This is a genomic window from Aeromonas sp. FDAARGOS 1406, from assembly GCF_019048565.1.
Taxonomy (GTDB): domain Bacteria; phylum Pseudomonadota; class Gammaproteobacteria; order Enterobacterales; family Aeromonadaceae; genus Aeromonas; species Aeromonas caviae.
This window is the reverse complement of the sequence record NZ_CP077378.1, coordinates 3,862,916-3,920,586: the sequence shown is the minus strand read 5'-3', so window position 1 is coordinate 3,920,586 and position 57,671 is coordinate 3,862,916. Positions and strand designations below refer to the sequence as shown.

General features: G+C 61.8%; 46 protein-coding genes and 3 pseudogenes (2 of these 49 running past the window's edge). 23 read left to right on the top strand and 26 right to left on the bottom strand.

What is annotated here, in order from left to right; genetic code table 11:
* Both I6L36_RS18570 and I6L36_RS18565 read left to right on the top strand, forming a co-directional pair.
* Positions 1–333, top strand: partial view of a UvrD-helicase domain-containing protein gene (locus I6L36_RS18570; protein ID WP_216986775.1) — the 3' end only. 2,529 nt of this gene lie to the left of the window's left edge; only the last 333 of its 2,862 coding nucleotides appear in the window; its start codon lies beyond the left edge, outside the window; the stop codon is at positions 331–333.
* Positions 334–619: 286 nt separating this feature from the next.
* Entirely contained in the window at positions 620–1,102 is a 483-nt protein-coding gene (locus I6L36_RS18565) for a hypothetical protein (protein ID WP_162540602.1), read from the top strand.
* A gap of 90 nt (positions 1,103–1,192) precedes the next feature.
* Here the strand turns inward: I6L36_RS18565 and I6L36_RS18560 are convergent, their stop codons facing one another.
* From I6L36_RS18560 to I6L36_RS18545, 4 genes and pseudogenes are all read right to left on the bottom strand, one after another.
* Positions 1,193–3,139, bottom strand: a complete 1,947-nt coding sequence (locus I6L36_RS18560) for a BRCT domain-containing protein (RefSeq protein WP_109112731.1) — start codon at positions 3,137–3,139, stop codon at positions 1,193–1,195.
* A 128-nt stretch (positions 3,140–3,267) separates the two neighbouring features.
* Positions 3,268–4,413 (bottom strand): annotated as a pseudogene (gene ligA / locus I6L36_RS18555) (NAD-dependent DNA ligase LigA); the annotation flags it as partial.
* A gap of 99 nt (positions 4,414–4,512) precedes the next feature.
* Positions 4,513–5,643: a cell division protein ZipA gene (gene zipA / locus I6L36_RS18550; RefSeq protein ID WP_039039273.1), complete on the bottom strand. Its 1,131-nt coding sequence runs from the start codon at positions 5,641–5,643 to the stop codon at positions 4,513–4,515.
* A gap of 15 nt (positions 5,644–5,658) precedes the next feature.
* Positions 5,659–9,033: an AAA family ATPase gene (locus I6L36_RS18545; protein ID WP_109112732.1), complete on the bottom strand. Its 3,375-nt coding sequence runs from the start codon at positions 9,031–9,033 to the stop codon at positions 5,659–5,661.
* Positions 9,034–9,143: 110 nt separating this feature from the next.
* Between I6L36_RS18545 and cysZ the strand changes: the two genes are divergently transcribed.
* Complete coding sequence (gene cysZ, locus I6L36_RS18540; protein WP_010673447.1) at positions 9,144–9,908, top strand: sulfate transporter CysZ; 765 nt, start codon at positions 9,144–9,146, stop codon at positions 9,906–9,908.
* 134 nt (positions 9,909–10,042) lie between these two features.
* Positions 10,043–10,657, top strand: coding sequence for a trimeric intracellular cation channel family protein (locus I6L36_RS18535; protein WP_010673446.1), 615 nt, complete (start codon positions 10,043–10,045; stop codon positions 10,655–10,657).
* Between the two features lie 94 nt (positions 10,658–10,751).
* Here I6L36_RS18535 and I6L36_RS18530 read toward each other — a convergent pair whose 3' ends face one another.
* The 4 genes from I6L36_RS18530 to I6L36_RS18515 form a co-directional block, all read right to left on the bottom strand.
* Positions 10,752–11,003: a hypothetical protein gene (locus I6L36_RS18530; protein ID WP_010673445.1), complete on the bottom strand. Its 252-nt coding sequence runs from the start codon at positions 11,001–11,003 to the stop codon at positions 10,752–10,754.
* A gap of 103 nt (positions 11,004–11,106) precedes the next feature.
* The gene (locus tag I6L36_RS18525; RefSeq protein ID WP_039039271.1) at positions 11,107–11,652 is read right to left on the bottom strand and encodes a DUF882 domain-containing protein; all 546 of its coding nucleotides are present in this window, start codon (positions 11,650–11,652) and stop codon (positions 11,107–11,109) included.
* Between the two features lie 148 nt (positions 11,653–11,800).
* Positions 11,801–13,282, bottom strand: a complete 1,482-nt coding sequence (locus I6L36_RS18520) for a murein L,D-transpeptidase (protein ID WP_049636288.1) — start codon at positions 13,280–13,282, stop codon at positions 11,801–11,803.
* A gap of 91 nt (positions 13,283–13,373) precedes the next feature.
* Complete coding sequence (locus tag I6L36_RS18515; protein ID WP_069651724.1) at positions 13,374–14,141, bottom strand: ABC transporter substrate-binding protein; 768 nt, start codon at positions 14,139–14,141, stop codon at positions 13,374–13,376.
* A gap of 309 nt (positions 14,142–14,450) precedes the next feature.
* On the opposite strand from I6L36_RS18515, the gene I6L36_RS18510 reads away from it, so the two are divergent.
* The 5 genes from I6L36_RS18510 (at position 14,451) to I6L36_RS18490 (ending at position 19,977) form a co-directional block, all read left to right on the top strand.
* The gene (locus I6L36_RS18510) at positions 14,451–14,996 is read left to right on the top strand and encodes a hypothetical protein (RefSeq protein WP_010673441.1); all 546 of its coding nucleotides are present in this window, start codon (positions 14,451–14,453) and stop codon (positions 14,994–14,996) included.
* A gap of 57 nt (positions 14,997–15,053) precedes the next feature.
* The gene (locus I6L36_RS18505) at positions 15,054–16,112 is read left to right on the top strand and encodes a glycosyltransferase family 2 protein (RefSeq protein WP_103244441.1); all 1,059 of its coding nucleotides are present in this window, start codon (positions 15,054–15,056) and stop codon (positions 16,110–16,112) included.
* Positions 16,109–16,480, top strand: coding sequence for a GtrA family protein (locus I6L36_RS18500; protein ID WP_103244440.1), 372 nt, complete (start codon positions 16,109–16,111; stop codon positions 16,478–16,480). Before I6L36_RS18505 ends, I6L36_RS18500 begins: the two co-directional genes overlap by 4 nt.
* Positions 16,480–17,646 (top strand): membrane protein, encoded by a 1,167-nt coding sequence (locus tag I6L36_RS18495; protein WP_029313951.1) that lies wholly within the window; start codon positions 16,480–16,482, stop codon positions 17,644–17,646. The genes I6L36_RS18500 and I6L36_RS18495 overlap by 1 nt, the downstream gene beginning before the upstream one ends.
* A gap of 207 nt (positions 17,647–17,853) precedes the next feature.
* Positions 17,854–19,977 (top strand): alpha-amylase, encoded by a 2,124-nt coding sequence (locus tag I6L36_RS18490; protein WP_216986774.1) that lies wholly within the window; start codon positions 17,854–17,856, stop codon positions 19,975–19,977.
* A gap of 63 nt (positions 19,978–20,040) precedes the next feature.
* Here I6L36_RS18490 and I6L36_RS18485 read toward each other — a convergent pair whose 3' ends face one another.
* Positions 20,041–20,667 (bottom strand): glutathione S-transferase, encoded by a 627-nt coding sequence (locus I6L36_RS18485; RefSeq protein ID WP_151028455.1) that lies wholly within the window; start codon positions 20,665–20,667, stop codon positions 20,041–20,043.
* A 158-nt stretch (positions 20,668–20,825) separates the two neighbouring features.
* On the opposite strand from I6L36_RS18485, the gene I6L36_RS18480 reads away from it, so the two are divergent.
* The 6 genes and pseudogenes from I6L36_RS18480 (at position 20,826) to I6L36_RS18455 (ending at position 24,641) form a co-directional block, all read left to right on the top strand.
* Positions 20,826–21,470: a response regulator transcription factor gene (locus I6L36_RS18480; protein ID WP_216986773.1), complete on the top strand. Its 645-nt coding sequence runs from the start codon at positions 20,826–20,828 to the stop codon at positions 21,468–21,470.
* A 30-nt stretch (positions 21,471–21,500) separates the two neighbouring features.
* A pseudogene (locus tag I6L36_RS22305) lies at positions 21,501–21,578 on the top strand (DNA-binding response regulator); the annotation flags it as partial.
* Positions 21,579–21,611: 33 nt separating this feature from the next.
* Positions 21,612–21,692, top strand: a pseudogene (locus tag I6L36_RS18470) (DNA-binding response regulator); the annotation flags it as partial.
* A 159-nt stretch (positions 21,693–21,851) separates the two neighbouring features.
* Positions 21,852–22,433: a TetR/AcrR family transcriptional regulator gene (locus I6L36_RS18465; RefSeq protein ID WP_103857907.1), complete on the top strand. Its 582-nt coding sequence runs from the start codon at positions 21,852–21,854 to the stop codon at positions 22,431–22,433.
* A 72-nt stretch (positions 22,434–22,505) separates the two neighbouring features.
* Positions 22,506–23,363 carry an alpha/beta hydrolase gene (locus I6L36_RS18460; protein WP_216986772.1) on the top strand — a complete coding sequence of 286 codons (858 nt, stop codon included), beginning with the start codon at positions 22,506–22,508 and terminating at the stop codon, positions 23,361–23,363.
* Positions 23,364–23,480: 117 nt separating this feature from the next.
* Positions 23,481–24,641, top strand: a complete 1,161-nt coding sequence (locus tag I6L36_RS18455; protein WP_042864253.1) for a patatin-like phospholipase family protein — start codon at positions 23,481–23,483, stop codon at positions 24,639–24,641.
* A gap of 27 nt (positions 24,642–24,668) precedes the next feature.
* On the opposite strand, the gene I6L36_RS18450 is transcribed toward I6L36_RS18455, so the two are convergent.
* Complete coding sequence (locus tag I6L36_RS18450; RefSeq protein ID WP_216986771.1) at positions 24,669–26,621, bottom strand: monovalent cation:proton antiporter family protein; 1,953 nt, start codon at positions 26,619–26,621, stop codon at positions 24,669–24,671.
* Positions 26,622–26,808: 187 nt separating this feature from the next.
* Between I6L36_RS18450 and I6L36_RS18445 the strand changes: the two genes are divergently transcribed.
* Positions 26,809–27,735: a GGDEF domain-containing protein gene (locus I6L36_RS18445; protein WP_216986770.1), complete on the top strand. Its 927-nt coding sequence runs from the start codon at positions 26,809–26,811 to the stop codon at positions 27,733–27,735.
* 42 nt (positions 27,736–27,777) lie between these two features.
* Here the strand turns inward: I6L36_RS18445 and tilS are convergent, their stop codons facing one another.
* Positions 27,778–29,112 (bottom strand): tRNA lysidine(34) synthetase TilS, encoded by a 1,335-nt coding sequence (gene tilS, locus I6L36_RS18440; RefSeq protein ID WP_216986769.1) that lies wholly within the window; start codon positions 29,110–29,112, stop codon positions 27,778–27,780.
* 129 nt (positions 29,113–29,241) lie between these two features.
* Between tilS and I6L36_RS18435 the strand changes: the two genes are divergently transcribed.
* The 4 genes from I6L36_RS18435 (at position 29,242) to I6L36_RS18420 (ending at position 34,507) form a co-directional block, all read left to right on the top strand.
* Positions 29,242–31,272 (top strand): M13 family metallopeptidase, encoded by a 2,031-nt coding sequence (locus tag I6L36_RS18435; protein WP_041214694.1) that lies wholly within the window; start codon positions 29,242–29,244, stop codon positions 31,270–31,272.
* 112 nt (positions 31,273–31,384) lie between these two features.
* Positions 31,385–31,822 carry a PliI family lysozyme inhibitor of I-type lysozyme gene (locus I6L36_RS18430; RefSeq protein WP_010673427.1) on the top strand — a complete coding sequence of 146 codons (438 nt, stop codon included), beginning with the start codon at positions 31,385–31,387 and terminating at the stop codon, positions 31,820–31,822.
* 348 nt (positions 31,823–32,170) lie between these two features.
* Positions 32,171–33,898 carry an ABC-F family ATP-binding cassette domain-containing protein gene (locus I6L36_RS18425; RefSeq protein ID WP_216986768.1) on the top strand — a complete coding sequence of 576 codons (1,728 nt, stop codon included), beginning with the start codon at positions 32,171–32,173 and terminating at the stop codon, positions 33,896–33,898.
* Between the two features lie 72 nt (positions 33,899–33,970).
* A complete protein-coding gene (locus tag I6L36_RS18420; protein ID WP_216986767.1) occupies positions 33,971–34,507 on the top strand; it encodes a GNAT family N-acetyltransferase in 537 nt (178 codons plus the stop codon).
* A gap of 43 nt (positions 34,508–34,550) precedes the next feature.
* On the opposite strand, the gene yjeH is transcribed toward I6L36_RS18420, so the two are convergent.
* On the bottom strand, positions 34,551–35,831 hold the full coding sequence (gene yjeH / locus I6L36_RS18415) for an L-methionine/branched-chain amino acid transporter (protein ID WP_041211297.1): 1,281 nt from the start codon (positions 35,829–35,831) through the stop codon (positions 34,551–34,553).
* 180 nt (positions 35,832–36,011) lie between these two features.
* Here yjeH and I6L36_RS18410 point away from each other — a divergent pair, with 180 nt between their 5' ends.
* Positions 36,012–37,340 (top strand): IS4 family transposase, encoded by a 1,329-nt coding sequence (locus tag I6L36_RS18410; RefSeq protein WP_010676218.1) that lies wholly within the window; start codon positions 36,012–36,014, stop codon positions 37,338–37,340.
* Between the two features lie 53 nt (positions 37,341–37,393).
* On the opposite strand, the gene I6L36_RS18405 is transcribed toward I6L36_RS18410, so the two are convergent.
* A complete protein-coding gene (locus I6L36_RS18405; protein WP_039039437.1) occupies positions 37,394–38,686 on the bottom strand; it encodes an HAAAP family serine/threonine permease in 1,293 nt (430 codons plus the stop codon).
* 496 nt (positions 38,687–39,182) lie between these two features.
* Between I6L36_RS18405 and I6L36_RS18400 the strand changes: the two genes are divergently transcribed.
* Together I6L36_RS18400 and I6L36_RS18395 are read left to right on the top strand one after the other, a co-directional pair.
* Positions 39,183–40,088, top strand: a complete 906-nt coding sequence (locus tag I6L36_RS18400) for a LysR family transcriptional regulator (RefSeq protein ID WP_069785587.1) — start codon at positions 39,183–39,185, stop codon at positions 40,086–40,088.
* A gap of 106 nt (positions 40,089–40,194) precedes the next feature.
* Positions 40,195–41,586: an MATE family efflux transporter gene (locus tag I6L36_RS18395; protein WP_216986766.1), complete on the top strand. Its 1,392-nt coding sequence runs from the start codon at positions 40,195–40,197 to the stop codon at positions 41,584–41,586.
* A gap of 80 nt (positions 41,587–41,666) precedes the next feature.
* Here the strand turns inward: I6L36_RS18395 and accA are convergent, their stop codons facing one another.
* The 13 genes from accA to uppS all read right to left on the bottom strand — a co-directional run.
* Positions 41,667–42,617: an acetyl-CoA carboxylase carboxyl transferase subunit alpha gene (accA, locus tag I6L36_RS18390; protein ID WP_010673419.1), complete on the bottom strand. Its 951-nt coding sequence runs from the start codon at positions 42,615–42,617 to the stop codon at positions 41,667–41,669.
* Between the two features lie 16 nt (positions 42,618–42,633).
* Positions 42,634–46,113 (bottom strand): DNA polymerase III subunit alpha, encoded by a 3,480-nt coding sequence (gene dnaE / locus I6L36_RS18385; RefSeq protein WP_216987147.1) that lies wholly within the window; start codon positions 46,111–46,113, stop codon positions 42,634–42,636.
* 53 nt (positions 46,114–46,166) lie between these two features.
* Positions 46,167–46,757, bottom strand: coding sequence for a ribonuclease HII (gene rnhB / locus I6L36_RS18380; RefSeq protein WP_039039433.1), 591 nt, complete (start codon positions 46,755–46,757; stop codon positions 46,167–46,169).
* A gap of 78 nt (positions 46,758–46,835) precedes the next feature.
* Entirely contained in the window at positions 46,836–47,975 is a 1,140-nt protein-coding gene (lpxB, locus tag I6L36_RS18375) for a lipid-A-disaccharide synthase (protein WP_216986765.1), read from the bottom strand.
* Entirely contained in the window at positions 47,968–48,759 is a 792-nt protein-coding gene (gene lpxA / locus I6L36_RS18370; RefSeq protein WP_010673415.1) for an acyl-ACP--UDP-N-acetylglucosamine O-acyltransferase, read from the bottom strand. Before lpxA ends, lpxB begins: the two co-directional genes overlap by 8 nt.
* Before the next feature lie 2 nt (positions 48,760–48,761).
* A complete protein-coding gene (fabZ, locus tag I6L36_RS18365) occupies positions 48,762–49,184 on the bottom strand; it encodes a 3-hydroxyacyl-ACP dehydratase FabZ (protein WP_223302594.1) in 423 nt (140 codons plus the stop codon).
* Between the two features lie 63 nt (positions 49,185–49,247).
* Positions 49,248–50,267 (bottom strand): UDP-3-O-(3-hydroxymyristoyl)glucosamine N-acyltransferase, encoded by a 1,020-nt coding sequence (gene lpxD / locus I6L36_RS18360; RefSeq protein WP_039039449.1) that lies wholly within the window; start codon positions 50,265–50,267, stop codon positions 49,248–49,250.
* 3 nt (positions 50,268–50,270) lie between these two features.
* Positions 50,271–50,783: an OmpH family outer membrane protein gene (locus I6L36_RS18355; RefSeq protein WP_029313943.1), complete on the bottom strand. Its 513-nt coding sequence runs from the start codon at positions 50,781–50,783 to the stop codon at positions 50,271–50,273.
* Positions 50,784–50,930: 147 nt separating this feature from the next.
* Positions 50,931–53,354, bottom strand: a complete 2,424-nt coding sequence (gene bamA, locus I6L36_RS18350; RefSeq protein WP_041211294.1) for an outer membrane protein assembly factor BamA — start codon at positions 53,352–53,354, stop codon at positions 50,931–50,933.
* 34 nt (positions 53,355–53,388) lie between these two features.
* A complete protein-coding gene (rseP, locus tag I6L36_RS18345) occupies positions 53,389–54,741 on the bottom strand; it encodes a sigma E protease regulator RseP (protein WP_039039430.1) in 1,353 nt (450 codons plus the stop codon).
* 76 nt (positions 54,742–54,817) lie between these two features.
* A complete protein-coding gene (ispC, locus tag I6L36_RS18340; RefSeq protein ID WP_216986764.1) occupies positions 54,818–56,014 on the bottom strand; it encodes a 1-deoxy-D-xylulose-5-phosphate reductoisomerase in 1,197 nt (398 codons plus the stop codon).
* Positions 56,015–56,081: 67 nt separating this feature from the next.
* Entirely contained in the window at positions 56,082–56,939 is an 858-nt protein-coding gene (locus I6L36_RS18335) for a phosphatidate cytidylyltransferase (RefSeq protein WP_039039428.1), read from the bottom strand.
* A 27-nt stretch (positions 56,940–56,966) separates the two neighbouring features.
* A protein-coding gene (uppS, locus tag I6L36_RS18330) for a polyprenyl diphosphate synthase (RefSeq protein ID WP_039039427.1) crosses the window boundary here: on the bottom strand, positions 56,967–57,671 show its 3' portion. The gene runs 72 nt beyond the window's last position; only the last 705 of its 777 coding nucleotides appear in the window; its start codon lies off the right edge, out of view; it ends in the stop codon at positions 56,967–56,969.

Sequence of the window (57,671 nt, the reverse complement as noted above, 5' to 3'; positions counted from 1 at the left end):
TCAAAAAAAAGGTTCAAGTGCCCATACTGTACAGATGGCTATCTAAGGTTGGTCAAGGGGCCGTATAGTGATTTCTATGCTTGTAGCACAGGTTTTGGCTGTCCTGTAGGAAAGGCTAGAGTGTGTGAGAAATGCCACTCACCCTCAATTGACACGAGGAATGAGAGTGTTTGCAATAATTCTCTTTGTGGTTGCAAAATTAAAATATGCCCTGAGTGCGGACGACCAATGAAAATCCGTAATGGTCAGTATGGTGACTTTTGGGGATGTACTGGTTATGGGATTAAGGATGACCAGTGCAAGGTTACCATCAAGGTCAAGGCAGGCTTATGATAACTAATTACGTGAGTTAAGGTAGGGGAACATATGGATACATATTCCGAAATCATAAATGAATTCAATAGTACGTTTTCTACCAATGCTAGCCTGTGTGAAGATTTAAAGGTTGGGTGGGATCTGGGAGATTGCAGGTCTTTTGCTTTATACCAGTTAGTAGAAGACCAACGTAGCGCCCCCTTTGGTACGGTTCTATACCACCATATTGGCAGCTACAACACTGGTGAGGTATATGAGGCAGAGGGGACAACAGGCTTCAGGCTCAGCTCACGGCTCGATAGTATTGAAAAAATTTTTCCCTTTGTCTTCAAACGAGGCGACTCGTAGATTAGATATTGGGTATCGGTCACCCTGGCTTGGCGGTAGTTGTGCATTTTCCTCTATTCAGTTTAAGCGGTGGTGGGTTGATTCATTTAAAACATTGTGTGCAAATGCTCCTGCCCAGGCTGAGCTGGTTAACTCATTCTTGACGCGAGAGATAGAGGTTCTTGCCGAGGCAGCCAGGAATAAAGGCCATAGAAGCGGCTGGGTTTACAATAGGTTCATTGATAAAATTGAGTATCTCTCGATGCGAGTGAATCATGAATTTCTTGATTCAACACAATATTTATTTAAGCCTGTGCTGTTTTTTAATGAGTTTTCTCATAACTTGGTTAGTTTGAACGAGCAGGAGAAGACAGAAATGAGAAGTGAAATTGCAAGAGCCATCTGCTTTGATGAACCCTTTAGAAAAGGTTTTGATGATAGCCGCCATATCTCACATTAATGGGAATGTTTCACATCAAAAAGTTTTATAATCTGGTGCAGGATTTATTACTTCTGCACCAGATTATAAGTAGTTTTAACACCCCAAAACTTAACTAATTAAATCTAGATACTCATCTTCTGTGATAACTTTAACGCCTTTCTCTTTTGCACTATTTATCTTTGTTTCACCGACCTTTGTTCCCGTAACAAGGTACGTAGTCTGACCTGTTACTGATTTTGCAACTTTAGCACCTAAAGCCTTTGCCTGTTTTTCCATGTCGGAGCGAGTGCCTTTAATCATAGTGCCAGTGAAAACGATAGTGGCCCCAGCAATAGGAGTGGAAATCTGGCTATCATCGGATGCTTTGGGAGTAATACTCAAGTTGAAACCGAGTGAGTAGACCTTAAAGAACTCATCTTTAATGCTAGCCAACCCTTCCAAAATCGCTTCTGAACTCTGTTGTGCAAAACCATCAAGCTTACCGATATCCTCGGCAGACAGATCAAATATTTCTGTCAGAGAATAATGACGAAGAAGTTTCTCACAATTACCACCACCCAGGCGACTTACACCAAAAGCCGATAGAAAGCGCCAATCCTCAATTTCTACATTACGACTGAGCTGGAGCTGTTCAAATAAATTTTTTGCTGTTTTTTCTGCAAAGCCATAGCCAGAAAAATGATGTGCTTTAAGCTCATATATTTCATGTATGTGCTTAATTCCTTTATTGGTAAACTTCTCTATAACCTTCGGCCCAAACCCATCATTGTTACCTAATGTTTTAAAGAAATGAATCAATGTATTCTCAGTCTGAGCAGGACAGTCACTTTTGTTTTGACAAATTAAGTGATCTGCTTCCCAAACTAGATGAGACTGGCAACTTGGACAGTTTGTTGGGATTTGTGGTTCAACCCGCTTAATTACTTTTTCAATTTTAGGGATAACCAAGCCACTCCGAACGACCTGAACAATAGCTCCTTTGCCAATACCATTCGTTTTGACCATATTGTAATGATGAACTGTCACTCTACTAATCGTGGCACCACTAATCTTAGTTGGCACCAACTCTGCAACTGGTGAAACTCTTCCAGTTCTTGACGTTTGAGGCGTAACCTCAAGAACCTCCACATCTGCGGACTCAGCATTTACTTTGAATGCAATCTGCCACCGATGAAATTTCCGCGTAGCGCCCATGTTTTCTTTAATTCTGGGATCTACTGCTTCCAGGATCACTCCGTCTACATCATAATCAACCGCATTCCAAATGCTATCAATAATGTCCTCGAAGTCAGTCATCAACTGCTCATAATGCCCAGTCCAATTTTTAAGTAGGACAAATGGGTAAAAAACACATGCCCCATCATTGATTGCCTGCTGAACCAATGGATCTACATTCTTTTCAGCAATTATTGCGGCTTGAATATTGCGTGAGTTTTCGAAGTGCTGGCTTAGATTCTCTTCAAAATATTTTTTATCGATAACGATTTCTCCAGCACCAAGCCCTCGTGCACCGCTCTGTGCAACTTGAAGCCCTCGCTCAAATGCTCTTGAGATATCCTGACCTTTAACGCCATCACCACGAGTATACAAACGCTCACCATCATCGTAGGCTGCATAGCCATCTAACTTTGGTGTAACGCGTACACTTATACTTTTTGCATCTATATTTAATTCATTTGCAGAATTAATAATTCTCTCAAGCCATTTTTGAATCTCTTCTTTGGAATATGCTTTATCTGTTGATAACATTTTCTGAGGTAATGGTACAGTTTTCCCCAGATGAAGCACTTCTGGCTCTACAGAATTAACAAATGAACTAGCTGGTTCTTTTTCAGAAAACTGGTTATAGAATACATCATATTCTGAGTCATCAATAACAGGGAAGCCTGCTCGGTAGCAAGCATTAGCAACCTCTAGAAATATCTCTTGCTCATCATTATCAAGTTCATTGAAAGAGTTATTAATAATTGCCTGTTCAATTTTTTTTGTGTTTATTTGTTTGTCTAATTTATTAATTGCAGAAAGCTGTATTTCGTTAAATTTGAATTCATTCATATTTTGATACCAAAAATTTATTATGTGCCTCTAAATGCAACTCTTGCTCTCAAGAGTGGAGACTATGAAGACTAGACCAGTGTAGCGTGGTGCTGTCTATGTGAAACATCGGCTACGAAGGTGACACCCACGTCCCCCGCCCGGCGCACGATCACGGTGTCGCCGATCATCACGCCGAGCCGTTCAATCTCGTCGGCATTGTGCAGGGTGGCATTGGAGACGGTGACGCCGCCGACGAACACGGGTTTGAGCTTGGCCACCGGGGTCACGGCGCCGGTGCGGCCCACCTGGAACTCGACGTTCTCGAGCAGGGTCATCTCCTCCTGTGCCGGGAACTTGTGGGCGGTGGCCCAGCGCGGGGCCCGCGCCACGAAGCCGAGCTCCTGTTGCAGCGCGATGTCGTCGACCTTGTAGACCACGCCATCGATCTCGTAAGGGAGATCCCCACGGCGGGCCAGGATGTCGTCGTGGAACGCCTGGCAACCGGCGGCCCCCTCCTTGAGCTTCACTTCCGGGCTGAGCGGCAGACCCCAGGCCTTGAGCTGATTGAGGCGACCGAAGTGGGACTCCCCCAGCTCGTCGCCACCGACTCCCACGCCGTAGGCATAGAAGCTGAGGGGGCGGCTGGCGGTGATGCGTGAATCGAGCTGGCGTAGGCTGCCGGCAGCGGCGTTGCGCGGGTTGACGAACACCTTCTCCCCCGCCGCCAGCGCATCGCGGTTCATCGCCTCGAACCCCGCCTTGGGCATGAAGACCTCCCCACGCACCTCCAGCCGCGCAGGCCACCCCTGGCCGCGCAGGGTCAGGGGAATGGCCTTGATGGTGCGCACGTTCTCCGTGATCTCCTCCCCCGTGGTGCCGTCCCCGCGAGTGGCGGCCTGTACCAGCTGGCCAGCCACGTAGAGCAGGCTCACCGCCAGACCGTCGAGCTTGGGTTCGCAACAGAAGGTGAAATTCACCTCCCGCTTGAGGCGATCACTAATGCGTTGCTCGAACGCCTGCAACTCCTCGCTGCTGAAGACGTTGTCCAGACTCAGCATGGGGATCTCGTGGCGTACCTGCTTGAAGGCGGTCAGCGGCTGGCCCCCCACCCTCACGCTCGGCGAGGCCGGGGTTTTGAGCTCTGGATGCTCGGCCTCCAGCGCGATCAGCTCGCGCATCAGGCGATCGTATTCGGCGTCCGGCACCGTGGGGTTGTCCAGCACATAGTACTGATGGCCGTACTCGGTCAGCAGCTCACACAGTTGACGGTGGCGGGAGAGGATATCGCTCATGAAAAAGTCTCGAAGTGTGATGGAACATTCAGTCTGGGGCAGAAACAAAAATGCGGCACCGGGGTACCGCACTTTTCATTGTTCAAGCCCCATGGCGCATCAGTCGCGGCTGGCCTCGTAGGCCGCCAGCTCGTGACGGTAGCGGGCGATGTCGTCGTCGCTGAGGGGACTACGCGAGGCGTCGGTCAGCATGGCATCGAGATCGCTCGCGAGCTGATCCGCGGCCTGCAACATGTGCTCGAAGGCGAAGGCGGCATTGCTGCGAAGGGGCAGTTGCATGAAGAGGGACACACCCGGGGTGCTGAACTGCTCCATGCGATAGGGGTTGAAGGTACCCGGCTTGACCATGTTGATCATGGAGAAGAGCACCTCCCCCTTGCCGCCCAGATCTTCGTGACGGTGGAAGATGTCCATCTCGCCAAACTTGAAGCCCAGCGCCAGCAGGGAAGAGAGCAGAGTCGCACCTTGCAGATCGTGGCCGGGACGGGCCATCAGGTTGATGACATAGACATCCTGCCAGATCTTCTCGACCGGGGCCGGAGCGGGTTCTGGCTCGGCTGCGTGAACCGGCTCTTCATAGGCTGGCTCGTCATCGTAAGCGGGTTCTTCATAAGCCGGCTGGGCGTAGCGGGGAGCCTGCTGGGCAACCGGTGCCGGCTCGCGTGCACCGAAGGTCGGCGCCTGGGCATAGGCCGGCTCCACCAGCGGCTCTTCGTCCAGCGGCTGCATCATGGGTTCGCGCTGCGGGCGGGAACGGTGTACCGGCGTACGGCGGATCACCTGTGCAGGTTTGCGCACCGGCGCGGCAGGGGCCTCTTCAACAGGGGCGGCAACCGGCTCGTCATAGTCCTCTTCTTCCTCATACACAGGCTGAGGGGGGACAGGGCGAGCGGCAGGCTTGCGCACCACGGGAGGCGGCAGATCGGCGTCGTCATCTTCATCATCGAAGGCGGGAACGGGGGCGACACGGCGGGGTTCGGGCTGACGGGCCTCGTCGCTGCGCAGTTTGGGCTCGGCACGACGGCCACCGCTCACCACACGCACCTGACCGATGCCATCGCTGTCGAAGGCGTCGTTGTCACGCTCACGGGACTTGGACTCCATCCGACCCAGAGGTTTCTCCTTGATCGGTGCCTGACGATTCTTTCTGTTGCTCCACAACCCGTGAATGAGCAATGCCGCGATGGCAATACCGCCCAGGGCAACCAAGATGTAACGCAATTCCTGCATTAGCTGCTTCTCTTTCTAGTTTTGCTCAGCCAAAGCGACGGCTTCACCGATATCGACCGACACTATGCGCGAAACCCCGGGCTCTTGCATCGTGACGCCAACCAGCTGCTCGGCCATCTCCATGGAGACCTTATTATGACTGATGTAAACGAACTGTACTGTGCTCGACATCTCTTTGACAAGAGAACAGAAGCGACCGACGTTCACTTCATCGAGCGGTGCATCCACCTCATCCAGCAGACAAAATGGTGCTGGATTGAGTCTGAAGATGGCGAAAACCAGCGCAAGGGCGGTTAACGCCTTCTCCCCCCCGGAAAGCAGGGCAATGGTAGCATTCTTCTTGCCCGGAGGTCTTGCCATGATGCTCACTCCGGCCTCCAAAAGATCATCCGAGGTCAGCTCAAGCCAGGCACTGCCCCCCCCGAACACTTTTGGGAACAGGGATTTTAAATCTTCATTGACCTTATCGAAAGTGTCGCGGAAGCGTATTTGTGTTTCTTTATCAATTCTTTTAATGGCTTGGCTCAAGGTGTCGAGGGCCTGCTCCAGATCCTGGCACTGATTTTCCAGGTAGCTTGCGCGGGTTTTCGCCTCCTCATACTCCTCCAGTGCCGCCAGGTTGATGGCGCCAAGCGCCTCCACCTGCGCCTCCAGCGTCTGGATCTCCTGGCGCAGCTTGCCGCGATCAGCGGCAATCAGCACCGCCTGATCGAGGTCCACCAGGCGCACGCCCAGCTCTTCGAACTGCTCGTGCAGTCCCTGCCGGCGCGTCAGGTTGCGTTCGCGCTCGAGCCGCAGGGTCGCCAGCTTCTCCTGAATTTTCACCAGTTGCTTGTGATCGGTGCTTCTGGCCTGCTCCAGCTCGGTCAGCTGACGATCCAGCTCTGCGAGCCGTTGGTGACAGGCCAGTTGCTGCGCCTCAAGATTGCGCTGCTCGACCAGCAGGGGCGACAGATCCTGACTCGGAGCGGCCCCTGGCTCCTTGAGTTCCGCCAGCTCCAGGCCGAGACGGGCCAGCTCCTGCTCGCGCAGCGTGATGAGCTGGCGCTGGTTCTGCTGCTCCAGTTGCAACCGCTGGCAGGCCGCCTGCTGCTGCTCCCGGCGAAGGCGCGCCTCTTCCAGCGCCCGCTCCGCCCCGCTTACCTGCTCCTGGGCAAGCAGCAGCGCCTCGGCGAGTACCTCCCCCTGCTCCTGCTGCTCGCCAAGGGCCGCTTCATCCTGCTCAAGCCGCTCCCCGGCCGACGCCAGCCGCTGCGCCTCCTCAGCCTGCTCTTTATCGAGCCGGGCCAGCTCTTCCCCCAGCTGGCCCAGGCGCTGCAAGCGCTCCTGGCGCTGCCCCTCGCGCAGACTCCAGGCTTCGCGCAGTTGTTGCCACCGCTGCTCCTGCTCGCGCAGGGTGCGCTGAGCCAGCTCATGCGCTCCATGCTGCTGGGCCCGCGCTGCATCGGCGGCGACAAGCTGCTCGTCGAGTCTGTGCAGCGCCTCCCGGCCCGCGGCCAGCTCGGTGTGCAGCCGCTCACGCTCCCCGAGCAGCGCCAGCGTACCGAGGGCCATGCCCTCCCCCAGATCCGCCCAGTTGGGGCCGAACCAGTCGCCGGCGGGAGTGAGCAGCGACTCACCGGCAGAGAGGCTGTGCAGGCGGGACAGCGCCTCCTCCCTGCTCTCTGCCAGCCAGATGGCATTGAGGAAAGCCGGAATGTGCTCGCCCCCCAGTTGCGCCGCCAGGGTACCGGCCCTGGCTGGCTGGGCCGGGCCAATCCAGAGTCCGGGTTGCGCCAGGTTGCACTCGTCCGCCGGGATTGCGGTGAGCCAGCGGCCGAGCACCTTGTCCAGCCCCCGGGCCCACTCGGGGGGCACCTGCAGCCGATCCGCCAGGGTGGCGCCCGCCATCTGCTCCCCCAGGATCTGATCCAGGGTGGCGAGGCGCGCCTCCAGCTCGCGCAGCAGGCCCTGCTGGCGACCCTGCTCTGCCTTGAGTGCTTCATGGCGCGACACACCGGCCTGCCACGCCGCATCGGCTTCCTCATGGCGGGCGCGGGAGAGCGAGAGTTCCGCCGCCAGGGCATCGAGGGCCGGTTGCAGGTTCTCCCCCTCCCCGCCAAGGGGCCCGGCCTGTTCGTCTTCCAGCTTGAGGCGGGCAAGCCGGGTCTTGGCCTGCAGCTCCTGCAGGCCATTCACCTCGGCGCGGGTCTGGTTGAGCCGCCCCTGCAACTGGCCCAGCTGCTGCTGCCACTGCTGCTGACGCTGGCGCGCCTGCTCGAGCCGATCGCCCGCTGCCGCCCGCACGCTCTGCTGGTCGGTAAGCAACTGCTCACACTGCTCGAGGCGCGCCGACGCCACCTCCCCCTGCAACGTGCTGTCGCTCAGCTGTTCCAGCTGGCCGGCCAGCTGGGCCTTGAGGCCGTCGATACGCTCGCCGAGGGCCTGCCGTCTCGCCTGCCAGTCGCGGCCAAGCTCGCTCTGGTGCAATTGCTGCTGCTCGAGGCGGGCGATCGCCTGCCCGCCGAGAAAAATCTGTTGCTGGCGGCTCGCCTGCTCGGCCTGCGCCTCCTGGCGGGCCACCGACAGGGTGACGTGACGCCCTTCGTCTGCAGTGCGCTTGGCATCGAGGGCCGCCAGCGCCTGTTCAGTCTGGGCCAGTTCGGTCTTGGCTTCGCCAAGACGCGTCTCCAGCGCCCACAGTTCCGAGCCGATCAGTTCGCTGCGGGCCGCGCGACTGCGGCTCTTGAGCTGCTTGTAGCGCTCGGCGGTCTCGGCCTGGGCCTTGAGATGTTCGAGGCGCGAGCCCAGTTCGCTACGGATATCGCCGAGACGTTCCAGGTTCTCCTGGGTATGGCGGATGCGCTGCTCGGTCTCGCGGCGCCGCTCCTTGTAGCGGGAGACCCCGGCGGCCTCTTCCATGAACAGCTTGAGATCGGCGGGGCGGGACTCCACCAGCCGGCTGACGGTGCCCTGTTCGATGATGGCGTAACTGCGAGGCCCAAGGCCGGTGCCGAGGAAAAGATCGGTCACATCCTTGCGGCGGCACTTCTGGCCATTGATCTGGTAGTGATTGGAGCCGTCGCGCAGCACTTCGCGGCGCACCGAGATCTCGGTAAAGCGGCCGAACTCGCCGGGTACCCGGTTGTGGGGATTGTCGAACACCAGCTCCACCGAGGCGCGGCCATGGGCGCTGCGGTTGATGGAGCCGTTGAAGATGACGTCGGTCATGTTCTCGCCGCGCAGATGGCGGGCGGAGCTCTCCCCCAGCACCCAGCGCACGGCGTCGATGACGTTGGATTTGCCGCAGCCGTTGGGGCCCACCACGGCAGTCATGTCGGCGTTGAGTTCGATGCGGGTCGGCTCGACAAACGACTTGAAACCGGCGAGTTTGATCAATTTCAGACGCATGGCGGCCTATGTGGGTAACGAAATAAAGAGGAGGCGGGCAGGCGACTTTACCAAATCAAAGGCTTGTTTGTAATATGCTGGCACTTTCCCCATTCACTGATGGAGCTCACATGAGCCAATCACCCCACATGGTCAAAGATTCGGTCAGCGGTGCAGACTACTTCCTGCGCGGCTTCTCACTCATCCGCCAGCCCGGCATCCGCACCTTCGTGCTGATCCCCCTGCTGGTCAACTTCGTGCTCTTTGCCGGTGCCTTCTACGCCCTGTTGCTACAACTGGACGGCCTGTTCGCCTGGCTGCACCAGCAGATCCCGAGCTGGCTCTCCTGGCTTGATTACCTGCTCTGGCCCATCGCCCTCATCACCATACTGGTGGTCTTCTCCTTCATCTTCAGTTCGGTGGCCAACTGGATAGCGGCCCCTTTCAACGGCCTGCTGGCAGAGAAGGTGGAACAGATCCTCACCGGTGAAGCCATGAATGACACCGGCATGCTGGATGTGGTGAAAGATGTGCCCCGTACTTTCGGCCGCGAATGGACCAAGCTGAAATACTATCTGCCCAAGGCCATCGGCTGCCTGATCCTCTTCCTGATCCCGGTAGTGGGCCAGACCCTGGCACCCGTGCTCTGGTTCCTGCTCAGCGCCTGGATGATGGCGATCCAGTATGTCGATTATCCGTTCGACAACCACAAGATCGGCTTCATCACCATGCGCGACGCCCTCAAGCAACGTCGTGGAAAGTGCCTGAGCTTCGGCGCCCTGGTGACCCTCTTCTCCGCCATCCCGGTGGTGAATCTCTTCGTGATGCCGGTGGCCATCTGTGGCGCCACCGCCATGTGGGTAGACCAATACCGCAGCGAGCAACTTGGACGCTGAACCGCGTCATCATGATCAAAAGAGGGGGCGAAAGCCCCCTTTTCATTACTTAATCTAATGCATAACTAAGATAGCTTGTCGCCCCAGCGCAGGGTTGTTAGGATGCGGGCCTTTCTCGCACCCTGGGATATCTCATGTTACATGCACTCTTCTTGCTCGGCCTGGTGGCCGAAGGGATGACTGGCGCGCTGGCAGCGGGTCGGCGACGGATGGATCTGTTTGGCGTCGTGATCATCGCCTCGGCGACGGCCATCGGTGGCGGTACCATTCGGGATGTGCTGCTGGGCCACTATCCCCTGCTCTGGGTCGAGCACCCCGAATACGTGCTGCTGGTGGCGGGCGCCGCCATGGCCGGGGTCATCTCGGCCCCGCTGATGCGCTACCTTGGCAAGCTGTTCCTGGCGCTTGATGCCCTGGGGCTCGTGGTCTTCTCCATCTTCGGGGCTGCCCGGGCGCTCGAGATGGGCCACGGGGCCGGCATCGCCTGCATCATGGCCGTGGTGACCGGCGTGTTCGGGGGGGTGCTGCGGGACTTGCTGTGCCAGCGCATCCCGCTGGTGTTCAAGCGCGAGCTCTATGCCGCCGTCTCGCTGATCACCGCCGCGCTCTACTGCTTTGCGCTGCACCATGGGCTGCCCAACGACTGGGCCGCTTTCGGTGCCATCGGCATCGGCTTCGTGCTGCGGCTCCTGGCGGTACGCTTCAAGTGGGGACTGCCCACCTTCAACTATCAGTACGCCACCCATTGATCGCGCCAGTTCCTGGCCATATCGCACGGATAACGAGCATCAAAAAAGCGCCATACGGCGCTTTTTTGTTGGGCATCGGCAAGAGAGGAAAGGGTCAGTTGATCCCTTCCGAGCTGAAGAAGGTCGCCTTGTCGGCGATGAAACGCACCTTGATGTTCTTGCCTTCCCCTCCCCAGACACAGCTCGTGGTGCCGAGAGCATCGTCGCAACGCTCGGCCTTGCCGAGGATGGCGCTCGCTTCGGCATAGCTCATCCCGACTTTCAGCTTGTCGTAGCTCTCGCGGTTGAGCTTGCCGCAACCAGTCAACAACAGGGCGATGAGCCCCCCGATCACAATCTGCTTCATCTTTCTCTCCTCTGGCTGGAGTCCAGAGCCTAGCAGCTTGGTCCCCCTCAATGCCAGCGGCAAAAAGACACAATCGGCACTCAACCCTTGAGGAAATCCCGACTCACCAGCTGCGAACGGGGCCTGTGTCCAGGTGCACGAAGTTGTCGGAAGGGTAATAACCCACACCGCCCACCTTGAGGTTCAGGGCGGCCTTGCGCAGGTGCGCCAGCTGCACGCCGGGGATGCGCACGTCAACCGCCTGCCCCAGGGTGTGGTAGCTGTGCTTGGCGACGCCGCGACTCTTGCGCCGCTTCTGCTGATTGGTGGCCGGGGAGCGATAACCCGAGATGAGCTGGATTTCGCCGTGGCGCCCCAGCTTGTGTTGCAGCAGAAAGAGCTGATCGAACAGCTTTCTGTCGATGTTGAACACTTCGTTGCGACGGTAGTCACGGAAAATATGGTTGAGCTCCGCCAGCCCGTCACTCAGATAGTGGCCATCTTCCCAATAACTGGCGCGTACCCGCTCGCCGGTATTGAGGTTGAAGAAACTCAGTTCCCGTCCCGAAGTGCTGCGGCTTGCCAGCGCAGGGAACGACAGCAGGCTGGTCCCCATCAGGCAACCCGCCCCCAGCAGCAGACGGCGTCGGCTTATCTCTTGTCCCAGCATCCGTTGTCCGTCCATCTCATGGTGAAGTCACACAGGTGAATGAATTTGATACAAGGGCCGAAACTACCTGCCAGAAAAAGCGCTGTCAAACCCCATTCACCCATGAAAAAGCCCGGCACGGGCCGGGCTTTTCACTCTGTGGCGAGGATCACAGCAAGCGGCTTTGATAGCTGACTCTGTCGAATCCGTAGATATCGTTGCGCAGTTGCTGACGTCCCTCTTCATCAATCCAGCTGCTCCAGTAGACGGTAAACACCGGGATAGGGTTGCTCAGGGGCAGCCACTTGGTCTGGGTCTCTTTCAAGATGCTGGCCACCTTGTCCGGCTGATAGCGGGAGTCCGCCAGCAGCAACTCTGCCAGATCGTCGGCGTGTTCCACCCGGATGCAACCCGAGCTGAAGGCACGGGCCCCCTGCTCGAACAGCGCCTTGCGCGGGGTTGAGTGGAGATAGATGGCATCGTTGTTGGGTAGATAGAACTTGTAGCGACCCAGGGCATTGTGATCCCCCGGCTTTTGCCGCAACCGGTAAGGGAAACCGGAGGCCAGCGCATGATGCCAGCCATCTTCGCTGAACTGCACCGGATTGCCCTCGCCGTCGATCACCTCGAACTGTTCGCGATCCAGGTAGGCAGGATCGCGCCCGAGCTTGGGCAGAATGTCCTTGCTCAGGATGGAGCGCGGCACGTGCCAGGCCGGGTTCAGCACGATGGAGCGGATCTCGCTGGCGAGGATGGGGGTGGCCCGCTGTTCCTTGCCGACGATGACCCGACTGGTGAAGACCTCGCTGCCAGACTCCACCACGCTCAGACGGTAGTCCGGAATGTTGACCAGCACATATCGACCGGCAAGGTGATCCACCAGATCACGGCGCCACAGGTTGCGAACCAGCAGGCTGGCGCGCACCTCGGGGCCGGTATTGAGCCAGCTGCGGGTCTGACGGCCGATGATGCCGTCGGCGGTCAGGCCGTGGCGGCGCTGGAACTGCTTGATGGCCTGTTCGGTCTCGGGATCGTAGAGGCTGTCCTGGTGAGTCGGGGCACTGTCCCCCAGTTCGTTCAGGATGGAGCGGATCTGGCCGAGCTCGGTCGAGCTCTCCCCCGCCCTCAGGGTCGGCATGGAGAGGGTGGGCCAGTGCTTGGCCATGGGCATGGCCAGCAGCTTGCGCACTTCTTCGCGCACGGCGTCGTATTCCGCCACCTGTGGCCTGAGTTGCCTGACCTGCTCCAGCAGATTGTCTCCCTGGGGAGCATGGACCAGGGGGCGGTTCAGATCCAGCTTGAGGGTCTGCATCTGTTCGCGCGCGACCAGATCCATCCCTCGCCAGGCCTGCTGGAACCGGGCCAGCTTGCCAAAGGCCTCATCGTAGAGGGCACCGCGCCGATCCGCCGGGGTCTTTTGCAACTGCTGCCAGAGGCGGTAGAAATCCGGATGCAGCTGGGCCAACACCGCTTCCTGCAACTGCTGTTCAAGCTCATGACGAGCCTGCTCGGCCACCTCGTTCTGATACCAGTCATGCTGGATGCTGGGACTGGCCACTACCGCCTGTTCCGTGCTGGCATGAACCATGCTGGCCGGCCAGCAGCCCAGCCAGATGAGATTCGCCAATGCCAACCAATACTTCTTACCCATGCTTCTTACCACGCTTGCCTCAAATCGGTTCATTTCGGCCTGTCAGGCGCGACGGTCAGGTCCCCATGATGCGTGAATGCTGGCGACTTTGCTAGCGGACGGAGGTGTAACGACGCCAGATGAGTTCCTGCTCCCCGCTGTCACCGACGGCCACTATCGCCTCGTTGAACCGCGCTACGAATTCCCCGGACAGGGTCTTCTTGCTCAACATGAAAAAGGTGGGCGTCTCATGGATCGCCATGGTGTGGGGGACGACCGCGTCCGACAGCCCCTCTCTCTTCAGACCCCAGGGCGTGGCCAGACTATCCCCGAGAAAACCGTCTATCCGCCCAAGCAGCAGCTTGCGATAGTTTTGCACATCGTTGACCTCGCTCACCTGGTTGCGGTATCGCTGCAGAACCTTGGTGATTTCCGGGCCGTAATAGTAGTCCCTGGTCACACCGAGGCGATGCCCGTGGGCCAGCCAGCTCGCCAGATCCGACTCCTCACCGGTACCGGATTTGCGTACCCAGAGCGATGTCCGGCCCGGGTTGTAGGGGATGGAGAACCAGGCATAACGCGCCCTCTCATCAGCAAAATACGCCTCCATCACGATGTCCAGCCGACCCCGCTCAAGATCGTGCAACCCCCGCTTCCAGGGACGCTCCACATAGACCAGACGACAACCCAGCCGATTCGACACGGCATTGAGGTAGTCGACCGCAAATCCACGCAGTTCCCGACGTGCTCCCTCTTGCTGGTAATAGTGGTATGGGGGCCAGTCATCGAAACCGACGCGAAGAGGGGAGGAGCAGAACGATTGCGCCCACAACGGTTGGAGGGGCAGACAGCAGAGCACACACAGAGAGAAGAGTCTCATGGGTCATCCTTGACGACGGGACAGGCCATCTTAATTCTGCCCGGGTGAAATGGCGACAGATCCTGCCACAACAAAGCACAATATCAGCCGTTTGCCTGATGCACCCCAGGTGGCGGCAGACAGGTTGGCGCCGAAAAAGCCACAATCAAGAAGAGGAAGCAAACGACCCCAAAGCCCCTTGGTAAGCAGGGTGATTGAGGGTTAATATGTGAGCAAATATATTTTTGTGATCCACTATGCTTTTTTTGCAATTGGATTAGCATATGCGCGAAATCTGCCTATCAATCTGTCGGGCGTCGAGTGAGTAATATGACCTACAAAAAGTTCGGTTTTCTGGCTGCCATCCTGGCACTGAGCGGTTTCTACCTTTATACCCTCTATCTGGCCGCTCACCCCAACGTGAGCCTGGCTTACAAGCTCTATTACCTGGAAGGCAAGACCCGTTTCTGGGAGCACAACTCCAGCATGACCTACCAGCCCGGCAACGAACTCAACCTGACCAAGCCGAGCCGCTTCCTCTCAAGCGAAGGCTGGGCCAAGAAGCCCAGCGAGCAAGGCACCGAGCTGAGCGGTCAGGGCGGTCTCTATTTCGTGCTGCCCAAGCAGCAGGCCCAGCCGGAGCAGCTCACCATCCAGGCCAGGATCAACAGCCCTCAGGCTGGCGCTCTGCTCAAGGTGGCGCTGGGTCATGATTTCACCACCACGGTCAAGCTGGCCAAGGCGGGCATCAACGAGATCCGTCTCAGCCTGCCGGGCGACTCCCTGACCGCCGATCCCAAGCGTCCCAACTTCCTGGCGCTCTCCGCCCCGACACCGCTCAACGTCCAGTCCGTGCGACTGACCGTGGCTCAGTGAAGCGGAATGCCCCAAGCATCTGTTCCGTAAAATAATTCTTTAAATAAGGAAGTTCCCATGTCCCGTGCCGATTTTCGACTCTCTCTGGTCGTTCCCGTTTACAACGAGGAAGAGAGCATAGACGCCTTCATCAGCGCGATAGATACCGAACTGGCCCCGCTCAAAGACCAGCTTGAAATCGTGTTCGTCAACGATGGCAGCCGTGACCGCACCCGTGAGGTGGTCGAGCAGGCCATCGCCCGGGATCCCCGTGTGACCCTGGTCAACCTGGCCCGCAACTTCGGCAAGGAAGCGGCCATGACCGCCGGCCTGCACCAGGCCAAGGGCGACGCCATCGTCCCCATGGACGTGGACCTGCAGGATCCCCCCTCTCTCATTCTGGAGTTCGTCAAGCTGTGGCAGACCGGCGACTATGACACCGTCTACGGCATCCGGGTGGATCGCAGCGCCGACACCCCGATGAAACGCCTCACCGCCGGTGGCTTCTACCGCTTCTTCAACGCCCTCTCCACCAGCACCAAGCTGCCGGAGAACGCCGGTGACTTCCGCCTCATCGATCGCAAGGTGGTCGAGGCCATCAAGCAGTTGCCGGAGCGCAACCGCTTCATGAAGGGGCTGTTCGCCTGGGCCGGTTTTCGCGCCGTCGGCGTTCCCTACGAGCGCCCGGCCCGCCATGCCGGCGAAACCAAGTTCAACTACTGGAAGCTGTGGAACTTCGCCCTTGACGGCCTGATGAGCTTCTCCAGCTGGCCGCTGCGGGTGTGGAGCTACATCGGGGTCGGTGTCTCCTTCATCGCCTTCCTCTATATCCTCAAGATCATCACCCAGGTGCTCTTCTTCGGCATCGACGTGCCCGGTTACGCCTCCCTGATGTCGGTTATGCTGTTCCTCGGCGGCATCCAGCTGCTGTCGCTGGGCATCATCGGCGAGTACATCGGCCGCATGTTCGTCGAGGTGAAACAGCGCCCCGTCTACCTCATCGAAGGGGTCTACGGCCAGTACGCCAAACAGGATGAAGAGCAGAAGCAGGAAGTGCCCACCACCAGCAAGAAGATCGCTGGCAAGAAGGCCGCCGCGAAAGCCGCTGATGATCAGCAGGAGCAGGCGTCTCAATGATCTCCCGCGAGGAATTCTGGCGGCTGGTTCGCTTCGGTTTTGTCGGCGGGGGGGCCACCCTCGTCGATCTGGGTACCTCCATCGCCCTGTTTCATACCTGGCCGGCCATCTCCGAGCACCTGGTCACGACCCTGGCCTTTGCCGTGGCGTTCTGGTTCTCGTTCTTCGGCCATCGCTACATCACCTTCCAGAAACAAGGTGCCGCCAGCAAGTTCCTGCTGGTTGCCCTCTTCTCTCTGGCGGTGCGTAACCTCATCCTGAGCGGTTTGCTGTTTGCGGGTCTTTCCGGTCTGTTGCCGGTGGTGATCGCCACCCTGACCGTCACCATGCTCACCTACGTTCTCTCCCGTATCTGGGTTTTTGCCTGATGAATGATATGACCAATACCGCCCCGTCAACCGGGGCTGCACTCCCCTATCGCCCGTCACTGCGCATCAGCGGCCGCGACTGGCTGATGATTGTCGCCGCCTTTGTGCTGAGCCGGGTGGCGCTCTATGGCATGGGCTATTTCGGCGTCCAGCTCTATGGCGCCACCGACATCGGGCCGCTGCAGGCCTACTGCCAGTTCGACTGCGTCTGGTTCCAGCGCATCATCGAGAATGGTTACGACCTCTATCCACGCTGGTTGAGCAAGGGCAATGCGGCGAACTGGGCCTTCATGCCCCTCTATCCCATGCTGGCCGGCGGTCTCTCCAGCCTGTTTGACATGGAGAGCCTCATCGGCCTGATGCTGGTGGCCAACATCGCCTTCTTCATCAGCTTGCCCCTGATGCTGCTGGTGCTGCGCCAGCTCAAACTGGGGGACGACACCGCCCGCTTCGGGGTCTGGCTGCTGGCCTTCTCCCCCTTCTCCGCCTATTTCGTCTCCGGCTATACCGAGCCCATGTTCATGGCCTTGATGCTGGGAATGTTCCTGTTCGCCTACCGCGAACAGTGGCTCATGGTCGCCTTCCTCGGCATATTCATCTCCGCCACCCGCAACCTGGGGGTGATGATGGTGTTCCCGGTGCTGATCCTGGCCCTGCAAGCCTACGGCTGGCGCGAGTTCTTCCGCTTCACCGAGCGGGCCTTCAAGGTGGTGTTCACCCTCTGGCTCATTCCCCTCGGCCTCTTCTCCTACATGGTCTATCTCTATCACCTCACCGGGGATGCCCTGGCCTTCAAGCACATCCAGGTGGCCTGGGGCCGCTATATGGACAGCCCACTGGACTGGTGGCTGAGCGGCTTCGAGCTGGGGGGGCGCAAGGCCTATCTCTCCATCATGGTGATCTTCGGCTGGTGCCTGAATGGCTACCTGTTCAGCCAGAAACGCTGGGCCGAAGCGACCCTGATGTTCATCTGCTGCACCATCCCCCTGATGACCGGACTCAACGCCATGCCCCGCTACATGTTCGGCCTCTATCCGACCCTGCTGGCCATCGTGCTGCTGGCCCATCGCTGGCCTGCCATCCGCCCTGCGGTGCTCTGCATCAGCGGCATGGTTGCCTCCTTCATCGCGGTGGCCTTCGTCAACTTCAAGTTCTTCACCGTGTGACGCCACCCCGAATGCCTACAAGCCGGTCAACTGACCGGCTTTTTTCATGGCCGCGACACCCGGTTCACACTTTTCCATTCTTGAAAACGTAACCATTTGAACTGACGTCACAAATCGGTATTTTATCGGTCCAAGCCTGCCCCAGCGCGCCCTAGAATGAGTGCCTCAACGGATCCTGCTCCTCACACTCTGCTCAAGGAATGGCTTATGCGTCTCTCTTCGCGCCCCGCTCTTCGCCCATCACCCCTGTGGCTGGCCGTGCTCGCCACACCGCTGTTCATCGGTCAGGCGATGGCCGCCCCCGAGGTCTATCTCCATGTGGATGGCAAACCGGTAGCCGAGGCGCTGACGCTGGACAAGGGCACCGTCACCCTGACCCACAGACTGGACAAGGGGAGCCACCAGATCCGCATCAGCGATGCGGGCAACAGCTGCGGCACCAGCTTCGGGCCAACCGAGGCCAAGCCCCTTCCCTTCGGCACCGCCCAGCCCATGGACAAGTGCAGCAAGGGGACAGACTTCAATCTGAGGGTGATGCTGGCGGGGGACTACGAGTTCACCTTCAACCCCGATACCCCCAGCCTCAAGGTGTTGCGGGCAACCAAAAAGAGCGAGTTCAAACGCCAGCCCCCGGAAGAGCCCTGCATCAGCTGGGATGGCGGCCCGGTCACGACATCACTCAAGGGCGTCTGGCCCGACGGCACACGGTTGCGGGATGCCTACTCGGGACAGGAAGCCGTGGTCAAGGGCGGCAAGATCACCCTGACACCGAGCAAGGAGAGTGGCGGCCTGCTGCTGCTCGAGCCGGTCAAGGCCGCCAAGCCTGCTCCCTTCAGCTGGGATCAGGCGAGCGTCTATTTTCTGCTGACCGACCGCTTCCACAACGGCGATCCTGCCAATGATCACAGCTTCGGTCGTCAGAAGGATGGTCAGGACGAAGTGGCCACCTGGCATGGCGGTGACTTCAAGGGGCTGACCGAGAAGCTCGACTACATCAAGCAACTCGGCATCAACGCCATCTGGATCACCCCCATGGTGGAACAGGTCCACGGCTTCATCGGCGGTGGCGAACAGGGGAACTTCCCCTTCTACGCCTACCACGGCTACTGGGCGCTCGACTTCACCAAGATAGATCCCAACTACGGCGACGAAGAGAGCCTGAAAACCCTGGTGGACGAGGCCCACAAGCGCGGCATGCGGATCATCCTCGACGTGGTGATGAACCACGCAGGCTACGCCACCCTCGCCGACTTGCAGGATCTGGGGCTCACCGATCTCACCCAGAACACCGGCAAGCTGCCGAGTCGCTGGAACGAATGGCGCCCAAGCGGCGGCCTCAACTGGCATGGCTACAACCAGTTCATCGACTACCAGTCATCCCACTGGGACAAGTGGTGGGGCCCTGACTGGGTGCGGGCCGGCCTGCCCGGCTACCCGCAACCCGGCACCGACGACGTCACCGGCTCGGTGGCGGGACTGCCGGACTTCCTGACCGAATCCACCAGATCGGTGGGGCTACCACCGCTGCTCGCTGCCAAAAAAGACACCAGGGCCAAGGCCCTGCCCAACGCTACCGTGAGCGATTACCTCATTGCCTGGCACACCGACTGGGTGCGCCGCTTCGGCATCGACGGCTTCCGTGCCGACACCGTCAAGCACCTGGAGCCCGCGGTCTGGGCCAGGCTCAAGCAGGCGGGCACCGACGCGCTCATGGAGTGGAAGGCCGCCAACCCGGGCAAGGCCCTCGATGACCTTCCCTTCTACATGGTGGGCGAGGTGTGGGATCACGGGGTCGCCAAGGACTTCTGGTACCAGCACGGCTTCGATTCCCTGATCAACTTCGACTACCAGCGTGAATTCGCCCTGCCCCAGGCCCAGTGCATGGCGGGGGCAGAGCCCACCTATGCGAGCTATGCCAGCCGCATCAACCAGGATCCCGAGTTCAACGTGCTGAGCTACATCAGCTCCCACGACACCAAGCTCTTCTTCGGCGACTACCAGGACGTGGCGCTGCAACGGCGGGTGGCCAACAGCTTCATGCTGCTGCCGGGGGGCATCCAGATCTACTATGGCGACGAGTCCGGCCGGGGGCTGGCCAAGGATGGCGGCGTGTTCGATCAGAGCGTGCGCTCGGACATGAACTGGCAGGAGCTGGTGAGTGGCGAGAAGGCAGAGCTGGTCAAGCACTGGCAACGGCTCGGCCAGTTCCGTGCCGCCCACCCTGCCATCGCGGCGGGCAGCCACAAGAAGATTTCCGATGTCCCCTACGGCTTCGTGCGGGAGAAAGGAGAAGACAAAGTGGTCGTGGTCTTCGCGGGTCGGCAGAAATAGCCACCTGGCCTGAATAAAAAGGGGAGCCGATGGCTCCCCTTTTTTGTCTTGCCGATGCCCGCATCAATCAGACTGGCGGGCCGCCTTTGGCCACTGCAACCTCGCCTTGAGCAGGGTTTCCTGCCACAGGGGCCAGGCCAGCAAGGCCTGCTGATAGGCGCCAGCCTGACCGGGCAGCGAAATGCCATAGCTTGCCAGTCGATAGGCCATCACCGCATAGAAGGCATCCAGAATGCTCGCCTCGTCGAAATAGAAGGGCCCCCGCGCCTGGGACCAGAGGGTCTGCAACCGGGCCAGCTCGTCGATGACCTCCACCGGCGGTTCACTCTGGGTGGGCGCCCCTAGGAAGAAGGGCAGCAGGGTGCGGATCTGGCGAAAACCGGCGTGCAGCTCGGCGCACAGGCTGCGGGCCAGGGCCCGTTCGGCCTTGTCCACCGGATAAAGGTGACGCTCCGGGCAGCACTCGTGGAGATATTCGGCGATGGCCAGAGAGTCGTGAATACGCAGCTCACCGTCGTCGAGCCAGGGCACCAGGCCGGCAGGGGCCGTGCGCTTGAGCCGTTGCAGCTCCTTGGCATCTTCCAGATCGAAGACCTGCTCCTGCCACTTGAGCCCGCTCATGGCCAGCACCAGCGCCGTTCTCATTGCCCAGGTGGAGCCCGTGCCCACCGTCAAAACCAGGGATCCCATCGATTGCCTCCTGCATGGGTTGTTTACTGGCCATCCCGCCGGCCCCGTGGCACGACATCCGATGACCACCTCACATTTGCGTACTGGCGGGTTTGACCCACTTGGGTAGCAGTGCTAGTTTGATTTTTCAAAACAATCGGTTAGCAACAATGTGAGCTATGGACAGCCAATTTACCATCGTCATCGCAGATGACCACCCCCTGTTTCGGGGCGCCCTCTATCAAGCGGTGCACATGGCCATCGACGACGCCAGATTGCTGGAGGCTGACTCCATCGAGAGCCTGAGCCACCTGCTCGACGAACATCCCGACGTCGACCTGCTGCTGCTGGATCTCAAGATGCCGGGGGCCAACGGCTTCGAGGGGCTGGCCTATCTGCGCGGACATCACCCGGATCTCCCCATCGTCGTGGTCTCGGCCTCCGAGGATCCCGCCATCATCCAGCAGGTGCTACGCCTGGGCGCGCTCGGCTTCATTCCCAAGTCCGTCCCCATGAAAGAGCTGGTCAGCGCCCTCAATACGGTGATCGGGGGGGACAACTGGGTGCCCGAGGGGATCTCCCTCCATCCCGAGCCCAGCGAAGGGCCCGATTTCGCCACCAAGCTGGCCAGCCTTACCCCCCAGCAATACAAGGTGCTCATCATGTTGCGGGATGGCAGCCTCAACAAACAGATCGCCTGGGAGCTCAACGTCTCCGAGGCGACCATCAAGGCCCATATCACCGCGATTTTCCGCAAACTCGGGGTCAAGAACCGCACCCAGGCGGTCATCGCCCTCCAGCAGATGGATATCAAGGACAGTTGAGCCCCTTGCCACCATCAGAGCCCATATCACTCCGCCTTCCGCAAACTTGGGGTCAAAAACCCCACCCAGGCGGTCATCGCCCTCCAGCAGATGGATATCAAGGACAATTCAGCCCCTTGCCACCATCAGAGCCCATATCACTCCGCCTTCCGCAAACTTGGGGTCAAGAACCGCACCCAGGCGGTCATCGCCCTGCAGCAAATGGGCATCAAGGACGACTGAGCTCGTCCCCGGCTGGCTCGTAACAAGCCAGCCACAACCGCCCCTCAAAAGACTCTCTGGCCCCCCGCGGCAGCCGGAAACAGCCTCCCTGCACCATTTGCGGCTCGACAATTAGCACGGTCGTACTTTATGCTGCCAGCCCAGAGAGAGGAGAGCCGGATGAGCAAGGGACGTCTGACCCGCGACACCATTTTGCAGACTGCATTCGAGCAGGCGAGCCAGCAGGGGCTTGAGAGCCTCACCATAGGCTCCCTCGCAACGGCCTGCGAGATGTCAAAAAGCGGTCTGTTCGCCCACTTCCAGTCCCGCGACAACCTGCAGATCGCCGTGCTCACCCATTCCGCCGAGGTATTTCGGGAGCGGGTGATCCAGCCGGTGCGCCAACAGGGGTACGCCACCCAGCAGGAGAAACTGCTCGCCCTGTTGCAGGCCTGGCTGGCCTGGAACCAGAGTTTTGCCGGCCGCTGCATGTTCCTCGATGCCTGGACCTCCGCCCAGGAGGGTGAGGTCCAGCAGGCGGCACGCGAGCTGGTCCGTTTCTGGCTCGACTACCTGGCACGCCAGGTAGTGCAGGGGCAGGCCAGAGGGGAGTGGCGCAGCGATCTCGATCCCTGGCGCGCCGTCTATCGCCTCTATGGCCTCTATCTCGGGGATCAGGTGTTCCATGCCCTGGGGCTCAGCGAGGATCCGGCCCGCCACTTCTGGCCCGAGGTGGAACAATTGCTGGCAAGCTGGCGCTGACCCGACGGGCTCTTCTTTTTAAAAACCCGCAAAAAAGCACGACCGTTCGCACACAAAAGACACAGGATGACCATGAGCAGCAAGATCTACTTCAACACACGCCGCTTCAGCCCGAGCAAGTTGCTGCTGGGCCTCGGCACCCGCCTGCATCACGTGCTCGCGCCCACCCACGCCAAGCGCACCGCCAGCAAGCTGCTGCTCACCCCGCAGCGGGCGACCCGGGACGTCGCAGCCCCGGCCGGCGTGGTCGAGCAGGCCATCCACACCAGTGAAGGGACCCTGATGAGCTACCGGCTCGGGCAGGGGCCGGTCTGGCTGCTGATGCACGGCTGGTCAGGCAGTGCCAGCCAGTTCTATCCGCTGATGAGCCATATCGCCGCCCAGGGCTATACGGCCCTCGCCTACGATCACCCCGCCCACGGCCGGAGTGAAGGGAACAGGGGCCACCTGCCCCGCTTCGTGCGCGCTTTCGACGAGATCCTCGAGCGGGTCGGCCCCGTCCAGGGCGTCGTCACCCACAGCATGGGGGGCGCCGTCACCCTCAGCAGCCGTCACCCGGCAATCGATGCGCTGCCGCTGCTGCTCATCTCCCCGGTGCTCGACTACGTGCCCCAGCTCTATGGCATGGTGGCGCGCTCCGGCTACTCCATCCGGCTGTTCGATGCGGTGGTCAAGGAGATAGAACACGAATACCAGCACCCGCTCAGCACGGTTGACCCGCTGGGCCGGCTCGCCCGGCGCAGCGGCGCCGCCCTCATCGTGCACGACGAGGAAGACCGCTTCGCCCCCCACCGGGACTCCCTGCGCGCGGCCCAGGATGGCCGCACCCGGCTGGTGAGCACCCGGGGGCTCGGCCATGGCCGTATTCTGGCAAGCCCTCCAGCCTTCGCCGCCTTCGATCAACTGAGCCAGACGCCCTTGGCAAACTGAAAATGAAACGGGCCGCAAAAATTGAGCGTGCGGCCCATTTTTATCCGGTATACAACGTCTTATAGTTGAATTGCGCGGTGGCAACCCGCCCTGGCGATCACGATAAGGCGCACCCTCATGGCCAGACCCAATACTGCTCTTCTGCTGACTGGTGGTGGTGCCCGCGCCGCCTATCAGGTCGGCGCACTCAAGGCGGTGGCCGAACTCTACCCCCGCAACATCGGCATCCCCTTCCCCATTTTGTGCGGCACCTCGGCGGGGGCTCTCAACATCACGGCGCTGGCGTGCTACGCCTCCTGTTTCCATCTGGGGGTGCGCAAGCTGGAGTGGGTCTGGCGACGATTCGAGACCCACCACATCTTCGACTTCCACCCTTGCCAACTGCTGTGGCGCACCCTCTATCAAGGCTCGGCCGGCCTCATCACCCCCCAGAGCAACCGCGCCTTTCACCTGTTTGACAACGCCCCCCTGCGCCGTCTGCTGGATCAGCTCATCGACTATCACCGCATCGATGACAACATCCTCTACGGCAGCCTGGAGGCCATCGCCATCACGGCCTCCGACTACGATGACGGCCTCTCCACCACCTTCTTCCAGGGGCGGGCCGAACATCAGCCCTGGGAGCGCGCCAGACGACGTGGCCTGCGAACCCTGCTCACCTCGGATCATCTGCTGGCTTCGTCGGCGCTGCCCTTTGTCTTTCCCGCCACCCCCATCGGCGATCGCGTCTACGGGGATGGTTCCATCCACCAGCTAAGCCCGCTCAGCCCCGCCATCCACCTGGGGGCGGAGCGGATCCTGCTCGTGACCCTGGACTCCCCTCACAGGGAGAACCCGACGCCCCGCCAGGGGCACCTGACCAGCTCCAACATCGCGAGCCATCTGCTCAACACCGTCTTCTCCGACACCCTCAATTCGGATCTGGAGCGGCTCGGGCGCATCAACCAGACCCTTTCCCTCATTCCGGCACGGGAGCGCAGTCGGCTGAAACTGCGCCAGGTGGAGACCTGCGTGATCCGCCCCAGCCAGGATCTCGACCTCATCGCCCTCGAATACCTCCCACGGTTGCCGACCCAGCTGCGCCGTCTGCTGCGGGTGCTCGGGGTCAACGGCGAAGAGAGCAGCAGCCTGGCCAGCTTCCTGATGTTTGACCCCGGCTATTGCCAGCGGCTCATCAAGCTGGGATACCAGGACGCGCTGGATCACCGCCAGCGCATCGAGGCCTTCCTCGACCTGCCGGGCAGCGGGAGGCAGGAGCAGTTTCGCGAAGAGGCCTGAGGGGCCTTATCCCATGGCAAGGAGATCCTAGCGTCCCTCAAGCAGGCGCTGCTCGGCCTGTTCCATGGCCACGGCCGTGCCGAAAAGCACCAGGGTATCTCCCGCCGCCAGCACCAGCTCGCGCCTGGGATCCAGGCTGCGCTCCCCGCGATGAATCGCCTTGATGCGCACCTCTCCCAGGGCGAGATCCCGTACCCTGTGTCCCACCGCCCAGGCCTGGTCGTGCAGCAGCACGGGATGCAGCCGCTCGAGCAGTTGATCCGTCTCCAGATTGCCCGCACTCTTGCCGCCCCAGTAGAAACCGTGCAGAAAGCGATACTGGCTGCTGCGCTCGTGCTCCATGCGCCGGATCACCCGGCCGATGGGAATGTCGCAGTTGAGCAGCAGGTGGGAGACCAGCATCAGGGCTCCCTCCTGGGATTCGGGGATCACCTCGAAGGCGCCGGCCTGCTTGTAGTGTTCAAGGAAACTGTCATCCCGGGTACGCACCAGCACCTTGATCTCCCCCGCCAGCTCCCGGATCAGCGTCAGCATGGCATCGACCCGCTTGCGATCGTCGAAGGTGATGATCACCAGCCGCGCCCGCAGCAGACCGGCCGCCAGCAGGATGTCGCGCCGACTGGCATCGCCGAACGCCACCTGCTCCCCCGCCAGCTTGGCCTCGCTCACCCGCTCGGGGTCAAGATCCAGGGCCAGGAAGGGGATCTCTTCGAGCTTGAGAAAGCGGGCACAGGTTTGGCCGGTGCGTCCGAACCCGGCGATGATGACGTGCTGGTGTTTGCTCAGGCCCGACTGAGCCACCTCGGCGCGAGAGAGCAGGGTACTGTCGGTGAGGGAGTGGGCAAGCCCCAGCGCCCGCAACACCAGCCAGGGGGTGAGGGCGATGGAGATGACACCGATGCCGATGAGCAGAGAGACCAGCTGGTGATCCAGCAAGCCGTGATGACTCGCCAGCGCCAGCAGCACAAAACCGAACTCCCCGACCTGGCTCAACATGATGCCGGCGGCCATGGCGTCGCGCTTGCGCTCCCCCATCAGGCGGCCCGCCAGCAATATGAGCAGCGACTTGCACAGGATGAGCCCCGTCACACAGGCCAGCACCTGCCACCAGGCGTCCGCCACCAGCGCCCAGTCCATGGTCATGCCGATGGTAATGAAGAAGAGCCCCATCAACACGTCGCGAAACGGCTTGATGTCCACCTCGAGCTGATGACGATAGTGGGACTCCCCCAGCATCATGCCCGCCAGAAAGGCACCGAGCGCCATGGAGAGCCCCATCCACTGGGTCAGGGAGGCCGCCAGCAATGCCACCAGCAGGGCACTCAGTACGAAGAGTTCGTCTGAACGTGCGCGCGCCACCTCGAAAAACAGCATGGGCAGCAGCCACTTCCCCACCGCCAGCAGCACGAAGAGCGCAAACAACCCCTTGAGGGAGGCCCAGGCGACCTCCGCCAGCAGGGCGCTGCCCTGCACCTCGGGCTGGGCCAGGATGGGGATCATCACCAGCAGGGGCACCACGGCGAGATCCTGGAACAGCAGCACGCTCACCCCGAGCTGGGCTCGCCGGGTATGGAGCTGCTTGAGCTCGCCGAGCTGCTTGATCACCACGGCGGTGGAGGAGAGCGCCAGGGTGCCTGACACCACCAGCGCCTGGGCCAGGCTCAGCCCCCACCACCAGCCGAGCCCGAAAAACAGCAGTGAGGTGAGCAGCACCTGCAGGCTGCCGACCCCCAGCACCAGCTTGCGCATGGCGAGCAGACGCGGCAGGGAGAACTCGAGCCCGAGGGAGAACATCAGGAACACGATGCCAAGCTCCCCTATGGTCTGCATCATGGCCTGACCCGTGACGATGGCCACGCCATGGGGGCCGAGCAGCATGCCGGCAAACAGATAGGCAAGGATCACCGGCTGGCCGAGGCGCCGGAAAATGGCCACCAGCACAACGGCGAAGATCAGCAGGATCAACACATCGGCGTACACCCATCCCTCTCCTTCATCTGCCCGGCACTCTCTTCCCTGCAAGCACAGCGCCCGCTCCCCATATGGCACGCCACTCGCTCAGCGGCAGGGATTTCCCCTCCCGTTTCATCCCGTTAAGCCTAGCCAGCCCCCTTGTTTTTCATCGGACATATTTTAGGCACAGGGCTTGCAAGAGCCTGCGCAATGAATGGAGAGGTGTAAGGGCTGTAACGTGGAAAACACATCGTCATTGAACGGCTTCGGACATGGCATAGAGCAGTGGGTACAGCAGATGGAGCGGCTTGCGCCCTTGACCGGGCAGGACCGCTATCAGCAGATAGAGCAGTTGCTGGGGCAACGGGATCTTGACGCCCTGCTGGCAATCTTTGCCGAGCGGGTGGCAAACATTGTCCGGATCCACTCGCTCCAGTTCGACTCTGGCCAGCCCCATCCCCTCATCTCGCACCCGCCCCAGGCCAGGCTGACCCTGCATGCCTATCGCTTCGAGCTGCGGGGACGACACGAGCAGTTGCTCGGCCAGTTGCACTACGAGCTGGAGCACCCCCTGAGCGACGGCCAGAGGCGGTTGCTTGAGCAATATCATCAGCTGTTCAGTCTCACCCTGCCCCTCTATCTGCGGCTGGATCGGCTGGAACAGCAGGTGCGGCTCGACCACCTGACCGGGCTTGGCAATCGCGCCTACTTCGATGAGGCCATCGGCCGGGCGGTGGAGCAACACAGCCGGGAACCCCACGGCCTGGTGTTGGTGCTGCTGGATCTCGACAGATTCAAGCAGGTCAATGACACCTGGGGCCACCCGGTGGGCGACCTGGTGCTAAGCCGCTTCGCCCAGTTGCTGCAGGGGTGCATTCGCGGGACGGATCAGGCGTTTCGCCTCGGCGGGGACGAGTTTGCCCTGCTGCTGCAACCCGCGGACCCCGAGGCCTGGCGCCCGGTCTGGCTGCGGTTGCAACATGTGCTCCACAGCCACAAGGAGCTCAGCGCCTTCTCGGTGGGGTGCAGCCTGGGAGCCGCCAGCTGGCAGTCGGGCATGGATGTGCAGCGCCTCTACGAGACGGCCGATACCCATCTCTACGCCCGCAAGAAAGCCGGGGGCTCCGGCCTGCCCGAATAGGGCATCCCCCTTCCCCTCCCGGCCCCCTGTCACTCTGCGATGTCAATCCGCATCCGGGGTGACGGGGGGCCGCCACTCCCACGCCACGCCCTCTTCTGGCGCCAGAAATCCGTCGCAGATAAAGAGCCCGGCCACCAGTGCCACCTGTTCACCGTAGTAGAGGATGGGAATGCGCCCCCGCTGCCAGGAGGGCACTCCGTACTCTTGCAGCAGCTTCTTGAGCCGCCGGCTGCCCACCCGTCCCACCGGTTTCAGCATGACGCCCGGGGCGACCTGAAAACGCACCGAGAGCGGCTCGTCCCCCCTCGGTGTCCGCAACCCTTCGCCATCCGTTCTCCAGAGCCTGAACTGCCCGAGCCCGTCCGGCAGGGTGAGCGTCTCTTCCATCCCGATGGGCAGCACCTCCTCGCGGGGGGCGAGATCCGGCGCCACCAGGTAGAGGCGCCCCTGATAGCGGCGACACGCCAACCCTTGCAGGCTCAGCCTGGGGTTGGCGTCATCGCGCGCCAGCGCTACCTCCTGCCACAGCAGGCCCAGCAGCTCGCGGGAGGGCATCTCTCCCCCTTGACGGCGGATCCAGTGGCGCAGCAGGTTGTTGCGCCGCACGGGGGAGAGGGAGAGGAGTCCGTCAATGCGCAGCCCTTCTCCCTCACCCACCGCCTGCCAGTCCGCCTCGGCCAGCTCGCCGATGAGCGCCTCCTGCTCGGCGCACAGGGCCATGGTGCGCGCCGTCGTCCGGGCCATGGCGGGCCAGCGGTCCTTGAGCAGGGGGATGATCTGCTGGCGCAGGAAGTTGCGGTCATAGCTCGGGTCCTCGTTGCTCTCATCCTCAACCCAGCCATAAGGAAGTGACTGCGCGGCTTGCGCCAGCTCGGCCCGGCTCATGTCGAGCAAGGGGCGCAACAGATGGCCTGCGGCAAAAGGCTGGCTCGCCACCATGCCCGCCAGCCCGCGCAGACCGGCCCCCCGCTTGAGCGCCAGCAGCAGGGTCTCCAGCTGATCGTCCTGATGGTGAGCGGTGAGCAGCCACTCCCCCTCCCCCAGGTGGGCGGCGAGTCGCTCATAACGCGCCGCCCGCGCCTGGGCCTCCAGGCTCTCCCCGTTGCCCCGGCAGAGCTGCACCCGCTCCACGATGAGGGGCACCGCCAGTTGCCGGCACACCCCTTCGCAGTGAGCCACCCAGTGGTCGGCATGTGGGCTCAGGCCGTGATGAACGTGCAGGGCGTTCAGGGCGAGGCCGTGGGCGCGTGCAAAACGGGCCGCCAGCACCAGCAAGACGGTGGAGTCGAGCCCGCCGCTGAAAGCCACCAGCAGACCGCGGGAACCTTCCGGCGCGGGCAGGGTCTGACAAAAACGAGAATAAATACGAGAAATCATAGGCTTCCCCAATACGACCAGGCCGATCTTAGCAGAGTCGGGCTTATCAAGCGCTAACCCGGCTGCTAGAGTGAATCGCTCCCTGCGTGGGCAAGGAAGCCATATAACCCGAATTGGAATAAAACCATAATGAACAACAAGAAACACATCCTGGCCACCCTCGTCGGGCTGGCCCTGCTGGCCGGTTGCAGTCAGGCACCGAGCCAACCGGACAAACACTCCGGCCTTGCGCTGGCCAACATGGACACCAGCGTCAAGCCTGGTGACGACTTCTTCCGCTACGTGAACGGCCACTGGCTCGCCACGGCCAAGATCCCCGATGACAGGCCCGCCGACGGCGCCTTCTACCTGCTGCGGGACAAATCCCTGGCGGACGTGCGAGTGCTGGTGGAGGGGCTGGATGGCAAAGCCGCCGCCGGCACCCCGGCCCAGCAGATCCACGACCTCTACCAGAGCTATCTGGATCAGGCCGCCCGCAACGCCAAGGGCACCACGCCCCTGCTGCCGATGCTGAGCGAGATAGAGCAGATCAGCACACCGCAGGATCTCGCCCGCGCCTTCGCCCAGAGCGCCCGCACCGGTGGCGGCTCCCCCTTCGGTTTCTGGATAGACGCCGACGCCAAGGCCCCTGACAGCTATGCCGTCTACCTCTACCAGGCCGGCCTCGGCCTGCCGGATCGGGACTACTACCTCAAGCGCGACCCCAACAGCCAGGCGCTGCTGCACAAGTACGAGCAACACATCGCCGCCATGCTGAGCCGCTTCGGTGAGACGGATGCCCAGGCCAAGGCGAAACGCATCCTGGCCCTCGAGACCAGGCTCGCCCAGATCCAGTGGGACAACGTGGCCCTGCGAGACAGAGAGAAGAACTACAACAAGGGACCGGTGAGCGAGCTGGGGCGCCTCGCCCCCGCCATCGACTGGGACGCCTACCTGGCCCAGGCCGGCCTTGCGGGGCAGCAGAGCCTGGTCATCGGCCAGCCCACCTACCTCTCGGCTCTGAACGAGGTGATGCAGCAGACTCCGGTCGCTGACTGGCAGGCCTACCTCAAGTGGCAGCTCATCACCGATTACGCCCCCTACCTCGACAGCCAGACCGATGCCCAGAATTTTGCCTTCTTCGGCACCGCTCTTAGCGGCACGCCCAAGCAGCGCGCCCCCTGGGAGCGGGCCCTCGGGGTACTGGACAACAACCTGGGGGAGGCGGTGGGCAAGCTCTATGTCGAGCGCTACTTCCCGCCAGCGGCCAAGGCCCGTATGGAGCAGCTGGTGGAGAACCTGCGCACCGCCTACGGCCAGAGCATCCAGGAGCTGGACTGGATGTCCCCGGCCACCAAGACACAGGCCCTCGAGAAGCTCGCCAAGTTCAGACCCAAGATCGGCTACCCGGACAAGTGGAAGGACTACAGCGCCATCACCATTCGCCCCGACGATCTGGTGGGCAACCTGCAGCGGGCCCGCGCCTTCGAATACGCCGACAACCTGGCGCGCCTCGGCAAGCCGGTCGATCGGGACGAGTGGCACATGTCACCCCAGACGGTGAACGCCTACTACAACCCGAGCAACAACGAGATCGTCTTCCCGGCCGCCATTTTGCAGCCCCCCTTCTTCGACATGACGGCGGACGATGCGGTCAACTACGGCGCCATCGGCGGGGTGATCGGCCACGAGATGGGCCACGGTTTTGATGATCAGGGGGCCAAATCCGACGGTGACGGCGTGATGCGCGACTGGTGGACGCCGGCGGATCTCAAGGAGTTTCGCTTCCGCACCAGCCGGCTGGTGGCCCAGTACAACCGCTTCGAGCCCATCAAGGGCCAGTACGTCAACGGCCAGTTTACCCTGGGGGAGAACATTGGCGATCTCGGCGGCCTCACCATCGCCCACAAGGCCTACCTGCTCTCCCTGGATGGCAAGGAGGCCCCGGTGCTGGACGGTTTTACCGGCGAGCAGCGCTTCTTCCTCGGCTGGGCCCAGGTGTGGAAGGGCATGTATCGCCCCGAACTGATGCAGATGCTGCTCGCCTCGGATCCCCACTCGCCGCCGGAATACCGGGTCAACGGCGTGGTACCGAACATCCCCGCCTTCTACGAGGCATTCAAGATCCAGCCCGGCGACAAGCTCTATCTGGACCCGGCCAAACGGGTCAAGATATGGTGATGACAACCCGGGCAGGGGGCGGCCGACCAGCGGCCCCCTGCCCGCTTCCGACGTGGCAGGGAAGCGTCCCCTGCCCGTCACAGACACACAAGCAGCAACAAGGGTCCTCTCCATGAAAGCCTTATTCCTTACTCTCGGCCTGCTCACCCTGCCCCTCGCCAGCCAGGCGGCGGATGGCTTCTTCAAGCAGCTGACGCTCCCCTCCGGCCAGGTGGTGACCGTCAGCGAAGGGCGCGGCGAGCCCGCCTCCACCGGCAGCTACGACGTGCGCCTCTACTCCGGCGCCAACCCCCAGTTTCCGCTGGATCAGTTCATCGACGGCAAGGTGCTGCCGCGCGATGGCAGTATCAAGGAGATCAAGTTGCTGGATCTCAACGGCGACAAGCAGCCTGAAGTCATCGTCGTGGTGGAGAGCGCCGGCAGCGGCAGCTACCTGAGCGCCGACGCCCTCACCATCAATCCCCAGGAGGGGCTGGAGAGCTTCAACCACGTGGAGGGGCTGGCCCCCAGTGACGATGTGATTGAGGCCCTCAAGACTCCCCGCGACTGACCCCCCACGCCCCGTATCACGGGGCGTTTTTTACCCCGCACCTCCCGATGCGGTGCCCACGGCCCCCACAGGGCGGATGGACGCCTGTTTTTTTCTGTGCCTATAATCGCCGCACCCTGCCATAACGAAACACAAGGAGGTAAAAAATGGTTATCCAAGCGTGTCCGATGTTCTCGGCTCGCCTGTTCGGCACATTCGCGTGCTCTTGCCTGCATAACATCGCGCTGCGATAGCGGGTTCGAGCAAAGCCGACTCCTTTCCATACCGAGACCTTTCTCGACTCTGCCGTTGTCGCCAGCGCTCCTGATGACAGGGATTTCTCATCCCGCGATTTAAGAGAGCAAGAGCATGACAACCCTGATGAGTACCCATTCCCTGCAGATGAGTGCGGGGCACCTTCCCTTATTTGATCACCTCGAACTCGGCATTCGCGCAGGCGACCGACTCGGCCTGATTGGCGCCAACGGCTGCGGCAAGAGCACATTGCTCGCGCTGCTGGCGGGCGAGCGCACGCCCCAGGCCGGCCGGGTCGTGCAGGCCGCCGCCTGCCGCTGCGAGTTCGTGGCCCAGCAACTGCCCGCCGGGCTTTCCACCCTCAGCACCCGCGCCGTGCTGCTGGATGCACTGGGCAATGACCCCGCCGCCGAATGGCAGGTGGACAAGCTGCTGGCCGAACTGCAGCTGGAGGCCCAGGCCACGTTGCCGGTCAGTGCACTGAGCGGTGGCCAGCACAGCCGGCTGCAGATAGGGCGCGCCCTGCTGCGCCAACCCAACCTGCTGCTGCTCGATGAGCCCAGCAACCACCTGGACTTGCCCGCCCTGCTCTGGCTCGAGCAGTTTCTGCTGGGCTGGCGCGGCGCCTTCGTGCTGGTCTCCCACGACGCTCGCCTGCTGGACAGCGTCACGGATCAGACCCTGATCCTGCGAGACGGCCAGTTGCACCGCTTCGCCCTGCCCTGCAGCCCGGCCAGGGCGGCACTGGCTGCCGAGGATGAGCAGGCCCGCCTGCGCCGGGCAGATGAGCAAAAGGAGATAGACCGCCTGAGCGCCAGCAGCAAGCACCTCGCCATCTGGGGGCGGGAGCATGACAACGAGAAGCTGGTGCGCCAGGCCAAGTCCATGGAAAAGCGCATCGCCCGCCTGCAGGAGGAGCAGAGCCAGGTGGCGGCGCTGGCCCCCTGGCGGCTCGAGCTGCGCGGAGTGAGCCTGCCCGCCGACACCCTGCTGCGGCTGGAGGCCCTCGACGTATCGCCAGCGCCAACATTGCCGCCGCTGCTGCGTGCCGAGGGGCTCTGGCTGCGGGCGGGAGACAGGGTCGCCCTGCTCGGTGCCAACGGCACCGGCAAGTCCTCCCTGCTGCGCCAGTGCTGGCGCGAACTGACCATGCAGAGTCCGCAGGCGGGCTGGTACTGCCACCCCGGCGCCAGCATCGCCTACTACGATCAGTCCCTGCAGCAGCTCTTTGACGACGCCACCCTGAGCGACGCGCTGTACCCCCTGGCCCCTCTGCCTGAGGTGACGCGGCGACAGGCGCTGATCCGGGCGGGCTTCCCCTATGTCCGCCACGGCCAGCAGGTGCACACCCTGAGCGGGGGCGAGCGGGCACGGCTGCTGTTTCTCGCCCTGTCCCTCGGCAGCCACCACATGCTCTGGCTCGACGAACCCACCAATCACCTGGATCTGGCGGGCAAGGAGGAGCTGGCCGATGCCATTGCGGCCTTCCCCGGGGGCGTGCTGCTGGTCTCCCACGACCGGGAGCTGATCGAGCGCAGTTGCAACCGCTTCTGGCTGATACAGGACGGGCGCATCCAGGAGGCTCACAGCGCCGAGCGGGCCTATGCCGAGCTGCTGGGCGATGCCCCCTTGCCGCAGGCGGGCAGCCCGGCTCGATCAGGTGACCCGCAGACCGCGGCCGCCACGGGGGATGACGAAGAGGCGCTACTGGCGCGCTGGTATGAGCTCGATGCCCTGCTCGCCGCCGATCTGGCCCGCAAGCCCAGGCACCAGACCCCGCGCCTGCAGCAGCAGTGGCGTGACGAGCTGGCGCGCCTGGCCGAGCGGCTCGGGTTTGCCTGACGCCAGCCCGGATCATCCATCTCTTGTTACGCAACACACGCGGCCAGCCACGGCTGGCCGCAAGGAGTCATCATGACATCAGCACCACCCCACATCAGGCTGGATCCCGTCACCGACACCGACCTGCCTCACATCTATCGCGGCCTATCCGATCCCCGGGTCGTCGCCTACTACGGCGTCAGCTACGACAGCCTGGCGGCATGCCGGGCACAGATGGATTGGTATGCCGAGCTGACCCGCACCGGCCGTGGCGCCTGGCATCTCATTCGCGACCGACTCTCGGGCGAGCCGCTGGGGGCCATCGGCTACAACGATGCCGACCCGACTCACCGGTGTGCCGAGCTGGGCTACTGGCTCTATCCCGAACACTGGGGCAAGGGGGTGATGAGCGCGGCGCTGCAACTCTGGCTCCCGCTCACTTACCGCACCACCGACCTGCACCGGCTTATGGCGGTGGTGGAGGAGCCCAACCTTCCCTCCGCCCGCCTGCTGGAGCGGGCCGGATTTTACTACGAGGGCACGGCGCGGGAGTGCGAGCGCAAGGGGGATGGCTTCATCTCCCTGCGCCACTACGCCATCTTGCGCAGCGACCTGCCCGCCAGCCTGTGACCAGCAACCAAAAGCCCCGCACTGCGGGGCTTTTTTTCGGGAGTTACTTGATGGCGCAGACACCCTCATCGGACGCCGAGCGGCGGCGTCTGCGCCGCCACAGGGAGAAGCCGCCATACCCCAAGCTCAGCACGACGGCATAGAGCACCTGGGTGGCGAGGGCCAGCAGCACCAGGGTGCAGAGCAGCACGCTGAGGCCCGCCAGCCCCTTGCCGGTCCCCGACAACAAGCGCCAGCCGGCCGCCATGCAGAGCAGATAGACCAGCACGAAGTTGCCGTTGGCGTAGCGGATCAGCGCATCGAGGGGCAGACGCAGCCAGAGGATCAGGGTGATGGAGACGAAACAGATGGCGAGCACCCAGGCAAGGGCATGCAGGGGAGCGCCCCGGGCCGAGAGGCGAGAGAGGGAGACCGGCAGTTTGCCCTCCCGCGCCATGCTCCAGATAAGGCGCGCAAAACCTTGCAGGTAGATGTTGATGCTGGCGAAGCAGGAGAGATAGCCCAGCACCGCCACCAGCCACTTGGCGGTGGGGCCGAACAGCAGGGAGAGCAGGGCCGGAATGGCGGTGGCATTGGTCGCCTCGTCCCCGTAGAGGTCATATTTGAGCACCACCAGCGAGTGTACCCAGTAGATGAGCCCCGCCAGCAGCACGCCCCCCAGCAGGGCAAGGGGGTAGTCCCGCTCTGGCCGCTTGAACTCCTCCCCCATGTGGGCGAAGGCCTCGAGCCCCACGAAACACCAGAACATCACCGCCAGCGCCGAGCCCATGGCGGGCCACTCGCTCGCCGTTGGCAGAGGCTGGGCAGCATCGCGCCAGCTGAGATCCCCCTTGACCCAGATAAGCAGGGTGAGCCCCAGAATGGCCAGGGCGATCAGCAGTTGCAGGTTGCCGGAGGAGCGCGCTCCCCGCAGCCCCAGCAGAAAGACCCCGAGCAGGGTGAGCAGCTGGATGCCCCAGAGGGTCCACTCCCCCATGTCGAACAGGGCGTGCCAGAAACCGGCGGCGATGGTGAGGGCGGCAGGCAGGCCCACCGGCAGCACCGCCAGAAAGAGGAAAGCGGAGAAGCGCTCGGCGCCGTTGCCAAAGGCGAGGCCAATCAGATGGGGCGCACCACCCGCGTGGGGATAACGCCGCCCGAGGCGGGCGAAGGTAAAGGCGATGGGCAGCACCAGGGCAATCAGCAGCAACCAGGCCCACAGCGACGCCCCTCCCGCCAGCGAGGCGGCGGTGGCCGGTACCACGAAGATCCCGGTACCGAGCAGGGAGGTGGCGAGCAGCCCCATCCCCTGCCAGAGCCCGAGATCCTTTTTCAACCCAGACATATCCTGTTGTCCCGTCTAGAAAAACATCCCGCCATGTTAGGCCGCCACCACCGCTTTGTTAAGCATTTGTGCCCATAAAAAAACCGCCCCGGGGGGTAATGCCGATCAGTTAAGGATCCATTGACCGATCCTCAGGCTGTGTAAGAATCCGAAACTCCTTGTTGGGTTTCGGATTTTTTTATGCGTATCGACCAAGCTCTCGACTTCATTCACGCCTGTCCTCCCGGAAAGTTTGAGTCCCTGTCTGACCTGCTGTCACCTGAACTGGTGCAGGCTTGCTTGGCCGAGACGGGCTCCGTCTCCTTGCGCCGACGGCGCATGCCCATGGAGCGGGTGCTATGGGCCATTATCGGGATGTCCTTGTTTCGTCATGTCCCTATGGCCCAGCTGGCCAACCAGCTCGATATCCTGTTACCCGGCGACCGGCCGTTTGTCGTCCCCAGCGCCTTCATCCAGGCGCGCCAAAAACTGGCTGACCAAGCCGTTCGACAGGTGTTCCAGCAGACCGCCACACTCTGGCATCAGCTGTGTCAGCACCCCACCTGGGCCGGCTTGCAGCTGCTGGCCGTGGACGGGGTGGTCTGGCGCACGCCCGATACTCCGGACAATGCCGGCGCCTTTGCCAAGTCGAAAACCGTCCAGGGGGAGACGCAATATCCCCAGGTCCGCATGTTGTGTCAGATGGAGCTGACCAGTCATCTGCTGACCCAGACAGTGATGGACTCCTGTGCGGTAAACGAGATGGTGTTGGCAGAGCAACTGATTGAAAAAACACCCGATAATAGCCTGACCCTGTTCGATAAGGGCTTCTACTCACTGGGGTTACTCCATGCCTGGCAACGCCAGGGCGTAGCGCGTCACTGGCTTATTCCGCTGAAAAAGGGGGCTCAATACGAGGTCATCCGCAAGCTGGGGCGGCAGGATGTGCTGGTACGCCTCAGAGCCAGTCCGCAGGCCAAGAAGAAGTGGAGCGAGTTGCCGGAGCAGTTCGAAGCCCGGCTGCTGACCCGGACGGTAAACGGCAAGGAGCGGCAGGTGCTGACCTCGCTCACCGACCCGCTGCGCTTCCCGGCCAGCGAGTTGATGGAGCTATACCAGAATCGCTGGGAAATCGAGCTGGGCTATCGGGAGATGAAACATAGCCTGCAACAGCACCGGCTGACGCTGCGCAGCAAGAAACCCGATGGAGTAAGGCAGGAGCTATGGGGCTTGGTATTGGCCTATAACCTACTGAGATATCAGATGGTTAGGATGGCGGCGAGCTTAAAGGGCTATACGGCCAGCCAGTTGAGCTTTCACATGGCATCGGTGTATCTGCTGCATGAACTCAGTTGCCTGCCGTTTGTGTCACCGGGCATGGTTCCAGGGCGTGTCGCTGAGTTGGACAAACAGGCAGAGCAGTTCAAGTTACCCGCCCGCCGAGAACGAAGTTACCCAAGGTGCATCAAAGCCAAACCACAGAAGTATGCGACGAGAAAACCTAGTAAAAACAATGCCAGTCAGGCTTAACTGACTGGCATTAGCCCCGGGGGGCGGCTTTCTCACAGGGATGAACGCTGTCATCAGGCAATCAGCTTGTAGATGATGCCGGACATGGCGATGAGGCCGATGAGGGTGACGAAGCCGTTGCTGAGGTTGCCGGCATATTTGCGCATGGCCGGCACCTTGGCGATGGCGTACATCGGCATCAGGAAGAGCAGCATGGCGATGATGGGGCCGCCCAGATCTTCGATCATGCCGAGGATGCTCGGGTTGATGGTGGCCACGGCCCAGGTGGTCAGGATCATGAAGACCGCGGTCACCTTGTTCAGCTGCTTGACGTCGACGTTCTTGCCCTTCTCGCGCAGGGACTTGGCCATCAGGCCGTTCATGCCCTCTTGCGCACCCAGGTAGTGACCCAGGAAGGACTTGCTGATGGCAACCATGGCGATGAGCGGTGCCACGGTGGCGATCACCGGGTTGTCGAAGTGGTTGGCCAGGTAGGAGAGGATGGAGATGTTCTGCTCCTTGGCCGCCGCCAGGTCAGCCGGGGAGAGGCTCAGCACGCAGCTGAACACGAAGAACATCACCGTCATCACCATCATGACGTGGGCGCCCAGCAGGATGTTGCTGCACTTCTTCTCGGCGTTGGCGCCGTAGCGGCCTTTGTTGTCCACCGCGAAGGAGGAGATGATCGGGGAGTGGTTGAAGGAGAACACCATCACCGGGATGGCCAGCCACAGGGTCTTGATGAAGTCGCCGTTGAAGGCCTCACCCAGCGCCGGGGCTTCGGTGATGATGGCACCGTTCCAGTGCGGGATCAGGTAGACCGCCAGGCCCATCAGGGTGACCACGAACGGGAAGACCAGCACGCTCATCGCCTTGACGATGACCTGGCCGCCCAGACGAACGATCGCCATCAGACCCAGGATCAGCACCAGGGAGAGGATGGCACGGGGAGGTGCCGTCATGCCCAGCTGGTGCACCATCAGGCTCTCGACGGTGTTGGTGATGGCCACGGAGTACATCAGCAGGATGGGGTAGATGGCGAAGAAGTAGAGCAGGGTGATGAACTTGCCTGCGGTCTTGCCGAAGTGCTCTTCCACCACCTCGGTGATGTCGCCGTCACGGGTGGAGCCGGACAGCACGAAGCGGGTCAGGCCACGGTGGGCGAAGAAGGTCAGCGGCAGGGCCAGGATCAGCATGGCGACCAGCGGCCACAGGCCACCGACACCGGCATTGATCGGCAGGAAGAGGACACCGGCGCCGATGGCGGTACCGTACAGACCCAGCATCCAGACCACGTCGGCCTTGTTGATGCCACGGGATGAGGCTTTGCTCAAGCTGCCTTCAACTGCAATGTTCATGTCAGACATAGGGGTGTTCCTGTCATCAAGGAAAGTGGGATCTTAACTTGTCAGTGGGCCTGGGCCCGGTTCCTTTCCCTGGAACTCCAGCTATTCGTCCTGTTTGTTCCTCCGCCCCGGCCATCCGGCCGCCACTCCCTGTGGCAACCTGATTGCAACAAACACGGGCGGGGAGTCGTAATACAGAGGGGATCGTGCTCGCTCGTTAACAACGGGATAACGTTCACCTCATCCGATGAGATGACTCTAGTTAAAAGGCCCTATTAATCACAGCGTTTTTTTGAATTAATCAACCAAAGTTTGATTGGAATCGCCTTTCCGTCGCTTCAGATCACACTTGAATCGCCATATTGCGATTTTTTTTTAACATATAAACTTTTTGGTGTGATCCACCTCACCCTTGAAACGCGCAACAATTCCGTCACAACCCCCTCGTTGCCCCCCGATTGTCTCCCGTCGCCCCATGGCGTACCCTTTGTGTCCGCCCCTTTTCTGCGTACCGACCATGACCCTCTCCCGCACCGATCTCGCCGAGCTGGCCGTGTTTGCCGCCGTCGCCCGTCACCGCAGTTTCAGCAAGGCCGCCCTCGAGCTCGGGGTCTCTGCCTCGGCCCTGAGTCATGCCCTCAAAGGGCTGGAGAGTCGCCTGGCCGTCAGGCTGCTCAATCGCAGCACCCGGGCCGTGGTGCCGACCGAGGCGGGCGAACGGCTGCTGGCCCAGGTGCTGCCAACCCTGGGGCAACTGGAGGCGGCGCTGGCGGAGCTGACGCGCCACGCGGGCGAACCCGTGGGTAGGCTCAGGCTCTGTGCCCCCCGAGCCGCCATCCAGGAGGTGCTGGCCCCGGTGCTCATCGACTATCTGGTACGCTACCCGCGCATGCAGGTGGAGGTGGAGGAGCTGGAGCTGATGCCCCGCCTCATCGAGGATGGCTACGACGCCGCCCTCTTCTACGGCGACCTGCTGCCCCAGGAGATGATCTCGGTTCCCCTGGGCCCGCAGCAGCGCTATCTGGTAGTGGGCTCCCCCGACTATCTGGCACGGCGTGGCACCCCTCGCCACCCCTCGGACCTGCGCCAGCACAACTGCATCGGCTACCGGCTCACACCCCATCACCACTATCGCTGGGCCTTTGCCGCCGAGGGGGAGCTGCTTGAGATCGAAGTGACGGGCCCGCTCACCACCAGCACGCCTGCGCTCTACCTGGGGGCGGCCGAGGCGGGGCTCGGGCTCGCCTACTGCCATGAAGGGGAGGTGTTCGACGCCCTGGCATCGGGGCGGCTGGTGAGCGTGCTGGATGACTGGAGCCCCAGCTTTGCCGGGTTCAACCTCTTCTATCCGGGCCGGCACCAGCTGGGGCAAGGGCTGCGAGCCCTGATCGACATGCTGAAGGAGTATCACAGGATCCGTTGATTGATGAGCTGAACTCAGCAATCCATCAAATGAAAGCCTGATTATCAATTAATCCATAAGAAACTAGACTGTCTGCTCGATTCCGGCCCTTTTCCCGAGTACAGATATGTCCGCCTACTTCCGCCTGCGTCAACGGGCCATGGCCCGCCGTTTCTGGGGCTATGCCCTCCCCTCCGTCATGGCCATGCTGGTCTCCGGCGCCTACTACCTGGTGGACGGCATCTTCGTCGGCCACTATGTGGGGGCCGCCGGCCTTGCCGGCATCAACCTGGTCTATCCGGTCATCATGGTGCTCATCGGCCTCGCCGCCATGATCGCCATGGGGGCCGCCACCGCCATCTCCTTCCAGCAGGGCGCCAGGAACCTCGCTCTGGCCCGCCAGGCTCTGGTCAGCGCCCTCTGGCTGCTGCTGATCCTGGGCACGGTAGCGCCGCTGCTGCTGCACCACTGGCACACCGATATCCTGCAGGCCCTGGGAATGGCCCCCGGCACCGACACCTGGCAGCAGGCCAGCGACTACCTCACCTGGATTGGCGGTGGCACCCTGCTGCTCGCCAGCAACCTGGCGGTGCCCTACCTGCTTCGCAACGACGGCCGCCCTCGCCTCGCCATGGTACTGGTGAGCGGCGGCGCCCTCCTCAACATCCTGCTCAACTACATCATGGTGGGCCGGCTCGGGCTCGGCCTCACCGGCACGGCCCAGGCCACCCTCCTCTCGGAGGCCATGGTCAGCCTGCTCGGCCTGGGGTACTTCTTCACCCGCCACGCCCGGTTGCGGCTGACCTGGCGCCAGCTGGTACCCCGCTTCCCGGCCATGCCCAGCCTGCTCTTCACCGGGCTGCCGAGCCTCATCGCCCAGTTCAATCTGGGGCTACTGTTGCTGCTGCACAACAGCCAGCTGATGGTGCACGGCACGGTCAAGGATCTGGCGGGCTTCACCGTGGCGGGGTACACGGAGGCCGTCTTCATCGTCATCCTGCAGGGACTGGCGTTTGGCATCCAGCCCCTGGTGAGCCAGGCAGCCGGGGCCCGGCGCCATCGCGACCTCCAGTTCCTGATGGCGATGGGGCTCAAGATCACCCTGGTCTATGGCCTGGGGGTCTGGCTGATTGTCCAGCTGCTGCCGCAGCCGGTCGCCATGCTCTACACCGGGGATCAGGACGCAGAGCTGCTCGCCGCCGCCATCAGCAGCCTGACCCTCAACCTCGCTGCCCTACCCCTGGAGGGGATCGTCATGTTCGGCATCGTGCTGTTGCAGGCCATGGCCCGCACCCGCCAGGCCCTCGTCATCTCCGTGGCCAAGACGGTGTTGCTGCTACCCCTCATCTTCCTGCTGCCCCTCTGGTGGGGGCGCGACGGGGTCTTGATGGCACAGCCCGCCACCGTGCTACTGCTGACGCCCCCCCTGTGCTGGCTGCTGTGGCGGGAGTGGCGGGCCCTGAGCCCTGCCGGAGGGCGTGCTTCCGTCCGTATGCACCGGGCGCTGACCGCCCCCTGAGGCCCGCCCCGGCGTCCCCCCACAAACGTCGCCCATAAAAAAGTCCCCGCATGCGGGGACTTTTTATTGGAAGCGGCAGATCAGCAGTAGCCGTAACCCAGAAGGCGCTGGTAGCGCTGCTCCAGCAGTTGCTCGCTGTCGAGGGGGCGCAGGGCATCCAGATCCTGCTTGATGCGCGCTTTCAGGTGCTTGGCCATCTTCTCCACGTCGCGGTGGGCACCGCCGAGGGGCTCCTCGACGATGTTGTCGATGAGCTTCAGCTCCTTCAGGCGCTGGGCGGTGATGCCCATGGCATCCGCCGCCACCGAGGCCTTCTCGGCGCTCTTCCACAGGATAGAGGCGCACCCTTCCGGGGAGATGACGGAGTAGGTGGAGTACTGCAGCATGTTGACCCGATCGCCCACGCCGATGGCGAGAGCGCCGCCGGAGCCGCCTTCACCGATCACGGTGCAGACCACCGGCACGGTCAGGCCGGCCATGACTTTCAGGTTGCGGGCGATGGCTTCGGACTGGCCACGCTCCTCGGCACCCACGCCGGGGTAGGCACCCGGGGTGTCGATGAAGGTGATGATCGGCATCTTGAAGCGCTCGGCCATCTCCATCAGGCGCAGGGCCTTGCGGTACCCTTCCGGGCGCGGCATGCCGAAGTTGCGCTTGATCTTCTCCTTGGTCTCGCGACCCTTCTGGTGACCGATGATCATCACGGGCTCGCCGTCGAGACGGGCGATGCCGCCGACGATGGCCTTGTCATCGGCATAGGCGCGATCCCCGGCCAGCTCGTCGAAATCGGTGAAGATCTGCTCGATGTAGTCGAGGGTGTAGGGGCGCTGGGGATGACGTGCCATCTGGGATACCTGCCAGGCACCCAGATCGCCGAAGATCTTCTTGGTCAGCTCTTCGTTTTTCTTCTCCAGCCGGCGAATGTCTTCGCTGAGATCCACGGCACTGTTGTGCTCGCTCACATGGCGCAGTTCATCGATCTGTGCCTGCAACTCGGCGATCGGCTGTTCAAAATCCAGAAAAAGACTCATAGGGACAATAGATCCTCTAATCAAAAACCAATTCAACCCGCTCTCGTCCAAGCAGGACTCGCAAGTCATCTATCAGTTGATCGGTGGGCGTCACCCGCCACTCGGTACCGAGCGTCAATCGCACCCGGGAACCGGGGCGACGATAGTTTACCTGAACCGGACAGACTCCGGCACGGGCGGGCTCCAAAATCTCGCACAAACGCGGGAAAAAGCGCTCGTCAATGCGTTGTTCATCGAGGGAGATGCGGATTGCCCTGGCAAAACGCTCCCTCGCATCGTTGATATCCAGCAACTCGCGGGCCGACATTTTAAGGCCACCGGAGAAGTCATCAAAGCTGACCTGTCCAGAAACCACTAAAATACGGTCTTTTTGCATCAATTCTTCGTATTTTTCCAGCGCTTCACTGAAAAGGGTCACATCCAGACGGCCGGATCTGTCGTCCAGGGTGAAGATCCCCATCTTGTTGCCGCGCTTGGTCACCATGCTGCGCGCCGCGATCACCAACCCCGCCGCCGTGGTCACCGTATCCCGGGAGGTGGGATGCAGATCGCACAGTCGGCCCGAGGTGTAGCGCCGCAGCTCGCTGCTGTACTGGTTGATGGGGTGACCGGTGAGGTAGAGCCCCAGGGTCTCGCGCTCCCCTTCCAGCCACACCTTGTCGGGCCAGTGCGGCACGTTGGCGAACGCCTTCTTGACGTCGTCGATCTCTTCGGTGAGCACGCCGAACATGTCGACCTGCCCCACCGCCTGAGCCTTGGCGTGCTGCTCGGCGGCGCGCATCGCCTCCTCCAGGGTCGCCATCAGGGCGGCGCGGTGGGGGCCGAGCCTGTCCATGGCGCCGGAGAGGATGAGCTTCTCCATCACCCGTTTGTTGAGCTTCTTGATGTCGACCCGGTTGCAGAAATCGAACAGGTCGCGGAACGGACCGTCCCGATCCCGCGCGTCCAGGATCGCCTCGATGGGCCCTTCCCCTACTCCCTTCACCGCGCCGATGCCGTAGACGATGTGGCCGTCCTCGTTGACACTGAAGCGGTAGCGACCGGTGTTGACGTCCGGCGGGATCACGGTCAGCCCCATGCGCTGACACTCGTCCACCAGGGTCACTATCTTGTCGGTGTTGTCCATGTCCGCGGTCATCACCGCCGCCATGAACTCCGCCGGGAAGTGGGTCTTGAGCCAGAGGGTCTGGTAGGAGACCAGCGCATAGGCAGCGGAGTGGGACTTGTTGAAGCCGTAGCCCGCAAACTTCTCCACCAGATCGAAGATCTTCATCGCCAGTTCGCCGTCGACGCCGTTCTTGACCGCCCCCTCCTCGAAGCCCGCCCGCTGCTTGGCCATCTCTTCGGGTTTTTTCTTGCCCATGGCCCGACGCAGCATGTCCGCGCCACCCAGGGTATACCCCGCCAGGGTCTGGGCGATCTGCATCACCTGCTCCTGGTAGAGGATGATGCCGTAGGTGGGCTCGAGTATGGGTTTGAGGCTCTCGTGCTGCCACTTCTCGTCCGGGTAGGAGATGGCCTCCTTGCCGTGCTTGCGCTCGATGAAGTTGTCCACCATGCCCGACTGGAGCGGGCCCGGACGGAACAGAGCCACCAGTGCGATCATGTCTTCGAAGCAGTCGGGCTGCAGCCGCTTGATGAGATCCTTCATGCCGCGGGATTCGAGCTGGAACACCGCCGTGGTCTCGAAACGCTGCAAGAGGGCGAACGACTTCTTGTCGTCGATGGGGATGGCGGCGATGTCCACCGGCGGCTTGCCCTCTTTGGCAAGACGGGGGTTTATCATGCCAAGGGCCCAATCGATGATGGTGAGGGTGCGCAGCCCCAGGAAGTCGAACTTCACTAGGCCCGCGTACTCCACGTCGTTCTTGTCGAACTGGGTGACCGGGTGATGCCCTTCGTCGTCGCAATAGAGCGGCGCGAAGTCGGTGATCTTGGTGGGCGCGATCACCACGCCACCGGCGTGCTTGCCGGCGTTGCGCACCACCCCTTCCAGGCGGCGGGCCATGTCGATGAGGTCCTTGACCTCCTCGTCCTGCTCGTAGAGCTCCGGCAACTTGGGCTCGGCTTCGAACGCCTTGGCCAGGGTCATGCCCGGATCCGGCGGGATCAGCTTGGAGATGCGATCCACAAAACCGTAGGCGTGGCCCAGTACCCGGCCGACGTCCCGCACCACCGCCTTGGCTGCCATGCTGCCGAAGGTGATGATCTGGGATACCGCCTCCCGGCCATACATCTCGGAGACGTGATCGATCACCTCATCGCGCCTGTCCATGCAGAAGTCGACGTCGAAGTCGGGCATGGAGACCCGCTCGGGGTTCAGGAAACGTTCGAACAGCAGGTCAAATTCCAGCGGATCGAGATCGGTGATCTTGAGGGCATAGGCCACCAGCGACCCCGCCCCCGAGCCCCGGCCCGGACCGACGGGGATGCCGTTGTCCTTGGACCACTGGATAAACTCCATCACGATGAGGAAGTAACCCGGGAAGCCCATCTGGTTGATCACTTTGAGCTCGATGTCGAGACGCTCGTCATACTCGGGACGACGCTCGGCCCGCACCGCCGGATCCGGGAACAGGAATTCGAGCCGCTCCTCCAGCCCTTCCTTCGACTTCATGACCAGGAAGTCCTCGGTGGTCATGTCGCCGGTGGGGAAATTGGGCAGGAAATACTCGCCAAGGCGCACCGTCACGTTGCAGCGCTTGGCGATTTCCACCGTGTTTTCCAGGGCTTCCGGGATGTCGGCAAACAGCTCCGCCATCTCCTCCTGACTGCGCAGGTACTGCTGGGGGCTGTAGCGGCGCGGTCGGCGCTTGTCCATTAGGGTGTAGCCGTCGTGGATGGCGACCCGGATCTCGTGGGCATCGAAGTCATCGGCGGTGAGGAACACCACCTCGTTGGTGGCCACCACCGGCAGCTCGAACTCGGTGGCAATGGCCACCGCCATATGGAGGTAGACCTCCTCGTCCGGGCGGCCGGTACGCAGCAGCTCCAGGTAGTAGGCATCCGAGAAGTGGGTCTGGTAGAAGGCGAGGCAATGCTCCACCATCTGGCGGTTGCCCTTGAGCAGGAACTTGCCCACATCCCCCTCGCGCCCGCCGGAGAGGACGATCACCCCCTTGGCATGTTCGCCAAGCCAGGCCTTGTCGATGACGGGGCGCCCCTGCACATGACCGCGCTGATAGCCGCGGGAGATGAGCAGGGTGATGTTCTGGTAGCCGTCGTTGTCCATGGCGAGCAGGGTGAGGCGAAACTGCTCGTCCCCAAGCTCGTCGCTCTGCACCCAGAAATCCGCCCCGACCAGGGGCTTGATCCCCTTGCCGTGGGCAGAGCCGTAGAAGCGCACCAGGCCGCACATGTTCATCTGGTCCGTCAGGGCCAGGGCCGGCATGTTGTTGGCGGCGGCAGCGGAGACGATGGGACCGATCTTCTGCAGGCCGTCGACCATGGAGAAGTCGGAGTGCACCCTCAGGTGGATGAAGCGGGGATCAGCCATGGTCACGCCCTCTCATTGCGCAAGCAGAAATCGTTCAGACAGATCGGCATCGGTTATTCGATCCCCAGGGCGCGGCGCACCGGCTTGAAGCTCTGACGGTATTCGGGCAGCGGGCCCCGTTCGGCCAGAATGGCGAGGTGCTCCGCCGTCGGGTAGCCCTTGTGGCGGGCGAAACCGTACTCGGGATGGCGGCTGTCCAGCTCGGTCATCTCGGCGTCCCGGGTCACCTTGGCGAGGATGGAGGCGGCGCTGATGGCGGCCACCAGGCTGTCACCCTTGACCACGGCGCGGGCCTCCATCGGCAATCTGGGGCAGCGGTTGCCGTCGATGAAGACCAGCTCGGGCGTCACCTTGAGCCCCGCCACGGCGCGCTGCATCGCCAGCATGGTGGCGTGCAGGATGTTGAGCTCGTCGATTTCCGCCGGGCTGGCGCGGCCGATGGCATAGGCCAGCGCCTTCTCTTTGATCTCGCCAAACAGGGCGAGCCGCTTCTTCTCGGAGAGCTTCTTGGAGTCGGCGAGGCCAAGGATGGGATTGGCAGGATCCAGGATCACCGCGGCGGTGACCACGTCACCCACCAGGGGGCCGCGACCCACCTCGTCCACCCCGGCAATCAGCTTGTCTTCGGGAATATCGATCGTCATCTCATAGCCTTGAATCAAAACCGGCCCCGCAGGGCCAGTATCAGCACAACATCACGCCTGACACACAGGCAGAGCCCACTAGCGTTCCAGCAGCGCGGCAACCGCTTCCGCTGCCTGCACATCCGCATTGCAGCGGATCTTCTCGTGCAACCGGGTGAAGGTGGCGATGAGCTCGCTGTTGTCATGGTCCAGCAGCTTGCTCACCTCTTCCACCAGGTTGGCCGGGGTGCACTCGTGCTGGATGAGCTCGGGCACCAGCATCTTGTCCGCCAGCAGGTTCGGCAGGGAGACATAATCCGTCTTCACCAGCCACTGGGCCAGGAAGTAGCTGAAGGGTTTGAGCTTGTAACCCACCACCATGGGCTTTTTCACCAGCATGGCCTCGAGGGCCGCGGTGCCGGAGGCGAGCATCACCACGTCGGCGGCAATCATGGCCTCGCGGCCCTGGCCGTCCAGCAGCACCATGTCGAGCTCCGGGGCCACCTCGGCCTTGATGGCGAGGAACTGCTCGCGCCGTTTCTGGTTGACCAGAGGCACGATGAAACCGAGATCCGGGTTGTGCACCGTCAGGTGCTTGCACGCCTCGAGGAAGACCGGCGCCATGAAGCCCACTTCCGCCGTGCGGCTCCCCGGCAGCACCGCCAGCCAGCGACGGGCGGGATCGATGCCGAGGGCCTCGCGCACCGCCCCTTGATTCGGCACCAGCGGAATGTCGTCCGCCATGGTGTGGCCGACGAAGCGACAGGGTGCATCGAAACGGTCGTAGAAGGCTTTCTCGAACGGCAGGAAGGCGAGCACCATGTCGGTGGCGGCCTTGATCTTGTGAATGCGGCCCTGACGCCAGGCCCAGACGGAGGGGCTGACATAGTGGACCGTCTTGATACCGGCGCGGCGCAGTTTCAGCTCCACCCCGATATTGAAATCCGGTGCATCCACACCGACGAAGATGTCGGGGGGATTGGCGATGAAGTGGCGCAGCAGTTCGCGGCGCACCTGGAGGATGCGGGGCAGACGGCCCAGCACCTCGGTGATGCCCATGACGGAGAGCTCCTCCATCTCGAACAGCGCCTTCACGCCGAGGGCCTGCATCCGCGGCCCGGCGATCCCTTCGAACTGCGCATCCGGGTAGCGGGCTTGCAGTTCGCGCACCAGCCCTGCGGCCAGGATGTCGCCGGAGGTCTCTCCGGCGACGATGCCGATGCGAATGGGATCAGGCACGGATGATCCCGCGCTCGTTGTCCTTGAGGAAATCCACATAGAGCTGGATGGCCGGTTCGCTCTGGGCCATCTCGCTCAGCACGGGCAACACCTCTTCAATGGTCTTGCCGGAGCGGAAGATCTCCTTGTAGGCGCGCTTGACGGCAGAGATCGCCTCGGCGCTGAAGCCACGACGACGCAGGCCTTCGGAGTTGACCCCGAACGGCTTGGCGTAGTTGCCGGCGGCCATCACGTAGGGCGGCACGTCCTTGTTCAGGGCGGCGCAGCCACCGACGAAGGCGTGAGAGCCGACGCGGCCGAACTGGTGAATGGCAGACAGACCGCCGAAGATCACGAAGTCACCGATGTGCACATGGCCCGCCAGGGTGGCGTTGTTGGCGAAGATGCAGTTGTCACCGATGATGCAGTCGTGGGCCACGTGAACGTTGACCATGAACAGGTTGCCGCTACCCACCTTGGTCAGGCTCTGGTCCTGGGTGGTGCCGCGGTGCACGGTGCAGTTCTCGCGAAACACGTTGTTATCGCCGATCTCGAGGAAGGTGCGCTCGCCGGCGTACTTCTTGTCCTGGCAATCCTCACCGATGGAGGTGTGCTGGAAGATCTTGTTGCCGCGACCGATCTTGGTCGGGCCCTTGATCACCACGTGGGAGCTCACCCAGGTGTTGTCACCGATTTCCACCTCGGCGCCGATGACGGTGAAGGGGCCGATTTCAACCCCTTTGCCGATGACGGCAGACTCATGGACGATGGCGGTGTCGTGGATGATGGCAGTCTGATCGATCACGGTTATACCTCGCGCTTGGCGCACATCAGTTCGGCAGTACAGACCACTTCACCGTCGACGGTGGCGACACCGGTGAACTTGGCGATGCCGCGACGCTCCTTCAGGAACTCCACATCCAGCACCAGCTGATCGCCGGGGCCCACCGGGCGCTTGAAGCGGGCGTTGTCGATGGAGGCAAAGTAATAGAGCTCGTTGGGGGACGGCTTGCCCACCATGGTGAAGGCCAGGATACCGGTGGCCTGGGCCATGGCTTCCAGGATCAGCACGCCGGGGAAGACCGGCTTGGCCGGGAAGTGGCCCTGGAAGATCGGCTCGTTGAACGAGACGTTCTTGATGGCGCGCAGGGTCTTGCGCTCATCGCTGATCTCGTAGTTTTCCACCTTGTCCACCATCAGGAACGGATAACGGTGGGGCAGCAGATCCATGATTTCCTGGATGCCCAGGCTCTTCTTTTCAGTAGTCAAAACAGTACCCTATACCAATCGTGATTATTCTTGATCCAGCTTTTTCTCAAGCTTGCTCAACCGCTTGTGCATCTCTTCGATACGCATCACCCGGGCGGCGGTCTTGCGCCACTCTTTATTGGTTTGCAGGGGGATGCCGGAAGAGTAGATACCGGGCTCGGTGATGGGACGCATCACCATGGCCATGCCGGTGACGGTGGCCTGGTCGCAGATCTCCATGTGCCCGTTAAAGACGGAGGCACCACCAATGATACAGTATTTGCCGACCTTGAGACTACCGGCCATCACGGTGGAGCCCGCCACGGCAGTGCCGTAGCCGATCTCGACGTTGTGGGCGATCTGGCACTGGTTGTCGATGATGACGTTGTCAGCGATGCGGGTATCTTCCAGCGCACCGCGGTCGATGGTGGTGCAGGCACCGATCTCGACCCGGTTGCCGATGGTCACGCCACCGAGCTGGGGGATCTTGATCCACTCGCCGCGCTCGTTGGCATAACCGAAACCGTCTGCCCCGATCACGGTGCCGGCCTGTACCAGACAGTCCGTGCCCAGGGTCACGTTGTGATAGAGGGTGACGTTGGCCCACAACCGGGAGCGCGCTCCCAGTCGGGTATCCTTGCCAACAAAACAGCCCGGGCCGATGCGCACATCGTCACCCAGCACGACGCCGGATTCGATCACCGCATTGGCACCGATGGCCACTCTCTCGCCCAGTTGCACGTCCGCCGCGATGACGGCGCTCGGATGGATATCCATGGCCGGCTGCGGAGTGGTGTCCAGCAGTTGGGCAACCCGGGCAAAGCCCACATAGGGGTCTTTGAGCACCAGGGCATTGGTGGGGCAAAACGGCAGGTCTGCCTCGGTGATGAGCACGGCAGTGGCCTTGCTCTGCTCCAGAAAATGCCGGTACTTCTTGTTGGACAGGAAGGCTATCTCCCCCTCCCCGGCTTTTTCCAGTGTCGCGACCTTGCGAATTTCCCGGGTCCCATCCCCATGGACCTCGGCCCCCAGTTGCTGGGCCAGCTGTGCGAGAGTGAATGCCATCAATTAGTTGCTCTTGCTAACCTGAGAAATAACCTGGCCGGAGATGTCCAGCTTGCTGGCTGCATACGGGGCGGCGTTGCGCTCCAGCACCAGATCGTAGCCATTGCTCTTGGCGATGGCGTCGATGGCAGCCTGCACCTTGGTCAGGATCTTGTTGCGCTCTTCGGACTGACGGCGACCGTTGTCCTGCTCGAATGCCTGACGCTTCTGGTTGAATTCCATCTGCAGCTTGGCCAGCTTCTCCTGGCTCTGCTTCTTCTGTTCGGCGCTCATGAAGGCTTCGTCCTTCTTGAACTTCTCGACCAGTGCCTGACCGTCGGACTCCAGCTTCTGCAGTTCACGCATGCGCGGTTCGAACTCGCCCTTCAGCTTCTTGGCAACGGCTTCACGCTGGGGCAGCTTTTGGAAGACTTCGCCCATGTCGACCACGGCAATCTTGGTCTCAGCGAAGGCAGAACCCATGCCGGCAGCCATCAGTGCAAAGCTCAAACCAGCTACTTTCAACGCTTTATTCACACTTACTCCTTGGTCCCTCGGTCGAGGGCTACCTGATTTACCTGATTGTGCAAGCGATCTACGAGATCGTCTTGTTACCTGGTGAGGCACGCAAACGCGCGACCCATCATGCTTCCCCCCGCCATGGAGGGGGGGCGTCCGCTCCCCTTAGAAGGTACGGCCGATGTTGAAGGAGAAGACTTCGGTGTCGTCCCCTTCGTATTTCTTGATTGGTCTTGCCAGCACGAACACCAGCGGGCCCATGGGAGAGAGCCACTGCAGCGACAGGCCGGTCGACATCCGGATGTTGCTCGGATCGGAGTAGTCCATCAGATAGTTGCAACCACTGAAGCAACGGTTCTGATACTGGCTGTAGTCGAAGTGGGTATCCCACACGGAACCGGCATCGATGAAGAAGCTGGTCCGCAGCTGGGGCTGATAGGTCTCGGAGGCAAAGGGCGTCGGCACGATCATTTCCAGCGAGGCCACCGCCAGGGCGTTGCCCCCGACCGAGCTGTCGGTGCCCTGGATGACGTCGTTGCCGCCCAGGTTATAGTAGTAGAGCGCCTTCGGACCCACGGTGTTGCTCTTGAAGCCACGCAGGGTGTCGAAGCCGCCGGCGTAGTAGTTCTCGAAGAACGGCAGGACGTGCTCGTAGTCGCCATTGCTGCCGTAGCCGTCGCCGTAGGAGGCACGGGCCTTGGCCAGCATGACCCACTTGTGGTCGGCATCAAACGGGAAGTAGTGAGCATCTTCGGCGTTGAGCTTGAAGTACTGCAGATCCATGCCGGGCACCGTCACCTTGGCGTTCACCCGCTGGCGATCACCGGAGGTCGGGAACTGACCCTTGTTGAGGGTGGAGCGGGTCCAGCCGGCGGTGACGTCCACGGTGTTGAACACCATGCGGTTGTCGCCATCCAGATTGCCGTTGTAGACCTTCCAGAACTCGTCCACCTGTACATAGGGGTTGGGCTGGGAGAGCTTGTTGTTCTCGTAGCCCAGGCTGAAGTCGAGACGGTTGTTCTCGTTGACCGGGAAGCCGCTGGAGAGACGGAAACCGACGGTGGTGTTCTCGTAGTCCACGATGTTGGCATCGGCCGCACTGAACTTGTTGTAGTAGAGACGGCCGCCCAGGCTCACCCCGTCCACGGTGAAGTAGGGGTCGTTATAGCTCAGGTCGACGCTCTTGGAGTAGTCGTTGGTGCTGGCGTTGATGCCGATCTTCTTGCCGGTCCCCATGAAGTTGTCCTGCTGCAGACCCGCCTGCAGGCTCAGACCCGACTCGGTGCCGTAGCCGATACCGGCGTTGATGGACCCCGCCGGCTGCTCCTTGACCTTGAAGTCCAGATCGACCTGGTCATCGCTGCCCGGCACCCGCTTGGTGTCAACCTCCGCGGTCTCGAAGAAGCCGAGGCGGTTCAGACGGGTCTTGGACTGCTCGACGTTGTCGGAGGAGAGCCAGGTGCCCTCCATCTGGCGCATCTCGCGACGCAGCACTTCGTCCTTGGTGGTGACGTTGCCGCTGAAGTTGATGTTGCGCACATAGACCCGGGGACCCGGCTCCACGTTGACGATGAGCTCCACTTCCTTGGTCTGGTCGTTGATCTGGGGGAAGGTGACCACTTTCGGATAGGCGTAGCCGTAACGGCCGAGGAACTTGGAGAGCACCTCTTCGGTATGGGTTACCTGGCTGGCGGAGTAGACGCTGCCCGCCTCGATGGGGATGAGGCCCTTCATCTCGCCGCCGCGGTCGATGAGGTCACCCTTGAGCTGGATACCGGAAACCTTGTACTGCTCCCCTTCCTTGACGTTGAGGGTGACGTAAACGCCCTTCTTGTCCGGGGTCATGGAGACCTGGGTGGACTCCTGGGTGAAGCGGATGTAGCCGCGGTCCATGTAGTAGGAGCGCAGCACTTCGATGTCACCGGCCAGCTTCTGCTTCTGGTAGCGCTGATCGCCGGTGAAGTTCCACCAGGGCACATCGTCCTTGAGGGAGAGCTGGGCCAGCAGCTTCTCTTCCGGGAAAACGTTGTTGCCGACGATGTTGATCTGCTGGATCTTGGCCGCTTCCCCTTCCACGAAGGTGAACTTGAGGTCGACCCGGTTGCGCGGCAGCGGGGTGACGATGGCCTTGACCTTGGCGGAGTACTTGCCCACGCCGTAGTAGAAATCTTCCAGCCCTTTCTCGAGGGAGCTGAGCACGGTGCGATCCAGCGGATCACCTACGCGGATCCCGGAGGATTCCAGGCTCTGGGTCAGTTGCTCTTCCTTGATATCCTTGTTGCCGGAGAACTCGATGCTGGAGATGGTCGGGCGCTCCTTGACCACCACTTGCAGCACCTGACCGTCGCGATAGACCTTGACGTCCTCGAAGTTGCCGGAGGCATAGAGCTTCTTGATGGCGTTCGCCAGGGACACGGAGTCGACGGAATCACCGACCCGCACCGGCAGATTCAACAGGGCGGCACCCAGGGTCACCCGCTGCAGGCCCTCGACCTGAATGTCTTGCACCACAAAAGAGGCCGGGGCAGCCTGAGCCAGGAAGCTGGCCCCCAGCAGGCAACTCAACACCAATGCTTTTTTAACAGCCATTTTGTTCTTATGTGTCCTTGTTGATGCTCTGGCCTCAGAGGCGAGCGAAATCATTAAACAGCGCAATGCCCATCAGTAACATCAGAATGGCGGCGCCTATCCTGAACCCAACTTCCTGAATTTTTTCCGATACCGGCTTGCCGGTGATCGCCTCGATGAGGAAATAGACCAGATGGCCACCATCGAGCACCGGCAGGGGGAACAGGTTGATGATCCCCAGGTTGACGCTGATAAGCGCCAGGAATCCGAGGAAATAGACCAACCCGTAATCGGCGCTGCTGCCGGCCCCCTTGGCGATGGAGATGGGGCCGCTCAGGTTGTCCAAAGAGACGATGCCACCGATCAGCTTGCCTATCATGTCGAAGGTCAGGGTGATCAGGCTCCAGGTCTTCTGGACCCCATGCCACAGGGCTTGCAAAGGCCCATACTGTAACAGAGTTCGATACTCATCCGGTAATGGAACCAGTTGCGGCGACAAGCCCACAAAACCGACCAGCTGGCCCTTCACTTTCTTCCCGTCCGGGGTCAGGGTCAGGGTCATCTCGCTGCCCCCGCGCTCCACCGTCACCTGCAGCGGCTGCGCCGGTGACTGCTGGACACGCTCGACAAACTGGGCCCATTCGGTGATGGCCTCTCCATCGACCCCCTTGATGCGATCCCCTATCTGAAGGCCGGCCTTCTCACTGGCGCTCGACGGCACCACGGCCTCCACCACGGGCAGCACCTTGCCACCGAGGGGCACTATCCCGAGGCTCCCGATGGGGGACTCTTTGTCGGGGTCGAATTTCCAGCCTGCCAGCTGCAGGGTCTTGTCCACTGCATAGCTGGTGTTGGCCGCCTTGAGCTTGAGCTGCACCGAGTCATCGCCAAGGTGGCTGATGAGGGCGTAGGTGACGCTCTCCCAGTCACCGGTCTCCTCGCCGCCGACGCCGACGATCTCCATGCCTGGCAGGATGCCGGCCTCTGCCACGATGGAGGCGGGACGCACCTCGCCCACCACGGGTTTGACGCTCGGCACCCCTATCATGAACATCAGCCAGAAGGCGAACAGGGCGAACACGAAGTTCGCCATGGGGCCGGCCGCGACGATGGCCATCCGGGCCCAGACGCTCTTGTGGTTGAAGGCCTGCGCCTCCTCCCCCGGCTTGAGTTCATCGACCCGGCCATCCAGCATCTTGACGTAGCCGCCAAGGGGGATCAGAGCCAGCACGTATTCGGTACCATCCTTGCCAAGGCGACGCCAGATGGCCTTGCCAAAGCCGATGGAGAAGCGCTCCACCTTGACGCCGCAACGACGAGCCACCCAGAAGTGGCCAAATTCATGCACCGCCACCAGCAGCCCGAGGGCCACGATGAAGGCGCCGATATTCCACAGAAGCCCGCCCATCAGCCGCGTACCTCGCGGTCATGCCCAGTCCTGCGCTCGAGAGCATGGAGAGGGGCTGGCTGCCACCACAGTCCGTTCATACGGCAAGCTCCTTTATCAGTTGCTGGGCACGGGCTCGGGCCGTACCGTCCAGGGCGATGAGATCCGCCAGAGAGCTGGCAGCACTGCTGCCCAGCTCGGCCATGACGGATTCGTTGACTCTGGCAATATCCATAAATCCGATCCGCTCTGCAAGAAAAGCCGCGACGGCCTCCTCGTTGGCGGCATTGAGGGAGGTGGTCGCCCCCTGCCCTTGCTGACACGCGCTCATGGCCAGCGCCAGACAGGGATAGCGCTCATAGTCGGGCCGGATAAAGCTGAACTCTCCGACACTGAAGAAATCCAAAGGTTCCACACCGGACTCGATCCGTTCCGGATAGGCCAGAGCGTGGGCAATGGGGGTGCACATGTCCGGGTTGCCGAGCTGGGCCAGCACGGAGCCATCCTTGTACTGCACCATGGAGTGAATGACGGACTGGGGGTGGATCACCACCTGGATCTGCTCGGGGGCCGCATTGAACAGCCAGCGCGCCTCGATGTACTCCAGCCCCTTGTTCATCATGGTGGCGGAGTCCACCGAGATCTTGGCCCCCATGGACCAGTTGGGATGGGCAATGGCTTGCGCCGGGGTGACATGGTGCAATTCACCCACATCGGCATAGCGGAAAGGTCCGCCGGAGCCGGTCAGCAGGATCTTGCTGATCCCCGCCCCGGCCAGATCGCAGAAACCGGGCTGGCGCTGCACGTCGACCGGCAGGCACTGGAAGATGGCGTTGTGTTCGCTGTCGATGGGCAGCAGCTCGGCGCCGTGCTCTCGCACCGCCTCCATGAAGAAGGCTCCGGACATCACCAACGCCTCCTTGTTGGCCAGCAGAATGCGCTTGCCGGCGCGCACGGCAGCCATGGTGGGTGCCAGACCCGCCGCACCGACAATGGCCGCCATCACGCTGTGGGCATCGGGGTGAGCAGCCACGTCGCACAGGGCTGCCTGACCGGACAACACCCGGGTGGTGCTGCCGTGAGCCTTGAGCCGACCCGCCAGATCGCTGGCGGCGCCTTCGTCCACCATGACGGCGAACCGGGGGGAGAATTCGAGACAGTCGCGCAGCATAGCGTCCACGCTGCGTGCAGCGGTCAGCGCCAGCACCTGCCAGCGCCCGGGGTTGTGGCGCAGTACCTTGAGGGTGCTCTGACCGATGGAGCCTGACGCTCCCAGGATCACCAGGTTTTGCATCAAGACTCCTGATTGGGTAACAGACTGATGGAGCGGGACGCTCCCGGGATCATCAGTGCGCGAAACATCAAAACTCCGGACCGAGCAACAGGTAGCTGAGCAGGAAGACGGGCAGCGCCGCCGTCAGGCTGTCGATGCGATCGAGAATGCCGCCATGGCCCGGCAACAGGGTGCCGGAATCCTTGATGCCGGCTTCCCGCTTGAACATGCTCTCGGCCAGATCGCCGAGCACGGAGGCCAGCACCGCCAGCAGGGAACAGAGCAGCACGGTGCCCATCTTGGCAGGCACGAAGCCCATGAACCAGGTCACGCCGATGGCCAGCAGGCTGGCGGTAAACAGCCCACCCAGCATGCCTTCGATGGTTTTCCCCGGGCTCACGGCCGGCGCCAGCTTGTGTTTGCCGAACGCCTTGCCGAAAAAATACGCGCCAGAATCTGCCGCCCAGACCAGTCCCATCACGAACAGCAGGATCCAAGCCCCCATCATGGGGTCGTGGTAGAAGTTGTAACCGCGAATGGCCACCAGGGACCAGAAGAAGGGAACCAGGGTCACCAGACCGAACAGGGATTTGAGCCAGATGGATTCACGCCACAGCCTGGCGCTTTGCGGGTAGCGCAGCACCAGCAGCAGCCCCAGCAGCCACCAGCTGACGGCGGTCCAGAGCACGCCCATCACCAGCGGATGCAGTTGGGGGATCCAGAGTTGCTCCACGGGCACCCAGAACAGACTGGCCCCCAGCAGCAGACAGAACACCAGCGGCAACCACTGTTGCGGCTGGGCAGTGACGAAGGCACTCCACTCACGGCTGGCCAGCAGAAAGACCAGGGCGGCGAGCAGGGCAAAGAATTTCAACGGCAGAAAAAACAGCGCCCCCAACACCAGGGGTACTAACAGTAATGCGGTAATAATTCGTTGTTTTAGCAAAAGAAACCTCTCTCTTGGGAGCGGGGTTTAGCCGGTCTGTTGCGCGGCGATCAATTCCCGGATCTGTTCACCCGTACACCCGAAGCGACGTTCGCGAGCAACGAAGGAGGCAACTGCCCCACTGAACTCGGCCTCGTCAAAATCGGGCCACAGGACCGGGGTAAAATAGAGTTCGGCATAGGCGAGCTGCCAAAGGACAAAGTTGCTGATGCGATGATCCCCGCCGGTGCGGATCAACAGATCCACGGGGGGCAGATCAGCCATGCAGACATGACGACCCAATGCCGCCTCATCGACCGCCTCGGCATCCAGTTCACCCGCCGCCACGGCCCGTGCCAGGGTCCGGGCCGCCTGGGCGATGTCCCACTGACCGCCATAGTTGGCGGCGATATTGAGGGTCAATCCCTGATTGTTGGCGGTCAGGGCCTCGGCCTTGGCGATCTTGGCCTGCAGCCGCTCGCTGAAGCGGGCAGTGTCGCCAATCACCCGAAGGCGAATGCCGTTGCTGTGCAACTTGCTCACCTCGCGACCCAGCACCGTCATGAACAACTCCATCAGGGCGTTGACTTCCCCTTCCGGACGGCGCCAGTTCTCGCTGGAAAACGCAAACAGGGTCAGCGCCTCCATCTTGGCACGGGCGGCAAAGGCCACGGCCTCACGCACGGATTTCACGCCCGCCTTGTGCCCGGAAACCCGCATCTTGCCGCGGTTCTGGGCCCAGCGACCATTGCC

Coding starts and splice junctions, on each gene's coding strand:
- fabZ (WP_223302594.1), bottom strand. CDS start 49,184: ATGGATCTGCTGCCCCACCGTTATCCGTTCCTGATGGTGGACAAGGTG.
- I6L36_RS18425 (WP_216986768.1), top strand. CDS start 32,171: ATGACAACCCTGATGAGTACCCATTCCCTGCAGATGAGTGCGGGGCAC.
- I6L36_RS18515 (WP_069651724.1), bottom strand. CDS start 14,141: ATGAGACTCTTCTCTCTGTGTGTGCTCTGCTGTCTGCCCCTCCAACCG.
- I6L36_RS18405 (WP_039039437.1), bottom strand. CDS start 38,686: ATGTCTGACATGAACATTGCAGTTGAAGGCAGCTTGAGCAAAGCCTCA.
- I6L36_RS18535 (WP_010673446.1), top strand. CDS start 10,043: ATGTTACATGCACTCTTCTTGCTCGGCCTGGTGGCCGAAGGGATGACT.
- I6L36_RS18435 (WP_041214694.1), top strand. CDS start 29,242: ATGAACAACAAGAAACACATCCTGGCCACCCTCGTCGGGCTGGCCCTG.
- I6L36_RS18510 (WP_010673441.1), top strand. CDS start 14,451: ATGACCTACAAAAAGTTCGGTTTTCTGGCTGCCATCCTGGCACTGAGC.
- lpxD (WP_039039449.1), bottom strand. CDS start 50,267: ATGGCATTCACTCTCGCACAGCTGGCCCAGCAACTGGGGGCCGAGGTC.
- ispC (WP_216986764.1), bottom strand. CDS start 56,014: ATGCAAAACCTGGTGATCCTGGGAGCGTCAGGCTCCATCGGTCAGAGC.
- rseP (WP_039039430.1), bottom strand. CDS start 54,741: ATGGGCGGGCTTCTGTGGAATATCGGCGCCTTCATCGTGGCCCTCGGG.
- I6L36_RS18520 (WP_049636288.1), bottom strand. CDS start 13,282: ATGGGTAAGAAGTATTGGTTGGCATTGGCGAATCTCATCTGGCTGGGC.
- I6L36_RS18490 (WP_216986774.1), top strand. CDS start 17,854: ATGCGTCTCTCTTCGCGCCCCGCTCTTCGCCCATCACCCCTGTGGCTG.
- I6L36_RS18500 (WP_103244440.1), top strand. CDS start 16,109: ATGATCTCCCGCGAGGAATTCTGGCGGCTGGTTCGCTTCGGTTTTGTC.
- accA (WP_010673419.1), bottom strand. CDS start 42,617: ATGAGTCTTTTTCTGGATTTTGAACAGCCGATCGCCGAGTTGCAGGCA.
- I6L36_RS18410 (WP_010676218.1), top strand. CDS start 36,012: ATGCGTATCGACCAAGCTCTCGACTTCATTCACGCCTGTCCTCCCGGA.
- I6L36_RS18455 (WP_042864253.1), top strand. CDS start 23,481: ATGGCCAGACCCAATACTGCTCTTCTGCTGACTGGTGGTGGTGCCCGC.
- zipA (WP_039039273.1), bottom strand. CDS start 5,643: ATGCAGGAATTGCGTTACATCTTGGTTGCCCTGGGCGGTATTGCCATC.
- I6L36_RS18395 (WP_216986766.1), top strand. CDS start 40,195: ATGTCCGCCTACTTCCGCCTGCGTCAACGGGCCATGGCCCGCCGTTTC.
- I6L36_RS18525 (WP_039039271.1), bottom strand. CDS start 11,652: ATGCTGGGACAAGAGATAAGCCGACGCCGTCTGCTGCTGGGGGCGGGT.
- dnaE (WP_216987147.1), bottom strand. CDS start 46,113: ATGGCTGATCCCCGCTTCATCCACCTGAGGGTGCACTCCGACTTCTCC.
- I6L36_RS18495 (WP_029313951.1), top strand. CDS start 16,480: ATGAATGATATGACCAATACCGCCCCGTCAACCGGGGCTGCACTCCCC.
- I6L36_RS18480 (WP_216986773.1), top strand. CDS start 20,826: ATGGACAGCCAATTTACCATCGTCATCGCAGATGACCACCCCCTGTTT.
- yjeH (WP_041211297.1), bottom strand. CDS start 35,831: ATGTCTGGGTTGAAAAAGGATCTCGGGCTCTGGCAGGGGATGGGGCTG.
- cysZ (WP_010673447.1), top strand. CDS start 9,144: ATGAGCCAATCACCCCACATGGTCAAAGATTCGGTCAGCGGTGCAGAC.
- I6L36_RS18465 (WP_103857907.1), top strand. CDS start 21,852: ATGAGCAAGGGACGTCTGACCCGCGACACCATTTTGCAGACTGCATTC.
- bamA (WP_041211294.1), bottom strand. CDS start 53,354: ATGGCTGTTAAAAAAGCATTGGTGTTGAGTTGCCTGCTGGGGGCCAGC.
- I6L36_RS18530 (WP_010673445.1), bottom strand. CDS start 11,003: ATGAAGCAGATTGTGATCGGGGGGCTCATCGCCCTGTTGTTGACTGGT.
- I6L36_RS18400 (WP_069785587.1), top strand. CDS start 39,183: ATGACCCTCTCCCGCACCGATCTCGCCGAGCTGGCCGTGTTTGCCGCC.
- I6L36_RS18430 (WP_010673427.1), top strand. CDS start 31,385: ATGAAAGCCTTATTCCTTACTCTCGGCCTGCTCACCCTGCCCCTCGCC.
- rnhB (WP_039039433.1), bottom strand. CDS start 46,757: ATGACGATCGATATTCCCGAAGACAAGCTGATTGCCGGGGTGGACGAG.
- I6L36_RS18560 (WP_109112731.1), bottom strand. CDS start 3,139: ATGAATGAATTCAAATTTAACGAAATACAGCTTTCTGCAATTAATAAA.
- I6L36_RS18420 (WP_216986767.1), top strand. CDS start 33,971: ATGACATCAGCACCACCCCACATCAGGCTGGATCCCGTCACCGACACC.
- I6L36_RS18460 (WP_216986772.1), top strand. CDS start 22,506: ATGAGCAGCAAGATCTACTTCAACACACGCCGCTTCAGCCCGAGCAAG.
- I6L36_RS18505 (WP_103244441.1), top strand. CDS start 15,054: ATGTCCCGTGCCGATTTTCGACTCTCTCTGGTCGTTCCCGTTTACAAC.
- I6L36_RS18545 (WP_109112732.1), bottom strand. CDS start 9,033: ATGCGTCTGAAATTGATCAAACTCGCCGGTTTCAAGTCGTTTGTCGAG.
- I6L36_RS18445 (WP_216986770.1), top strand. CDS start 26,809: ATGGAGAGGTGTAAGGGCTGTAACGTGGAAAACACATCGTCATTGAAC.
- I6L36_RS18485 (WP_151028455.1), bottom strand. CDS start 20,667: ATGGGATCCCTGGTTTTGACGGTGGGCACGGGCTCCACCTGGGCAATG.
- tilS (WP_216986769.1), bottom strand. CDS start 29,112: ATGATTTCTCGTATTTATTCTCGTTTTTGTCAGACCCTGCCCGCGCCG.